At 72.1% G+C, this 56551-nt stretch carries 47 protein-coding genes, 1 tRNA gene and 1 pseudogene (1 of these 49 cut by a window edge); 15 read left to right on the top strand and 34 right to left on the bottom strand.

Annotation, left to right across the window (positions count from 1 at the left end; genetic code table 11):
* A protein-coding gene (locus ACGF3I_RS31980; RefSeq protein ID WP_393138217.1) for a cellulose binding domain-containing protein crosses the window boundary here: on the top strand, positions 1-75 show its 3' end. Its footprint begins 1419 nt before the window's first position; 75 of the gene's 1494 nt are visible here — the last part of the coding sequence; its start codon lies off the left edge, out of view; the stop codon is at positions 73-75.
* A 68-nt stretch (positions 76-143) separates the two neighbouring features.
* Here ACGF3I_RS31980 and ACGF3I_RS31975 read toward each other — a convergent pair whose 3' ends face one another.
* From ACGF3I_RS31975 to ACGF3I_RS31950, 6 genes are all read right to left on the bottom strand, one after another.
* Positions 144-308, bottom strand: a complete 165-nt coding sequence (locus ACGF3I_RS31975; protein ID WP_393138215.1) for a hypothetical protein — start codon at positions 306-308, stop codon at positions 144-146.
* A gap of 12 nt (positions 309-320) precedes the next feature.
* Positions 321-1106, bottom strand: a complete 786-nt coding sequence (locus ACGF3I_RS31970; protein ID WP_393138213.1) for a MerR family transcriptional regulator — start codon at positions 1104-1106, stop codon at positions 321-323.
* 125 nt (positions 1107-1231) lie between these two features.
* A complete protein-coding gene (locus tag ACGF3I_RS31965) occupies positions 1232-2644 on the bottom strand; it encodes a GH1 family beta-glucosidase (protein ID WP_393138211.1) in 1413 nt (470 codons plus the stop codon).
* A 72-nt stretch (positions 2645-2716) separates the two neighbouring features.
* Positions 2717-3598 (bottom strand): carbohydrate ABC transporter permease, encoded by an 882-nt coding sequence (locus ACGF3I_RS31960; RefSeq protein WP_393138219.1) that lies wholly within the window; start codon positions 3596-3598, stop codon positions 2717-2719.
* Positions 3556-4551 (bottom strand): carbohydrate ABC transporter permease, encoded by a 996-nt coding sequence (locus ACGF3I_RS31955; RefSeq protein ID WP_393138209.1) that lies wholly within the window; start codon positions 4549-4551, stop codon positions 3556-3558. The genes ACGF3I_RS31960 and ACGF3I_RS31955 overlap by 43 nt, the downstream gene beginning before the upstream one ends.
* A 2-nt stretch (positions 4552-4553) precedes the next feature.
* A complete protein-coding gene (locus ACGF3I_RS31950; protein ID WP_393138207.1) occupies positions 4554-5873 on the bottom strand; it encodes an extracellular solute-binding protein in 1320 nt (439 codons plus the stop codon).
* A gap of 251 nt (positions 5874-6124) precedes the next feature.
* Here ACGF3I_RS31950 and ACGF3I_RS31945 point away from each other — a divergent pair, with 251 nt between their 5' ends.
* Positions 6125-7156 (top strand): LacI family DNA-binding transcriptional regulator, encoded by a 1032-nt coding sequence (locus ACGF3I_RS31945; protein ID WP_393138205.1) that lies wholly within the window; start codon positions 6125-6127, stop codon positions 7154-7156.
* 94 nt (positions 7157-7250) lie between these two features.
* On the opposite strand, the gene ACGF3I_RS31940 is transcribed toward ACGF3I_RS31945, so the two are convergent.
* The 4 genes from ACGF3I_RS31940 to ACGF3I_RS31925 all read right to left on the bottom strand — a co-directional run bounded on the left by ACGF3I_RS31940 (position 7251) and on the right by ACGF3I_RS31925 (position 10031).
* A tRNA-His gene (locus ACGF3I_RS31940) sits at positions 7251-7323 on the bottom strand.
* Positions 7324-7456: 133 nt separating this feature from the next.
* A complete protein-coding gene (gene orn, locus ACGF3I_RS31935; RefSeq protein WP_393138203.1) occupies positions 7457-8059 on the bottom strand; it encodes an oligoribonuclease in 603 nt (200 codons plus the stop codon).
* Positions 8060-8069: 10 nt separating this feature from the next.
* Positions 8070-9320, bottom strand: coding sequence for a helix-turn-helix domain-containing protein (locus tag ACGF3I_RS31930; RefSeq protein ID WP_393138201.1), 1251 nt, complete (start codon positions 9318-9320; stop codon positions 8070-8072).
* Between the two features lie 387 nt (positions 9321-9707).
* A complete protein-coding gene (locus ACGF3I_RS31925; RefSeq protein WP_393138199.1) occupies positions 9708-10031 on the bottom strand; it encodes a hypothetical protein in 324 nt (107 codons plus the stop codon).
* Between the two features lie 447 nt (positions 10032-10478).
* Here ACGF3I_RS31925 and ACGF3I_RS31920 point away from each other — a divergent pair, with 447 nt between their 5' ends.
* Positions 10479-11000, top strand: coding sequence for a universal stress protein (locus ACGF3I_RS31920; protein WP_393138197.1), 522 nt, complete (start codon positions 10479-10481; stop codon positions 10998-11000).
* 186 nt (positions 11001-11186) lie between these two features.
* Here the strand turns inward: ACGF3I_RS31920 and glmS are convergent, their stop codons facing one another.
* Positions 11187-13004, bottom strand: a complete 1818-nt coding sequence (glmS, locus tag ACGF3I_RS31915) for a glutamine--fructose-6-phosphate transaminase (isomerizing) (protein ID WP_393138195.1) — start codon at positions 13002-13004, stop codon at positions 11187-11189.
* A 58-nt stretch (positions 13005-13062) separates the two neighbouring features.
* Entirely contained in the window at positions 13063-13344 is a 282-nt protein-coding gene (locus ACGF3I_RS31910) for a hypothetical protein (protein WP_053723696.1), read from the bottom strand.
* A gap of 238 nt (positions 13345-13582) precedes the next feature.
* Between ACGF3I_RS31910 and ACGF3I_RS31905 the strand changes: the two genes are divergently transcribed.
* Complete coding sequence (locus tag ACGF3I_RS31905; protein WP_393138193.1) at positions 13583-15175, top strand: beta-N-acetylhexosaminidase; 1593 nt, start codon at positions 13583-13585, stop codon at positions 15173-15175.
* 89 nt (positions 15176-15264) lie between these two features.
* On the opposite strand, the gene ACGF3I_RS31900 is transcribed toward ACGF3I_RS31905, so the two are convergent.
* From ACGF3I_RS31900 to ACGF3I_RS31855, 10 genes are all read right to left on the bottom strand, one after another.
* Positions 15265-17034, bottom strand: coding sequence for an IucA/IucC family protein (locus ACGF3I_RS31900; RefSeq protein ID WP_393138191.1), 1770 nt, complete (start codon positions 17032-17034; stop codon positions 15265-15267).
* Positions 17031-17591, bottom strand: coding sequence for a GNAT family N-acetyltransferase (locus ACGF3I_RS31895; protein WP_393138189.1), 561 nt, complete (start codon positions 17589-17591; stop codon positions 17031-17033). Before ACGF3I_RS31895 ends, ACGF3I_RS31900 begins: the two co-directional genes overlap by 4 nt.
* Positions 17588-18883, bottom strand: a complete 1296-nt coding sequence (locus ACGF3I_RS31890) for a lysine N(6)-hydroxylase/L-ornithine N(5)-oxygenase family protein (protein WP_393138187.1) — start codon at positions 18881-18883, stop codon at positions 17588-17590. Before ACGF3I_RS31890 ends, ACGF3I_RS31895 begins: the two co-directional genes overlap by 4 nt.
* Entirely contained in the window at positions 18867-20315 is a 1449-nt protein-coding gene (locus ACGF3I_RS31885) for a pyridoxal phosphate-dependent decarboxylase family protein (RefSeq protein WP_393138185.1), read from the bottom strand. The genes ACGF3I_RS31890 and ACGF3I_RS31885 overlap by 17 nt, the downstream gene beginning before the upstream one ends.
* 1118 nt (positions 20316-21433) lie before the next feature.
* Positions 21434-22468, bottom strand: coding sequence for an ABC transporter substrate-binding protein (locus tag ACGF3I_RS31880; RefSeq protein ID WP_393138183.1), 1035 nt, complete (start codon positions 22466-22468; stop codon positions 21434-21436).
* Positions 22469-22602: 134 nt separating this feature from the next.
* Positions 22603-22800: a hypothetical protein gene (locus ACGF3I_RS31875; protein WP_393138181.1), complete on the bottom strand. Its 198-nt coding sequence runs from the start codon at positions 22798-22800 to the stop codon at positions 22603-22605.
* Positions 22801-22890: 90 nt separating this feature from the next.
* Positions 22891-24051 carry an acyl-CoA dehydrogenase family protein gene (locus tag ACGF3I_RS31870; RefSeq protein WP_393138179.1) on the bottom strand — a complete coding sequence of 387 codons (1161 nt, stop codon included), beginning with the start codon at positions 24049-24051 and terminating at the stop codon, positions 22891-22893.
* Between the two features lie 2 nt (positions 24052-24053).
* Complete coding sequence (locus ACGF3I_RS31865) at positions 24054-24992, bottom strand: hydroxymethylglutaryl-CoA lyase (protein WP_393138177.1); 939 nt, start codon at positions 24990-24992, stop codon at positions 24054-24056.
* Entirely contained in the window at positions 24989-26941 is a 1953-nt protein-coding gene (locus tag ACGF3I_RS31860) for a biotin carboxylase N-terminal domain-containing protein (RefSeq protein ID WP_393138175.1), read from the bottom strand. Before ACGF3I_RS31860 ends, ACGF3I_RS31865 begins: the two co-directional genes overlap by 4 nt.
* A 75-nt stretch (positions 26942-27016) precedes the next feature.
* Complete coding sequence (locus tag ACGF3I_RS31855; protein WP_393138173.1) at positions 27017-28624, bottom strand: carboxyl transferase domain-containing protein; 1608 nt, start codon at positions 28622-28624, stop codon at positions 27017-27019.
* 141 nt (positions 28625-28765) lie between these two features.
* Here ACGF3I_RS31855 and ACGF3I_RS31850 point away from each other — a divergent pair, with 141 nt between their 5' ends.
* Positions 28766-29362, top strand: a complete 597-nt coding sequence (locus tag ACGF3I_RS31850) for a TetR/AcrR family transcriptional regulator (RefSeq protein ID WP_393138171.1) — start codon at positions 28766-28768, stop codon at positions 29360-29362.
* An 83-nt stretch (positions 29363-29445) separates the two neighbouring features.
* Positions 29446-30216: a phosphatase gene (locus ACGF3I_RS31845; protein ID WP_393138169.1), complete on the top strand. Its 771-nt coding sequence runs from the start codon at positions 29446-29448 to the stop codon at positions 30214-30216.
* A gap of 598 nt (positions 30217-30814) precedes the next feature.
* On the opposite strand, the gene tesB is transcribed toward ACGF3I_RS31845, so the two are convergent.
* The 3 genes from tesB to ACGF3I_RS31830 all read right to left on the bottom strand — a co-directional run bounded on the left by tesB (position 30815) and on the right by ACGF3I_RS31830 (position 34642).
* Positions 30815-31687: an acyl-CoA thioesterase II gene (gene tesB, locus ACGF3I_RS31840; protein ID WP_393138167.1), complete on the bottom strand. Its 873-nt coding sequence runs from the start codon at positions 31685-31687 to the stop codon at positions 30815-30817.
* Between the two features lie 37 nt (positions 31688-31724).
* Complete coding sequence (locus ACGF3I_RS31835) at positions 31725-32882, bottom strand: acyl-CoA dehydrogenase family protein (RefSeq protein ID WP_393138165.1); 1158 nt, start codon at positions 32880-32882, stop codon at positions 31725-31727.
* Between the two features lie 68 nt (positions 32883-32950).
* Positions 32951-34642, bottom strand: coding sequence for a PucR family transcriptional regulator ligand-binding domain-containing protein (locus ACGF3I_RS31830; protein WP_393138163.1), 1692 nt, complete (start codon positions 34640-34642; stop codon positions 32951-32953).
* A gap of 199 nt (positions 34643-34841) precedes the next feature.
* Here ACGF3I_RS31830 and speB point away from each other — a divergent pair, with 199 nt between their 5' ends.
* From speB to ACGF3I_RS31805, 5 genes are all read left to right on the top strand, one after another.
* Positions 34842-35807 (top strand): agmatinase, encoded by a 966-nt coding sequence (gene speB, locus ACGF3I_RS31825; protein ID WP_120723270.1) that lies wholly within the window; start codon positions 34842-34844, stop codon positions 35805-35807.
* 94 nt (positions 35808-35901) lie between these two features.
* Positions 35902-37647: a thiamine pyrophosphate-binding protein gene (locus ACGF3I_RS31820; protein WP_393138161.1), complete on the top strand. Its 1746-nt coding sequence runs from the start codon at positions 35902-35904 to the stop codon at positions 37645-37647.
* A gap of 125 nt (positions 37648-37772) precedes the next feature.
* A complete protein-coding gene (locus tag ACGF3I_RS31815; protein ID WP_393138159.1) occupies positions 37773-41552 on the top strand; it encodes an ABC transporter ATP-binding protein in 3780 nt (1259 codons plus the stop codon).
* Between the two features lie 115 nt (positions 41553-41667).
* Positions 41668-42072, top strand: a complete 405-nt coding sequence (locus ACGF3I_RS31810; RefSeq protein ID WP_393138157.1) for a hypothetical protein — start codon at positions 41668-41670, stop codon at positions 42070-42072.
* 104 nt (positions 42073-42176) lie between these two features.
* Positions 42177-43568, top strand: coding sequence for a S28 family serine protease (locus ACGF3I_RS31805; RefSeq protein WP_393138154.1), 1392 nt, complete (start codon positions 42177-42179; stop codon positions 43566-43568).
* Between the two features lie 627 nt (positions 43569-44195).
* Here ACGF3I_RS31805 and ACGF3I_RS31800 read toward each other — a convergent pair.
* The 3 genes from ACGF3I_RS31800 to ACGF3I_RS31790 all read right to left on the bottom strand — a co-directional run bounded on the left by ACGF3I_RS31800 (position 44196) and on the right by ACGF3I_RS31790 (position 47155).
* A complete protein-coding gene (locus ACGF3I_RS31800) occupies positions 44196-46019 on the bottom strand; it encodes a glycoside hydrolase family 3 protein (RefSeq protein WP_393138152.1) in 1824 nt (607 codons plus the stop codon).
* Between the two features lie 273 nt (positions 46020-46292).
* Positions 46293-46748: a carboxymuconolactone decarboxylase family protein gene (locus ACGF3I_RS31795; RefSeq protein ID WP_393138150.1), complete on the bottom strand. Its 456-nt coding sequence runs from the start codon at positions 46746-46748 to the stop codon at positions 46293-46295.
* 200 nt (positions 46749-46948) lie between these two features.
* On the bottom strand, positions 46949-47155 hold the full coding sequence (locus ACGF3I_RS31790) for a hypothetical protein (RefSeq protein ID WP_393138148.1): 207 nt from the start codon (positions 47153-47155) through the stop codon (positions 46949-46951).
* 129 nt (positions 47156-47284) lie between these two features.
* Here ACGF3I_RS31790 and ACGF3I_RS31785 point away from each other — a divergent pair, with 129 nt between their 5' ends.
* A complete protein-coding gene (locus ACGF3I_RS31785) occupies positions 47285-48109 on the top strand; it encodes a Scr1 family TA system antitoxin-like transcriptional regulator (protein WP_393138146.1) in 825 nt (274 codons plus the stop codon).
* Complete coding sequence (locus ACGF3I_RS31780; protein ID WP_393138144.1) at positions 48096-48392, top strand: DUF397 domain-containing protein; 297 nt, start codon at positions 48096-48098, stop codon at positions 48390-48392. Before ACGF3I_RS31785 ends, ACGF3I_RS31780 begins: the two co-directional genes overlap by 14 nt.
* Positions 48393-48460: 68 nt before the next feature.
* Here the strand turns inward: ACGF3I_RS31780 and ACGF3I_RS31775 are convergent, their stop codons facing one another.
* Positions 48461-48721, bottom strand: coding sequence for a hypothetical protein (locus ACGF3I_RS31775; protein WP_393138142.1), 261 nt, complete (start codon positions 48719-48721; stop codon positions 48461-48463).
* The gene (locus ACGF3I_RS31770) at positions 48718-49650 is read right to left on the bottom strand and encodes a LysR family transcriptional regulator (RefSeq protein ID WP_393138140.1); all 933 of its coding nucleotides are present in this window, start codon (positions 49648-49650) and stop codon (positions 48718-48720) included. Before ACGF3I_RS31770 ends, ACGF3I_RS31775 begins: the two co-directional genes overlap by 4 nt.
* Before the next feature lie 125 nt (positions 49651-49775).
* On the opposite strand from ACGF3I_RS31770, the gene ACGF3I_RS31765 reads away from it, so the two are divergent.
* On the top strand, positions 49776-50753 hold the full coding sequence (locus ACGF3I_RS31765; RefSeq protein ID WP_393138138.1) for an EamA family transporter: 978 nt from the start codon (positions 49776-49778) through the stop codon (positions 50751-50753).
* Here the strand turns inward: ACGF3I_RS31765 and ACGF3I_RS31760 are convergent.
* From ACGF3I_RS31760 to ACGF3I_RS31745, 4 genes and pseudogenes are all read right to left on the bottom strand, one after another.
* Positions 50698-51336 (bottom strand): annotated as a pseudogene (locus ACGF3I_RS31760) (sugar phosphate isomerase/epimerase family protein); the annotation flags it as partial. The gene ACGF3I_RS31765 and the pseudogene ACGF3I_RS31760 sit on opposite strands and share 56 nt — an antisense overlap.
* A gap of 82 nt (positions 51337-51418) precedes the next feature.
* Positions 51419-52279: a sugar phosphate isomerase/epimerase family protein gene (locus tag ACGF3I_RS31755; RefSeq protein ID WP_393138136.1), complete on the bottom strand. Its 861-nt coding sequence runs from the start codon at positions 52277-52279 to the stop codon at positions 51419-51421.
* The gene (locus ACGF3I_RS31750) at positions 52276-53475 is read right to left on the bottom strand and encodes a dihydrodipicolinate synthase family protein (RefSeq protein ID WP_393138134.1); all 1200 of its coding nucleotides are present in this window, start codon (positions 53473-53475) and stop codon (positions 52276-52278) included. Before ACGF3I_RS31750 ends, ACGF3I_RS31755 begins: the two co-directional genes overlap by 4 nt.
* Positions 53472-54626: a Gfo/Idh/MocA family protein gene (locus tag ACGF3I_RS31745; RefSeq protein WP_393138132.1), complete on the bottom strand. Its 1155-nt coding sequence runs from the start codon at positions 54624-54626 to the stop codon at positions 53472-53474. Before ACGF3I_RS31745 ends, ACGF3I_RS31750 begins: the two co-directional genes overlap by 4 nt.
* 296 nt (positions 54627-54922) lie before the next feature.
* Between ACGF3I_RS31745 and ACGF3I_RS31740 the strand changes: the two genes are divergently transcribed.
* The gene (locus ACGF3I_RS31740; RefSeq protein ID WP_393138130.1) at positions 54923-55969 is read left to right on the top strand and encodes a LacI family DNA-binding transcriptional regulator; all 1047 of its coding nucleotides are present in this window, start codon (positions 54923-54925) and stop codon (positions 55967-55969) included.
* The last annotated feature ends 582 nt before the right edge of the window (positions 55970-56551 follow it).

Below are 56551 nucleotides of genomic sequence, written 5' to 3'. Positions count from 1 at the left end.
TCCGCCGACCCCACCTGCTCCTCGATCGTCCAGGAGCCGCTCGCCTTCACCAAGGCCTTCGGCGCCTACCGGTAGCCCCTGGCCCCACCGAACCGGCGCGTCCCGGCCGAAGTACGTCTTCCCCCACGTCGGCCGGGGCGCGCTCAGTGCGTGGAGGCGCGGCCGATCGCCCGCACCACCAGGGCGAGTACGGCCACGGCGATCACCACCGCCACCACCACGCCCCACCCGATCACCCCGAACGCCGCGAGCGCGCACACCAGCGGGACGACGATCAGGAGGAACGGCAGGAGTGAGTACTTGTTCATGGTGTCGACCTCTCAAGTGCCTTGTGCAGTGGGTGGGTTAGGGTTCTGGCGGGCCGCGTCGAGGTACTCCGTGAGGTCGTCCCACTGGCCCGGCCGCGCCGAGGCGTCCCCCGAAAGGGCCGCCGGGTCCTCGCGCCACGCGGCCCGCACGCCCGAGGAGATCGTGCGGTCGCCGCCGCTGAACAGGGCACTCAGCTCGTCCATCCGGGTCGCGATCCCGCGCACCCGGGCATCGGTGGGCGGGGTGCCGCCGGCCCTCAACTCCTCGGCCCGCCGGTACAGTTCGGGCCATTCGACTTCGAGGAGATAGTGCGCGGCCGGGCCGAGCGCCGCACTGTGGTCGCCGAGGGCCCGCAGCTGGTCGTCGTCGAGGTGGCGGCGCACCGCCTGGTGCGCGACGGAGCTCGACGTGCCGGTCGCGCGCAGCGCGTCGAGGACGGCGGAGGTCGTCGGGGTCCGCCCCGCGGCCACCTCCTGCTCGATCCGCACGAGCCGGTCCCGCAGGCCGGCGAGCGCGGCGAGCTGGGCCTCGACGCTCTCGCGGTGGTCGCGCAGCACCCGCGTCGGGTCGACCCCCGCCTCCAGGCAGACGGCGATGGTGTCGAGCCCGAGTCCCAGGCCGCGCAGCGCGAGCACCTGGTAGAGCCGCACCACGTCGTCCTCGGTGTACTCCCGGTGTCCGCCGGCGGTGCGGCGCGAGGGCGAGAGCAGCCCGATGGTGTCCCAGTGGTGCAGGGTGCGCACGGTGAGCCCACTGGCCTCGGCCAGCGGGCCCACCTTCCAGGTGGATTCGCTCATGGAGCCACTGTGCATCCTCACGCCACGTGAGGTTCAAGCCCCGTGACATGAGGTTCGAGCCCCGTCACGTGAGGTTCGAGCCCCATGACGTGAGGTTCGAGCACCGTGCCCGCCGGCCCGGGGCGTCAGGCCGCGGGCGTCGGGGGCAGCTCCCCGGTACGGGCCAGCTCCGCGTACCACCGCGCGCTCGACTTCGGGGTGCGGGCCAGCGTCGCGTAGTCCACGTACACCGCGCCGAAGCGCTTGCCGAAGCCGTACGACCACTCGAAGTTGTCCATCAGGGACCACAGGTAGTAGCCCCGCACATCGGCCCCCGCCTCCATCGCCCGGCGCACCGTCGCCAGGTGGTCGTGCAGATAGCGGATGCGGTCCGCGTCGTGCACCGCGCCGTCGGGCCCCGGCACGTCCTCGCAGGCCGCGCCGTTCTCGGTGACCAGAAGCGGCAGGCCGGGCGCCTCCTTGGTGTAGCGCAGGAGGAGGTCGTACAGGCCGGAGGAGTCGATGCTCCAGCCCATCGCGGTGCGCTCGCCCGGTGGCTGGTGGAAGGTGACCGCGTCCGCGCCCGGCCACGGCGAGTGGGCGCTCGCGCCGTGCCCGTCGGCGCGGGAGTCCGTCGCACCCGGGTCGGACGCCGAGACCAGCGACGTCGTGTAGTAGTTGAGGCCGAGCGCGTCGAGCGGCTGCTGGATCGCCCGCAGGTCGCCCTCGTGCACGAAGGACCAGTCGGTGACGGACGCGGTGTCCGCGAACAGGCCCGCCGGGTAGGCGCCGTGCAGCATCGGCCCGTGGAAGACGCCGTTGGCGAGGTCGTCGATCCTGCGCACCGCTTCCAGGTCCGCCGGTTCCTGTGAACGTGGCCTGATCACCGCCGAGTTGAGGCTCACCGCCACCTGGTCGCGCGAGGGAAGTACGGCGCGCAGGGCCGAAGTGGCCAGCCCGTGCGCCAGGTTGAGGTGATGGGCGGCGCGCAGCGAGGCCGCCGGTTCGGTGCGGCCGGGGGCGTGGACACCGGAGGCATAGCCGAGGAAGGCGCTGCACCACGGCTCGTTGAGGGTGATCCAGCGCTCGACCCGGTCGCCGAGCGCGTCCCCCACCAGCGCCGCGTACTCGGCGAAGCGCGCCGCGGTGTCGCGGGCCGGCCAGCCCCCCGCGTCCTCCAGCTCCTGGGGCAGGTCCCAGTGGTAGAGGGTGAGCGCGGGCACGATGCCGTGGTCGAGCAGCTCGTCCACCAGGCGCCGGTAGAAGTCCAGGCCGAGCTGGACGGCGGGCCCGCGCCCGGTGGGCTGGACCCGCGACCACGACACCGAGAAGCGGTACGAGGTGAGACCGAGCTCCGCCATCAGGGCGACGTCCTCGCGCATCCGGTGGTAGTGGTCCACCGCGATGTCGCCCGTGTCGCCGCCGGCGGTCCGGCCGGGGGTGTGGCTGAAGGTGTCCCAGATCGACGGGGTGCGGCCGTCCTCGGCGGCGGCCCCCTCGATCTGGTAGGCGGAGGTGGCGGCGCCCCAGAGGAACCCGGGCGGAAAGCGATCGGACATGCGTCACTCCCAACGAGCTGAAGACTTCCCAATGAGCGGGAGAACAAGGGGACTTGGGGGCATCGGCCCGCGTCACCCCTTCACGGCGCCCTGCATGATGCCGCCCACGATCTGGCGCCCGAACAGGACGAAGGCGAGCAGCAGCGGCAGCGTGCCGAGAAGGGCGCCGGCCATGATGACCGACTGGTCGGGGATGTAGCCGCGGCCCAGCCCGGTGAGCGCCACCTGGACGGTGGGGCTGCCGTTCTGGGTCAGCGCGATGATCGGCCAGAAGAAGTCGTTCCAGGCCATGACGAAGGTCAGCATCCCGAGCACCGCCATCGCGGGCCGGGCGACCGGGAACACGATGTGCCACACCACGCGCCAGCTGCTCGCCCCGTCCACCCGGGCGGCCTCGACCAGCTCGGCGGGCAGCGCCTCCACCAGGTACTGCCGCATGAAGAACACCCCGAACGCGCTGACCAGGGTGGGCAGGATGACCGCCTGGAGCTGATCGGTCCAGGACAGCTCGGCCACCATCATGTAGAGCGGTACGACGCTGAGCTGCGGCGGCACCATCATGGTGCCGATCACCAGGACCAGCAGCAGGTTCTTGAAGCGGAAGCGCAGCTTGGCGAAGGCGAAGCCGGCCAGCGTCGAGAAGAACACCGTGCCGACCGCGATCGAGCCGGCCACGATCGTGGTGTTGAGCAGGGCCGTGCCCATGTTGGCGTCGGTCCAGGCGATCCGCAGGTTGCGGAAGAGGTTCCCGCCGAACCAGAACGGCGGTGGCGTCTGGGCGAGCCGGGTGTTGGTGCGGGAGGCCGCCACCGCCGTCCACACCAGCGGGAAGAGCGACCCGGCGGTGAACACGGCCAGTACGGCGTAGGTGAGGCGGCCGCCGTGCAGATGGCGGCCGGCACGCTGGGCGCTCAACTTGTCATCCCCTTGTGCAGCATGCGCGAGACGAGCCAGTTCACCGCGCCGATGAGGAGCAGGATCAGGAACATCGCCCAGGCGATCGCCGAGGCGCGCCCCAGGTGGAGGTTGACCCAGCCCTGCTCGTACAGGTAGAGCCCGAGCGTCTGGAACTGGTGGTCCGAGCCGCCGGTGGCGCCCGCGGATCCGCTGAACAGCAGGGGCTCGCCGAACAGTTGGGTGGCGCCGATCGTCGAGACGACCGTGGTGAACAGGATGGTCGGGCGCAGCGCCGGAATCGTCACATGGCGGAACTGCTGCCACCGCGACGCCCCGTCGAGGGCAGCCGACTCGTACAGATCGGCGGGCACCGCCTGCATCGCGGCCAGGTAGATCAGCGCGTTGTAACCCGTCCACCGCCAGATGACGATGGTGGAGACGGCCAGTTGGGACGTCCAGGTGCCGTTCTGCCAGTCGACGTGGCCGAACCCGGCAAGGCCGAGCGCCCAGTTGATCATTCCGTAGTCGCGGCCGAAGAGCAGCACGAACACCAGGGTCGCCGCCGCGACGCTGGTGGCGTACGGCGTGAGGACGGCGACCCGGAAGAACATCGAGCCGCGCAGCTTGTAGTTGAGCAGGTGCGCGATGCCGAGCGCGACGAGCAACTGGGGCACCGTGGAGAGCACCCCGATGGTGAACGTGTTGCGCAGCGCGTTCCAGAAGAAGTCGTCGGACAGCAGCCGCGTGAAGTTCCTGAGGCCCACCCACGTCATGTCGTTGGGCGAGGTCAGTTCGACCTGGTGCAGCGAGGCCCAGCCCGTGTAGAGGAGGGGGAAGAGGCCGAAGGCCGCGAAGAACAGGAAGAAGGGCGCGATCAGCGCGTACGGACTCCAGCGCACGTCCCGCCGGTAGCGGCGGCTGCGCCGCTCCTGCGCGCGGGCCCGGGCGGGGGCCGTGCCCTCCTGCCCGGGGGCGGGGGAGGGCACGGCGGCCGTGGTGTCGCTCGCCATCGTCACTGGTCCAGCGCGTTGTCGAGCGCCTTCACCGCGGCGTCCCAGCCCTGCTGCGGCGACTTGCCCTTCTGGTCGACCTGGAGCATGCCGATGTCGGAGAGGTTCTGCTGGATGATCTGGTCCTTCGGGCCGAGGATCTGCACGGGGGTGCCCTCGGCGGCCTTCGCGAAGATCTGCCCGATGGGTGCGCCCCCGAAGTAGGCGTGCTTGGCGTCGGCCACGGCGGGCAGCCCGTACGCGGCCTTGGCGCTCGGGAAGCTGCCGCGCTTCTCGAACAGGGTGGCCTGCTGGGCGGGCGCGGTCAGCCAGGCGGCGAGCTTGGCGGCCTCCGCCTTGTGCTTGCCCGACGACGGGACGGTCAGGAACGACCCGCCCCAGTTGGACGGCTTGGGCGCGGCGGCCACGTCCCACTTGTCCTTGCCGGCGGCGCCCGCCTTGTCCTGGATGTAGCCGAGCATCCAGGCCGGGCAGGAGACGGTGGCGAAGGAGGCGTTGGCGAAGCCCTGGTCCCAGGTCGGCTGGAACTGCTGGAGCTTGGCGGTCAGACCGCCGGTGGCGAACGCGGCCGCGGTGTCCCAGGCCTGCTTGACGGCCGGGTTCGACTTGTAGACGACCTTGCCGTCCTCGTCGTAGTAGCGGATCGCGCTGGAGCCGGTGATCGAGTTCAGCACGCCGGAGGCGGAGTCCACGAAGGCCGAGCCCGAGGGCGCCTTCGCCTTGTACTGCCGCCCGACCTCCAGGTACTTGTTCCAGTCGCCGGCCCACAGCTTGCCCACGGCCTCGCGGTCGGTGGGCAGGCCCGCCTTGGCGAAGAGGTCCTTGCGGTAGCAGATGCCGGTCGGGCCCGTGTCGGTGCCGAGGCCCACCGTCCTGCCGTCCTTGGTGGTGGCCTCCGCCCACTTCCAGGGCAGGAAGTCGTCCTTGTTCACACCGGACGCCTTCGATAGGTCCTCCAGCTTGCCGCTCTGGGTGGCGGTGACCTCGGCGATGTTGCTGACCTCGACGGCCTGGATGTCGGCGAGCCCGCTGCCGGTGCCGAGGTGCGTCAGGAGCTGCGGGTAGTAGTTCTCGTTGCGCTCGATCGAGGTCTGCTTGATCTCGATGTCCGGGTGGAGCTTCATGTACGCGTCGTAGAGCCCGGCCTCCTTCAGGCCGAACGCGCCGAAGACGCCGACGGTGAGCGTGGTCCTGCCCCCGCCGCCGCCACCGCCTCCGGAGGAGCCGCCGGCCGCCGGGCCCGAGCCGTCGTCGGCGCAGCCGGCGAGCAGGCCGGTGCCGAGCGCGGCCACGGCCGCGAGGGCCGCGAGGCGTCTGGACATACGTGTACGCGTGCGCATGTGCTTCCTCCAACTGTCGTCCGGGCCAAGCCGGTTGAGGCGGTCGGCGCGGGCGGAAAGGATGCGGAAGGTGTAGGGACCTACTAGTGTGGGAGCGCTCCCAGCCGTGATGTGTTGAAGAGTCGCGGCTCCCTCGTGGACTGTCAAGGGACCGCGCAACGACTGGGGATGTCGTCCGTCGCCCGCCAGGGCTGTTACTTTCACCGTCAGTTGCGCGAGTTGGGGAGGCAGACGTGACAGCAGCTCGCACGGCCAGGGGCCGGAGCGCGGGGCGGCCCACCCTCGAAGAAGTGGCCGCGCGGGCCGGGGTCGGCCGGGGCACGGTGTCCCGGGTGATCAACGGTTCGCCCCGGGTCAGCGAGGAGACCCGCGCCGCCGTCGAGGCCGCCGTCGCCGAACTGGGCTACGTACCCAACCGCGCGGCCCGGGCGCTCGCCGCCAACCGCACCGACGCCATCGCCCTGGTCGTCCCCGAACCCGAGGCCCGCTTCTTCGCCGAGCCGTACTTCTCCGACATCGTGCGCGGGGTGGGCGCCGCCCTGGCCGACACCGAGATGCAGCTGCTGCTCACCCTGGTCGGCGGCGACCGGGAGCGGCGCAGGCTCGCGCAGTACCTCGGCTCGCACCGGGTGGACGGCGTGCTGCTGGTCTCGGTGCACGCCGACGACCCGCTGCCCGACCTGCTCGACCAGCTCGGCATCCCCGTCGTCATCAGCGGCCGGCGCCGCGAGGACGAGCCGCTCGCCTCGGTCGACTCCGACAACTACGAGGGGGCCAGGGCCGCGGTCTCGCACCTGCTGGCGCGCGGTCGGCGCAGCATAGCCACGATCACCGGGCCGCTCGACGTGTACGGGGCCCGCCGCCGCCTCGACGGCTACCGGGCGGCGCTCGCCGAGGGGGGCCTGGTCGAGCTCGCCGCCCACGCCGACTTCACCGAGGAGGGCGGCCGGCGCGCGATGGCCGAGCTCCTGGCCCGCGCCCCCGAGCTGGACGCGGTCTTCGCCGCCTCGGACGTGATGGCGTCGGGCGCCCGCCAGGTGCTGCGCGAACACGGCCGTCGCATCCCCGAGGACACCGCCCTGATCGGCTTCGACGACTCGGCCATAGCCCGCCACATGGACCCGCCGCTCACCAGCGTGCGCCAGCCGATCGAGGAAATGGGCCGCGCGATGGCCCAGCTCCTCCTCACCGAGATCACCGCCACCGAACCGACCCGCCGCAGCCTGGTACTGCCGACGGAACTGGTGGTGCGGGCGTCCTCGTAGGCGGGGCCCCGCGGAGCGGCCTCCGGAAAGAGGCCGGGGCGGCGACGCAAAGAGGGCCCGGATCGTTTTCACGATCCGAGCCCTCTTCATTCAGGGTGAGTAACGGGACTCGAACCCGCGACATCCTGGACCACAACCAGGTGCTCTACCAGCTGAGCTATACCCACCATGCATGACCGGACTGTTGTGGTCTTGAGAAGTCCCTGGGGGCTTCCCTACCGGCCGAGAAAAAGTGTACAGGGTCTGGGAGGGTGCTCGCGCACATGTTTCGAGGCACCCTCCCAGGCCCCCTGCGCAGGGCTACTCCGCAGGCAGGACGTGCTTCGCCGCGATGGACTTCGCGGTGTCGGAATCCGGTCCGGGCTGCGGGACGAAGATCGCCTCGCGGTAGTAGCGGAGCTCCGCGATGGATTCACGGATGTCCGCCAGCGCCCGGTGGTTGCCGTTCTTGTCGGGGCTGTTGAAGTACGCCCGCGGATACCAGCGGCGGGCGAGCTCCTTCACGGAGGAGACGTCCACGATGCGGTAGTGCAGGTGGGACTCCAGGCTCGGCATGTCCCGCAGCAGGAAGCCGCGGTCGGTGCCGACCGAGTTCCCGCACAGCGGCGCCTTGCCCGGCTCCTTGACGTGCTCACGTACGTACGCGAGGACCTGCTCCTCGGCGTCGGCCAGCGTGGTGCCGCCGGCCAGCTCGTCGAGGAGCCCGGAGGCGGTGTGCATGGCGCGCACCACCTCCGGCATGGTCTCCAGCGCGGCGTCCGGGGGACGGATCACGATGTCCACCCCTTCGCCGAGCACGTTCAGCTCCGAGTCGGTGACCAGTGCGGCCACCTCGATGAGTGCGTCGTCCGCCAGCGAGAGCCCGGTCATCTCGCAGTCGATCCACACCATGCGGTCGTTCATGTGTCTTACCCTACGGGGCGCTCCGCTGGCCGGGCAGACTCGCACGACCGCCGGTGTACCCGGAGGCGTACAGATCGGAGCTCGGTTTGCCCGGCTCCGGTCCGGTGTGCGAGGTCGCGGAGGGCCCCAGCACCGCACTGGCCGCCGCCGTCCGCCGGGCCTGGGGCAGCGCCTGGGGAGGAACGGTCTCGGCCACCGCGGCCGGCATCGGCACCGCGACGGGACCCGAGCTGGGTTCCGGCTGCGGACGACGGGCCCGGTAGGCCGCGCGGTAGGACGCCGGGGACGAGCCGAGCTGGCGGCGGAAGTGCCCGCGCAGCGCGACCGGGGAGCGGAAGCCGCAGCGGCCCGCCACCTCGTCCACGGAGTAGTCGGACGTCTCCAGCAGGCGCTGGGCCTGCAGGACCCGCTGGGTGATCAGCCACTGGAGGGGGGCCGATCCGGTCAGCGAGCGGAAACGACGGTCGAAGGTACGGCGGCTCATGTACGCCCGCGCGGCCAGGGTCTCCACGTCGAACTGCTCGTGGAGGTGCTCCAGCGCCCAGGCGACGACCTCGGCCAGCGGGTCGGAGCCGATCTCCTCGGGTAAAGACCGGTCGAGGTAGCGCTCCTGCCCGCCGCTGCGGCGCGGTGGCACGACGAGCCTGCGGGCCAGCGCGCCGGCCGCCTCGCTGCCGTGGTCCGTCCGCACGATGTGCAGGCAGAGGTCGATTCCGGCCGCGGTTCCGGCCGAGGTGAGGACGTCCCCGTCGTCGACGAAGAGCTCCCTCGGGTCCACGTGTACGGATGGATACCGTTTGGCCAGTGTCGGCGCGTACATCCAGTGCGTCGTCGCCGGGCGGCCGTCGAGCAGACCGGCCGCGGCGAGCACGAACGCGCCGGTGCACAGCCCGACGATCCTTGCCCCTTCCTCGTGTGCGCGGCGCAGCGCGTCGAGCGCGGCCGCCGGGGGCGGAGAGGTGATGGAACGCCACGCGGGCACCACCACCGTTCCCGCCCTGCTGATGGCTTCCAGACCGTAGGGCGCGGTGAGTTCGAGTCCCCCTGTGGTCCGCAGGGGTCCTTCCTCACCGGCACACACCAGCAGTCTGTAACGCGGAACTCCCGCGTCCTGTCGGTCGATCCCGAACACGGAGAGCGGAATGGAACTCTCGAAGATGGGGCCGCCACTGAACAGCAGTACGGCGACAACTTCCCGGCGTCGGCGGCCGGCCAGCTTCCTTGCGGTCTCCGGTGATGCGGCAGCGGAGTCCTGGCTCATGGCGCTAAGCCCCCCTCGGTGTTCGCGGCTCCCCGTTCTTGTCGGGCCTGTCGCTCCTGCACTTTTCCCCTCGGTTTTGCACGAGTCCCCAGCCTTCGATACGCATGATCGAATCTACTGCGTCCCGTGGTGCCGGCGTGACAAGTCCGGCACCCAGCGCTATGTCGACAAGGCAACTTGGCGCGAAGCTTTCGATCACGAAGCGTTTCACTCGTGGGCCCCGTAGGGGAAGTGCGCCTCCTGGGGATGGCCCGTACCCGTATGGTGTCAGAGGCCGCATTGGTCCTTTCCTCCCTGGTGGCAAGGGGGTTGATAGGCCATTTGGCCAAGGAATCCCCCACGGGGGGAACTTGGCCGAAAACATACGGGTCCAGGTGTGCGAACGCATCACCCCTCGGGTGTACGGCTCCCTCCGTGACGTCCGCCGCGCGGCCCGCCCGGAGCCCCGCGGCCGTGCCGCCCGGGCGCCGCGGGAGCCCGCCGCGCCCGTTCGTCGGCGGCGGCCCGCTCGGACTGGCGCAGCAGCAGCCGGCACACCGTGGTCACGGCCATCAGGCCCAGGGCGGACCCGGCCGCCCCCGCGAACGAGGACCCGTACACGACGAGCACCACGGGGACCAGGACGCAGCTGAACGCCGCCCAGCGCACGACGTCGTCGCCCGGGTCGGCCGGGGGCCGTGCGACGGGCGTCCGGAATCGTTCTACGTTCACGGACCGAGCGGTACGTAGGGAATCAGCCGCGGGCGGCGGGCCGGACGGCCGGTGGTGTGCGCGGGGCGCAGCGGGGTGGGTGGACGAGGGGGCGACCGGGGGAGGGGGCACGAGGAGGTGCTTCCTGATCGGGGTCGGGGTGATCACGCCCCTTAACGCGGAACCGCCGGGTCCGGTCACTCGAAGATCGTCATTACGGCGGCGCCGCCCGGCCGGAGGGGACCGCTGTAGAGGGCACAGAGCATTGCCATCCGGGGCCGCCTCGTGCATGCTCCGGGGAACGCCGAGTAGGTTCGGCGGCTCTGGGCAGGAAAGGAGTGGCGCCGTACCCTTGGGGGTATGGGCTTGGGAAGATGATTCCCGGACACAGCTCCGTCACCGACTCGTTGTTCCTGCTCACCAGTCCCCGCTGTCCCTCGACTGAGGACCTCTTTCGCCGAGACACCCATGGCCGGTCACGAATTCTCCGAACCCGCGGACCGCAAGCAGGTAGCCGACCCCACGTCGGACCTCCAGGCGGCGACAGAAACACGTCATTCCTGCGATCCCGCGTTCCGCCATGGCGTGGTCGTCGGCTTCGACGGCTCGACCTCCAGTGAGCGGGCCCTGGCCTACGCCATCGGCATGGCCAAGCGCTCCGGCTCGGGCCTGATCATCGTCCATGTGGCCAACCGGCTCCCCACCACGGTGTGGGCGGGCTGTGAGCCGCCGGTCTTCGTGGATGTGCCCGACCACCGCACCGAGGTCCTCGGGCTCGAACTCGCCTGTGCCGACTATCTCGCCGAGGTCCCCTGGATCCTGGTGGAGCGCGGCGGCGACATCTGCCACGAGCTGGAGGAGGTCGGCCGGGAGTACGCGGCCGACGCGATCGTGGTCGGCTCCACGCACGGACTCGTCGGGCGGCTCTTCGGCTCGGTGGCGGGCCGGCTCGCGCGGCGGGCGCAGCGCCCGGTCGTGGTCATTCCGTAGCCCGTCGTCGTCAACCCGTCGTCGCCCCGGCCGAGGTCGGAGCCGCGTGCGGCTGACTGCTCGTCAATTCCCTTGTGTCATCAGCCGATTCACCTCCGTCGTGGGCAGGGCCGGCACGCAGAACGGCGACCCCCGCCCGTCAGGACGGGGGTCGCCGTTTCCGTATGTCCCTACCGGGACGGCCGGCTACTCGACCGTGACCGACTTGGCCAGGTTGCGCGGCTTGTCGATGTCGCGGCCCATCGCCAACGCCGTGTGGTAGGCGAAGAGTTGGAGCGGGATGCCCATGAGGATCGGGTCCAGCTCGTCCTCGTTCTTCGGCACGACGATGGTGTGGTCGGCCTTCTCCTGGTTCTCGTGGGCCACCGCGAGGATGCGGCCGCTGCGCGCCTTGATCTCCTCGAGGGCGGCGCGGTTCTTCTCCAGGAGGTCGTCGTTGGGGACGATCGCGACCGTCGGCAGCGCCGGCTCGATGAGCGCGAGCGGGCCGTGCTTCAGCTCGGAGGCGGGGTAGGCCTCGGCGTGGATGTAGGAGATCTCCTTGAGCTTCAGGGAGGCCTCCAGGGCGACCGGGTAGCCGCGCACGCGCCCGATGAACATCATCGACTGGGCGCCGGCGTACTCCTTGGCCAGCTTCTCGATCTCCGGCTCCATGGCCAGGATCTCCTCGATCTGGCCGGGCAGCTTGCGCAGGCCCTCGATGATCCGCTTGCCGTCGGCGACCGACAGGTCACGGATGCGGCCGAGGTGCAGGGCGAGCAGGGCGAAGGCGACGACCGTGTTGGTGAAGCACTTGGTCGAGACGACACAGACCTCCGGGCCGGCGTGCACGTACGTGCCGCCGTCCGCCTCGCGGGCGATCGCGGAGCCGACCACGTTCACGACGCCGAGGACCCGGGCGCCCTTGCGCTTGAGCTCCTGCACGGCCGCGAGCACGTCGTACGTCTCGCCGGACTGGGAGACCGCGATGTACAGGGTGTCGGGGTCCACGACCGGGTTGCGGTAGCGGAACTCGGAGGCGGGCTCGGCGTCCGCGGGGATGCGGGCCAGCTCCTCGATGAGGCCGGCGCCGATCATGCCGGCGTGGTACGAGGTGCCGCAGCCCAGGATCTTGATGCGGCGCACGCCGCGCGCCTCGCGGGCGTCCAGGTTCAGGCCGCCGAGGTGGACGGTCGAGAACCGGTCGTCGATGCGGCCGCGCAGGACGCGGTCGACGGCCTCGGCCTGCTCGCTCATCTCCTTGTGCATGTACGTGTCGTGGCCGCCCATGTCGAAGGAGGCGGCCTCCCACTCAACGGTCTCCGGGGTGGCGTTGGTGACCGTGCCCGACGTCGTGTACGTCCGGAAGTCGTCGGCCTTCAGGGTCGCCATCTCGCCGTCGTTGAGGGTGACGACCTGACGGGTGTGGGCGATGAGGGCGGCCACGTCGGAGGCGACGAGCATCTCCTTCTCGCCAATGCCGAGGATGACCGGGGAGCCGTTGCGGGCCACCACGATGCGGTCGGCGAAGTCGGCGTGCATCACGGCGATGCCGTAGGTGCCCTCGATGACCTTGAGCGCCTCGCGGACCTTCTCCTCGAGGGAGTCGGCCTGGGAGCGGGCGATCAGGTGGGTGATGACCTCGGTGTCGGTCTCGGAGGCGAAGACGACGCCCTCGGCCTCCAGCTTGCTGCGCAGGTCGGCCGCGTTGTCGACGATGCCGTTGTGGACGACGGCGACCTTGTTCTCGGGGTCGAGGTGCGGGTGCGAGTTCACGTCGGAGGGCGCGCCGTGGGTGGCCCAGCGGGTGTGGGCGATACCGGTGGTGCCGGCGAAGCGCTTGGGGACGCGGGCCTCCAGGTCGCGGACGCGGCCCTTGGCCTTGACCATCTTCAGGGCCCCGGACTTGGGGGTGTTGACGACCATGCCCGCGGAGTCGTAACCCCGGTACTCCAGCCGCGCCAGGCCTTCCAGCAGCAGCGGAGCCACATCACGCCTACCGATATAACCGACGATTCCGCACATAGAGTCTCTGCCCCTCCATCGACGTACAAGTACAAGCCCAGCCGTGCCCGGCCGCGTCTCAGCCGTAGACGATGCGGCGCAGCTGCCGGAGCGAGAGCTCCGGTGGCGCCACGGCGCGGTGCGGCAGTTCGGCCGCGATCCGCTCGAAGATCTCCGCGTTCACGGCGCCCCCGGACTGCAGTTCCCGGTGGCGCCGGCGGACGAATTCCTCGCACGTCTCGTCGAAGTACGCCAGCACCTCGAGCACCACCCGGGCGGCCTCACCGCGCTGGAGCGCGGTGCTGCGCACCAGGTGATCCACGAGGTCGTCGTGGGACGACGGGTTGCGGCGTTCGAGCACCCGTCGATATTGCGGTCTGACGCCGCCGTACGCAAGAATCCTGCCCGATTTCGGGCAGGATTCTCATGATCACGCATCTGGTCTGGACCAGAGCGGTGGTGGGGATAGGGTCCGGTCGGGACCGTGGGGCCCGGGAGGCCGGGTGGCGTCTTGACCCGGAGTGGGGTGGCGGGTCCCATGGACAGTGTTCGGTTGCTCGGCCCCCACAGTTGCGCGACCCCCTGGAAGGGAACCGCTGGTGAGACAGAGACAGCGCAGGACATTCGCCCGGCTCATCGGTTCCCTCGTCCTGGTGGCGGGCGCCGGATTCGCCAGTGGCGGCGCCTCGGCCGCCCCGGCCGCGGCCGGCGCCCCCCGCCCGCTGGGCCAGATCGTGCCCGCTCCCGCCGACGTCTCGCCGGGCGGCTCCCCCTTCACCATCGCCCCGGGCACCCGCATCAGGGTGGCCGGGGGATCGCCCGAGGCGCAGCGGATCGGCGACTACCTCGCGGGCGTGCTGCGCCCCTCCACCGGATACGCCCTGCCGGTCACCGACGCCCGGGGCGGCGACGGCATCCGCCTGCTGCTCGGCGCCGACGACGACGCGCTGGGCGACGAGGGCTACCGGCTCACCTCCGTGCGCGGCTCGGTGACCATCGCCGCCAACGAACCCGCCGGCCTCTTCCACGGCGTACAGACCCTGCGCCAGCTGCTGCCGGCCAACGTCGAGAAGCGGACCAGGCAGAGCGGCCCCTGGAAGGTCGCGGGCGGCACGATCACCGACGCCCCGCGCTACGCCTACCGCGGCGCGATGATCGACGTCTCGCGGCACTTCTTCACCGTCGACCAGGTCAAGCGCTACATCGACCAGCTGGCCCTTTACAAGATCAATGAGCTGCATCTGCACCTCAGCGACGACCAGGGCTGGCGGATCGCCGTCGACTCCTGGCCGAGGCTCGCCGCCGTTGGCGGCCAGACGCAGGTCGGCGGCGGCAAGGGCGGCTTCTTCACCCAGGCCGACTACCGGGCGATCATCGCCCACGCCTCCTCCCGCTACATGGAGGTCGTGCCCGAGATCGACACCCCGGGACACAGCAACGCGGCCCTCGCCTCCTACGCCGAGCTCAACTGCGACGGCGTCGCGCCCCCGCCGTACACCGGCACCAGCGTCGGGTTCAGCTCGCTGTGCGTGCCCAAGGACGTGACGTACCGGTTCTTCGACGACGTGGTGCGCGAGGTCGCGGCCCTCACTCCGGGCCGCTACTTCCACATCGGCGGGGACGAGGCGAAGTCCACCTCGAAGGAGGACTACGCCGCCTTCATGGGCCGGGCCCAGCCGGTCGTCGGCACGTACGGCAAGACCGTGATGGCCTGGCACCAGATCACCGACGCCAACCCGGTGAAGGGGGCCGTCGCCCAGTACTGGGGCACCCTCGGCAACGAGGCGGAGGTCGCCGCCGCCGCGCACGCCGGGACCCGGCTCGTGATGTCGCCGGCCAACCGGGCCTATCTCGACATGAAGTACGACGCGAAGTCGCCGCTCGGCACCAGTTGGGCCGGATACGTCGAGGTCGACAAGTCCTACGCCTGGGACCCGGACACCTTCGTCAAGGACGTGCCGGCCGGGGCCGTGCTCGGGGTGGAGGCCCCGATCTGGACGGAGACGCTCTCCACCAGCGCGCAGCTCGAGTACATGGCGTTCCCGCGGCTCCAGGGGATCGCCGAGATCGGCTGGTCGCCCGCGGCCACCCACGACTGGGCCGGCTACAAGGTGCGGCTCGCGCAGCAGGGCCCGAGGATGACGGCGCTCGGCATCGGCTTCTACCGCTCGCCGCTGGTGCCCTGGGTCTGACCGCGGTCCGACCCACGCGTCCGAACCGGCGCCGGGGCCCCGTGAGGGGACCCCGGCGCCGTCGTGTGCGCCGTGGGACGCGGCAGGGATCAGGCGATCGGGTTGCGCAGGGTGCCGACCAGCTGGAGGGCGCCCGCCGGATCGGCCAGGTCCACCATCTGCTCGTTGTTGCGCAGCTGGAGGCGGTTGAGGCAGGACAGCGCGAAGTCCGGTGCGAACAGGTCGTACTGCTTGAACTTGTCGGCGAGCTCCGGCTTCGACTCCTGATAGGCGGTGACGCACGCGGCCACCGTCCGCCAGAACTCCGGCTCCTCCATGACGCCCTCGGTGACCAGCGCCGCGTTCAGGAAGCGCAGGAAGCAGTCGAAGACGTCGGTGAAGACGGAGAGCAGCTTCATGTCCTCGGGGACGTCCGCGCGGATGCGCTCCACGGCCGGCGGCAGCACCGCGTCCGGGTCCATCACCGCGATCTCCTCGGCGATGTCCTTGAAGATCGCCCGCGAGACCGTGCCGTCCTGGGCCAGCACCAGGATCACGTTCTCGCCGTGCGGCATGAACACCAGGTCGTACGCGTAGAAGGAGTGCAGCACCGGCACCAGATAGGCGTCCAGATAGCCGCGCAGCCAGGCGGCCGGAGTGCGGCCCGACCCGGCGATCAGGGCGCCCGCGAACGAGGCGCCCTCGTGGTCGGTGTGCAGCAGCGAGGCCATCGTGGCGAGGCGCTCGCCCGGTGCGAGTGAGGGCACCGGGCTCTCGCGCCACAGGGCGGCCAGCATCTTGCGGTAGGGGGAGTAGCGGTCGGTGGCCCGCTCGTACTGCTCGTGGCGGTAGCCGATCGCCGCCCGCTCGCGGATGATCGAGAACCGGGCCGCGCCGAACGTGTCGTCGGCCGCGATGAGCCCCGCGAGCCAGTCGTTGATCGCGGGCGTCGCCTCCATGTAGGCGGCCGAAAGCCCGCGCATGAAGCCCATGTTGAGGACCGAGAGGGCCGTTTTGACGTAGTGCTTGGCCGGGTCGCTGGTGTTGAAGAAGGTACGGATCGACTGCTGGGCGAGGTAGTCGTCGTCGCCCTCGCCGAGCAGCACCAGGCGCTCCTGGGCGATCTCGGCGGCGAAGGTGACCGACAGTTTGTTGTGCCACTGCCAGGGGTGCACCGGCAGGAGGTGGAAGTCGGCCGGGTCGAGGCCCCGTCCGGTGAGCAGGGCCGCGAAGCGGTCCAGGGTCGCGGCGCCGAGCTCCTCGCGCATCAGCGTCTCGTGGTCGAGGCCCGCGCCCGCGGTGAACGTGGCGCGGTCGCGCCGGGCCGCCAGCCACAGCAGCCGCACCGGGTGCGCGGTCTCCGGGGCGTACGCGAGGTACTCGTGGCTGCCGAAGCCGAGCCGGCCGTTGTTGGCGACGAAGCAGGGGTGGCCCTCGGTCATGCCGGTCTCGATGGCCTGGAAACCGGACCGGGCGAGCTCGGCGGAGCCGACGCGCGGCTTGGTCAGCTTGTAGGCCGTGCCGGACAGGGTGGAGGAGATCTCCTCCAGGTACACCGGCAGGATCGCGTCGCTCAGGCCGAGCGAGGAGCGCAGGTCGAGGAAGAAGTCCAGTGCGTCCAGCGGGAGTTCACGGTCCTTGCCGTGCCGCTCGATCGACTCGGGCAGTACCTGCCAGTGGTCGAGCGCGAGCCGTCGGGCGCAGAAGTGGTACTCGACGGGACCCTCGTCGGCGCGGACCAGGTACCGGTCGCCGCCCAGCGGCTCCGGAGTGAGCAGGCGCTCGTGGGCGAACTCGGCGAGCGCCTTGCGGATCAGGAGCCGGTTGGCCTCGGCCCACGGCCCGGGGGCGAGGTGGGTGACCGTGCTGTCGGTGGTCATCGTGCTGCCGCCTCTCGGCTACGGGCCGTACGGAACTGCTCTCGGGTGCAGAAGGACAGGTAGGCGTCCTTCTCCGGCTTGGCGATGCGCTCGGCGATCTCGAAGCCGACCGCCTCGTTCAGGGCGTGCACCGCCGTGTTGCGCACGTCCGGCTCGACCACGACGCGCTCGGTGGCCGGGTCCGCGAACAGCTCCTCCATCACGGCGCTGATGACGGCCCGGGTGAAGCCGTGCACCGGGGTGTCGGTCGGGGCGACCAGGAAGTGCATGCCGACGTCGCCGGGCAACGCCTCGTACAGGCCGGTCAGTTCGACGTGCGCGGGGTCGTAGCGCTCCATCAGGAAGGCGGGTGTGCCGTCGTGCAGCCCGATGAAGGCGTCGTGGTGCGGGTGGGCCGCGATGGCCATGTACTCGCGCTCGACGTCCTGGAGCCGGGCGTCCTGCATCAGCCAGAACGCGGACTTGGGGTGCGTCACCCAGGAGTGCACGAGTTCGGCGTCGCGCAGCGGGTCGAGCGGGCGGAGGGCGAGGGTGCCGACGGGGGAAGCGTTGCTCATATGGCGAACTCCTGGAAGGCGATGGACTTCTCGACCGGGTAGTACGCGCGGCCGAGCAGCTCGCCGATGATGTACGCGTTGCGGTAGGCGCCCATGCCGAGGTCGGGCGAGGTGATCGAGTGGGTGTGCACGCCGGCGTTCTGGAGGAAGACGCCGCGTCCGGTGGTGTCGATGGAGTAATTGCGGGCCACGTCGAAGCGCCCCCGTCCGTCACGGCGCAGCCGCCCCGAGACCGGCGCGAGGAACGCGGGCTCGGCGTACCGGTAGCCGGTGGCGAGCACCAGGCCCTCGGTGCTCAGGGTGTAGTCCTTCTCCTGCTCCTCCTGGCGCAGCCCGAGCGTGTACGTACCCGTCGTGGTGTCGTAACTGGCCGCGTGCAGAGCCGAGTTGGTGAGCAGCCGGGTGGGAACCGGGCCCTTGAGGTTCTTCTGGTAGAGCAGGTCGAAGATGGCGTCGATCAGCTCCGAGTCGATGCCCTTGAAGAGGCCCTTCTGCGCCGATTCGAGCCGGTAGCGGGTGGCCTCGGGCAGCGCGTGGAAGTAGTCGACGTACTCCGGTGAGGTCATCTCCAGGGTGAGCTTGGTGTATTCGAGCGGGAAGAAGCGGGGCGAGCGCGTCACCCAGTTCAGCCGGTAGCCGTGGACGTCGATCTCGGAGAGCAGGTCGTAGTAGATCTCGGCGGCGGACTGCCCCGAGCCCACCAGGGTGATCGACTCCTTGGCCTGGAGCGCCTCCTTGTGCTCCAGGTAGCGGGAGTTGTGCAGCAGGTCGCCGCCGAGGCCCCGGCACGGCTCGGGGATGTGCGGCGGGGTGCCGGTGCCGAGGACGAGGCGGCGCGCGCGGAAGACGTCGCCGGTGGTCGTGCGCACGGCGTACAGCTCGCTGGCGTCGTCGTACGTCACGGTCTCGACGGTCCGGCCGAAGCGGACCGAGCTGAGCTTTCCGGCGGCCCAGCGGCAGTAGTCGTTGTACTCGGTGCGCAGCGGATAGAAGTTCTCGCGGATGTAGAACGAGTACAACCGCCCCGATTCCTTCAGGTAGTTGAGGAAGGAGTACGGCGAGGTCGGGTCGGCGAGGGTGACCAGGTCGGACAGGAACGGCGTCTGGAGGTGGGCGCCCTCCAGGAACATTCCGGAGTGCCACTCGAAGTCGGGCTTGGTCTCCAGGAAGAGGCCGTTCAGCTCCTCGATGGGTTCGGTGAGGCAGGCGAGACCCAGGTTGAAGGGGCCGAGCCCGATCCCGATGAAGTCGTACGCCTCGGACGTGCCGGGGGCTTCAGGACGCGTGGACAAGGTTCTCTCCCAGGTACTGCTCGGCGTGGCCGGCGATCAGATCGAGGACGGCGGCGATGTCCTCGACGCTCGTCTCGGGGTTCAGCAGGGTGAATTTCAGGTACTGGCGCCCGCCGGACCTGGTCCCGGCGACGACGGCCTCGCCGGAGGCGAAGAGCGCCTTGCGGGCGTGCAGATTGACCCGGTCGATCTCGGCGGGCGAGGTGGCGGCGGCCGGGATGTAGCGGAAGACGAGGGTGGACAGCGAGGGCCGCACCACGACGTCGAAACGGGGGTCCCCGGCCAGCAGCCGCCACCCTGCCTCCGCGAGTTCGCACACCTCGTCGAAGAGCGACCCGATCCCGTCGGCGCCCATGGTGCGCAGGGTCATCCACAGCTTCAGGGCGTCGAAGCGCCGGGTGGTCTGGAGCGACTTGTCCACCTGGTTGGGGATGCGCTCCTCGGCCGCACGGCGCGGGTTGAGGTAGTCCGCGTAGTACGTGGCGTGCCGCAGGGTGCTGCCGTCACGGAGCAGGACCGCGCTCGAACTCACCGGCTGGAAGAAGGACTTGTGGTAGTCGACGGTGACGGAGTCGGCGTGCTCGATGCCGTCGAGCAGCGCGCGGCGGGCGGGGGTGGGGGAGGCGAGCAGCCCGCAGCCGTAGGCGGCGTCCACGTGCATCCAGGCGCCGTACCGGGCGCAGAGCGCGGCGATGCCGGGGAGCGGGTCGATGGAGCCGAAGTCGGTGGTGCCGGCGGTGGCGACGACCGCCATGGGCACCTTGCCCTCGGCCACGCAGCGCTCCAGGGCGCGGGCGAGTGCGAGGGTCTGCATGCGCTTGTCGTGGTCGGTGGGCACGGAGACGACGGCGTCGCGGCCCAGGCCGAGCAGCTGGGCGGACTTCTGCACGCTGAAGTGGCTGCACTCGGAGGCGAAGATGCGCAGCTTCGCGAGGTCGGAGGTTTTGGCCTCCTCGCGGGCGAGCAGCAGCGACTGGAGGTTGGACTGGGTGCCGCCGCTGGTGAACACGCCGTCGGCGGCCGGTCCGAGGCCCATGCGCCCCGCGGTCCAGTCGATGAGCCGCCGTTCGATGAGGGTGCCGCCGGCGCTCTGGTCCCAGGTGTCGAGCGAGGAGTTGACGGCCGAGAGCACGGCTTCCCCGAGGACGGCCGGGATGACGACCGGGCAGTTGAGGTGGGCGAGGTAGCGGGGGTGGTGGAAGTAGACGGCGTCGCGGAGGTAGACGTCCTCCAGCTCGTCGAGCACGGCGGAGGCGTCGCCGAGCGGGGCGTCGAGGTCGATGCGGTCGATGAGGGGGGCGAGGTCGTCCACACCGACGCCGCTGAAGGGCCGCCGGGTGGAGGCGAGTTTGCGGGCCACACGCTCGACTCCTTCGGTCACGGAGCGGCGGTAGTGCTCCGCGGTCGTGTCGTTGAGCAGGTGCGAACGCATGGGGGGTCCTCCCGGGGTGGGGGGCCGGCCCCTTGGGGGTGGGGTGGGGGCTGGCTCTTGGTGAGGTTAGCCTAACCTAAGTTTGGTTTTCAATGTGGGGGTTGGGGGGTGTGCGGGGGGCTCAACTCCCGTGCGGGGGTGCGGAATTGGCCCGGGGTGCGCGCGGTGCGGCCCTTTTTGCGCAGTTCCCCGCGCCCCTGGGGGGTGCTGGCGGGCCCGGTTCGCGCAGTTCCTCGCGCCCCTGAACCCGCTGTCGGCCTCGGGCCGTGCGTGGTTGGTTGCGCAGTTCCTCGCGCCCCTGGCAGGGCTGGTGTCGGCCCGCATGTGCATCCGGGGTCGCCTCGCGCAGTTCCTCGCGCCCCTGGGGTGCTGGGGGTGCCCGGGGTTGGCGTAGGTCCCCGCGCCTCTAAGCCCTCGGTCGGGTGCGAACCGTGGTCGCTTCTCGCGCAGTTCCCCGCGCCCCTGGCAGGGCCGGTGCCGGCCCGCATCGGGCATTTCAGCCCGTCCGGCGTTTGAGGACGAGCGCCGTTCAGGCGCGAAGGGGGTCCGGGGGCGCAGCCCCCGAGAGGGGTGCAGGGGGCGAAGTCCCCGCGCGGGGCTGCTGGGGGCGGAGCCTCCGCCGGGGTTGGAGGGGCGGAGCCCCTCAGGGGGTCTGGGGCGGAGCCCCAGGGGCCGGGCCTATCCGACCCCCGTCACGGGCGGGTGGGTGGGCAGGCGCCCCAGGGGTGCTGGGGGCGGAGCCCCCGCTGGGCTTCGAGGGGCGGAGCCCTCAGCGGGTCTGGGCGGAGCCCCAGGGCTCAGCCGGTACAACCCGCTGCACGGGCGGGCGGGTGGGCGAGCGCCTCGGGGTCTGGGGCGGAGCCCCAGGGGCCGGGCCTATCCGACCCCCGTTACGGGCGGGCGGGTGGGCGAGCCCCCGGGGGGTTTGGGGCGGAGCCCCAGGGCCCGGCTGGTGCAACGCCCGGTGTGGGCAAGCGGCCCCGGGGGCGCAGGGGGCAGAGGCCTCGCTGGGCGCCAAGGGGGCGGAGCCCCTCGGGGGTTTGGGGCGCAGCCCCAGAGGGCCGGACCCTTCGGCCCGCTGTACGGGCGGGGGGGCAACCCCCAGGGCGCCCCCGGCGTCAGGCGGCCTTCTTCGCGCCCTCGATGGCCCCGGCAAGCGCATCCACGATGGGCGCCACCCGCGCATAGGAGTAGATCGGCTCCGTCAGACGCGGAAACACCTGCCCCGCCTTGACCGCGGGCAACTGCCCCCAGGTCGGCTTGTTCCCCAGGTCCCCGGGCTGCAACGTGCCGGTGCGGTTGTCCATGAGGATCACGTCCGCCGGGTACTTGCCCACGTTCTCCCAGCTGAGCGACTCGAAGAACCCCTGCGAATCGACCTTCGGGGTGACGAAGTGGACCCCCAGCTCCTGGAAGTAGCGGGTGTCGCAGCTGCGCTTGGCCTCGGACACGTAGAACAGGTCGGGGCTCGCGGAGCCGAGCAACACCCGGATCCCGGGGTTCGCCTTGGCCGCCGCGCGCAGCCGGGCGGAGGCCTTCTCGAAGGCGGCCTTGGCGTCGGTGACCTGCTTGGCGTTCAGGTCGGCGCCCAGGGACTTGGCGAGGTCGGCCCGGCGCTGGAGCGCGGCCGGCATGCTCTGGTCGGCGGCCCACAGCGCGACGCTCGGCGCCAGCTGGAGGATCTTGTCCTTGCTGTTGTCGGGCACGTACCAGAGGACGTCCTTCTGCCACATGTCCGTGATCAGCAGGTCGGGCTGGAGGGCGGCGTACTTCTCGACGCTGAACTCGCCGTAGGTGTTGCCGATGATCTCGACCTTGCCGATGTCGAGACCGCCGGCCTGGACATCGGCCTTGCCGTCCTTGGTCTTCGTCGGACCGAAGACGCCCTTGACCTCGACGCCGTAGTCGTGGAGGGCCGCGGCGGTGCCGGTGAAGGCGACGATGTTCTTCGGCAGCGCCTTGGTCTCGGCGGTCTTGCCGCGGTCGTCCTTGAACGACCAGGGCCCCGACCCGGCGGTCCCGGTGGCACCGTCCGACGACCCGCTCTTCTTGTCACCGCCGCCGCAGGCGGTCAGCGCGGCACCGATGCCGATCGCGCCGCCCATGGCCAGCAGGCCGCGACGGGTGGGCAGGGACGCTCGGGTGTGGGGCATGACGGTGTCCGCTCTCATACGTACGACGTGCCGGGGACCGGCCACTGGCTGGATGCGAGGAAAGGTTAGCCTAACCTCATCATCCGGCCAATGGCCGGTCCCGCCGACCCACGGCTCGACCCACCCCCGCCCGGCTACCGCCCCAGCAAGGACGCCTGCCGGGTCAGCGGCGCATAGGTGAAGCGCACCTTGTGCGAGGGGCTCGGCTCGTACGTCCGCCGGCAGGCCGTGCAGTGCCAGTGCCAGCGGTCGGCGGCGCCCGGTGCGGTGGCCGAGGTGTCCTTCCACAGCGGTGGACGGCTCGCGCAGTTCGGGCAGTTCGGCGGATTCACCCTGACAGGGTGCGGCCCCGGGCCCCCACAGGAGCGCCGACGCGGGCGGCGCCACTCCATCGGGGGACCCGGGGCCCGGGGGTGCGAATGTCAGGAGGGCAGCCCCAGTTCACGCGCGATCAGCATGCGCTGCACCTCGCTCGTGCCCTCGCCGATCTCCAGGATCTTGGAGTCGCGCCACATGCGGGCCACCGGATACTCGTTCATGAAGCCGTAGCCGCCGAAGATCTGCGTGCCCTCGCGGGCGTTGTCGACCGCCACCGTCGAGGAGTACAGCTTCGCGAGCGCGGCCTCCTTCTTGAACGGCTCGCCGTGCACCAGACGGGACGCCGCGTCACGCCAGCCGACCCGCGCCATGTGGGCCCGCAGCTCCATGTCCGCGATCTTGAACTGGATCGCCTGGTTGTCGCCGATCGGCCGGCCGAAGGCGTGCCGCTCCTTCGCGTACTTCACCGACTCGTCCACACATCCCTGCGCCAGCCCCGTCGCGAGCGCCGAGATCGCGATGCGGCCCTCGTCCAGGATGCGCAGGAACTGGGCGTAGCCGCGCCCCTCTTCGCCGAGCAGGTTCCCCACCGGGACGCGGACGTCGGAGAAGGACAGCTCCCGGGTGTCCGACGCGTTCCAGCCGACCTTCGAGTACGGGGCCGCCACCGTGAAGCCCGGCGTGCCGGACGGGACGATGATCGAGGAGATCAGCGGGCGGCCGTCGTCCTTGCGTCCGGTGACCGCGGTGACGGTGACCAGACCCGTGATGTCCGTACCGGAGTTGGTGATGAAGCACTTCGAGCCGTTGATGACCCACTCGTCGCCGTCGCGCACCGCGGTGGTGCGCGTGCCGCCCGCGTCCGAGCCGCAGTCCGGTTCGGTCAGACCGAAGGCGCCGAGCATCTCGCCCGAGCACAGCTTCGGCAGCCACTCGCGCTTCTGCTCCTCGGTGCCGAACCGGAACACGGGCATCGCGCCGAGCGAGACGCCCGCCTCCAGGGTGATGGCCACCGACGAGTCGACGCGGGCCAGCTCCTCCAGGGCGATGCCGAGCGCGAGGTAGTCGCCGCCCATGCCCCCGTACTCCTCGGGGAAGGGCAGGCCGAACAGGCCCATGCGGCCCATTTCGCGGACGATCTCGTACGGGAACTCGTGGCGCTCGTAGAAGTCGCCGATCTTGGGGGCGATGACGTCGTGGGCGAACTCCTCGACGGTACGGCGGAGTTCCTCGTGCTCGGGGGTGAGACGGTGGTCGAGGGGCATGGCTACGACTCCTGGTGGGAGAGGGCACGAACGGTGCGGGAGGGGCTGGGGCGGCCCAGCTGTCCGGCCATCCACACGCTGGTGGCGGTGAGCAGGCCGAGATCGACCCCGGTGTCGACACCGAGGCCCTGGAGCATCCACACGAGGTCTTCGGTGGCGAGGTTTCCGGTCGCGGACTTGGCGTAGGGGCAGCCGCCGAGGCCGCCCGCCGACGCGTCCACCACGCTCACTCCGTGCTGGAGCGCGGCGAGGGTGTTGGCGAGCGCCTGGCCGTAGGTGTCGTGGAAGTGCACCCCGATGGCGCCGGTCGGCACGCCTTGTTCGTTCAGCAGCGCGAGCAGGGCCCGCACCTGGCCGGGGGTGGCGACGCCGATGGTGTCGCCGAGGCTCAGCTCGTCGCAGCCCAGGTCCATCAGGGACCTGGCGACACGCGCCACCTGCGCCGGCGGCACCGCGCCTTCCCACGGGTCGCCGAAGCACATCGACAGATAGCCCCTGACGTGCGCCCCCTCCGCCTTGGCGCGGGTCACCACCGGCTCGAACATCGCGAGCGACTCGTCGACCGTGCGGTTCAGATTGGCCTTGGCGAAGGACTCGGTGGCGCTGGCGAACACCGCGATCCGGTCGGCGCCGAGCGCCAGCGCCCGGTCGAGACCGCGCTCGTTCGGCACGAGGACGGGCAGGGCCACGCCGTCGAGGTCGCCCAGCATCGGGAACAGTGCCTCGGCGTCGGCGAGTTGGGGCACCCACTTGGGGTGCACGAAGCTCGTCGCCTCGACGGTGGTCAGGCCGGCCGCGGCGAGCCGGTGCACGAACTCGGCCTTGACCTCGGTGGGCACGACCGACTTCTCGTTCTGCAGCCCGTCGCGCGCGCCCACCTCGTGGATGCGGACCCGGGCCGGCAGGCCCTGTGCCGGGACGACCATGGGCAGATCGGTCATGAGGTCTCCTCGGTGGCTGCGGCCTCGGCCGGGGTGACGACGGCCAGGACCTGGTCCATCGCCACGGTCGAGCCGGGGGAGACGTCGAGTTCGGTGACCGTGCCCGCGTGCGGGGCGGAGATGACGTGCTCCATCTTCATCGCCTCCACCACCAACAGGCTCTGGCCCGCGTCCACTTCGTCGCCGACCGCCACCTTGACCACGGTCACCGTGCCCGGCATGGGCGCGGCCAGCGTGTCGGCGCCGCCGTGGCTGCGGCCGGAAAGGGCGGCCTCCACCGCGTCGTGGTCGGCGACCTGCCAGCTGTCGCCGTCCCGGCCGAGCCAGCCGGCGGCCCGGTGGAAGGTGTGGGTGACGCCGTCGAGTTCGACGGTGACGCGGTCGGCGGTGACGGTGGCGCCCGTGGGCGCGGTCCGCGTGACGGGTTCGCGTCCCGCGACGCGCAGCGGGAAGGACGGAGCCGTCGGCTCGCCGCCCATGCGCCAGCCGCTCGGCACCGAGAACGGGTCGGTCCACCCGTCGGCCGGGGCCGGCCGCAGCGCGTCGAGCCGCACGGCCGCCGCCGCCGCGTACACCTCGTCGGGCACGCCCTCCGGCACCAGGCCGTCGGCCTCGCGCTCCACGAGCCCGGTGTCCAACTCGCCCGCCACCACGGCCGGATGGGCCAGCAGGCGGCGCAGGAACCCGGCGTTGGTGGGCACCCCGAGCGTCACCGTGTCGGCGAGCGCGGCGCGCAGCTTGCGCAGCGCGGTCGCCCGGTCGGGACCGAAGGCGATGACCTTGGACAGCATCGGGTCGTAGAGGCTGCCGACCTCGGTGCCCTCGCTCAGGCCCGAGTCCGTGCGCACGCCGTCGCCCTGCGGCTCGCGCAGCGCCAGGACGGTACCGCCCGACGGCAGGAAGCCGCGCGACGGGTCCTCGGCGCACAACCGGGCCTCGATGGCGTGGCCGGTGAGGGTGATGTCGCTCTGCGCGTACGGGAGTTGCTCGCCGGAGGCGACCCGCAGCTGCCACTCCACCAGGTCGACGCCGGTGATCAGCTCGGTGACCGGGTGCTCGACCTGGAGGCGGGTGTTCATCTCCATGAAGTAGTACGAGGACGGGTCGCTGCCCGGCACGATGAACTCGACCGTGCCCGCGCCCGAGTAGCCGCAGGAGCGGGCCGCCTGGACGGCCGCCTCGCCCATGGCGGCGCGCGTCTCCTCGTCGAGCAGGACGCTGGGCGCCTCCTCGATGATCTTCTGGTGGCGCCGCTGGAGCGAGCACTCGCGCTCGCCGAGGTGGATCACCTTGCCGTGGTTGTCGGCCAGGACCTGGATCTCGATGTGGCGCGGCCGGTCGATCCAGCGCTCCACCAGGAGCGTGTCGTCGCCGAAGGAGGCGCGGGCCTCGCGGCGGGCCGCCGCGATCTCGTCGCCGAGCAGCGCCTCGTCGCGCACCAGGCGCATGCCCTTGCCGCCACCGCCGGCACTCGGCTTGAGGAGCACCGGCATGCCGATCTCCCGTGCCGCGTCGGCCAGTTGGGCATCGGTGAGGCCACTGCCCGAGGAGCCGGGCACGACCGGGACGCCCGCCTTCTGCACGGTCTCCTTGGCGCGGATCTTGTCGCCCATGAGGGAGATCGCGTCGGCCGGCGGCCCGATGAAGACCAGCCCCGCCTCGGTGCAGGCACGGGCGAACTCCGCGTTCTCGGCGAGGAAGCCGTAGCCCGGGTGGACGGCCTGGGCGCCGGTGCGCAGCGCGGCCTCGATGAGGCGGTCGGGGCGCAGATAGCTCTCGGCGGCGGCGGCCGGGCCGATCCGTACCGCCGTGTCCGCCTCCCGGACATGGCGCGCCTCGGCGTCCGCGTCGCTGAAGACGGCGACCGAGCGGATGCCGAGCTGCCGCAGGGTGCGGATGACGCGGACCGCGATCTCGCCCCGGTTGGCGACGAGCACTGTCGTGAACATGGGAGCCCTCAACGTAGGAGTCGGCGGGACGTGGGAGTCGGCGGGGATGTCGTCAGGTCGGTCGGCACGGCGGCGTCACATCCGGAAGACGCCGAAGGCCGGGTCGGCCAGCGGGGCGTTGGCGCAGGCGGTCAGGGCGAGGCCGAGGACCTGACGGGTGTCGGCCGGGTCGATCACCCCGTCGTCCCAGAGCCGGGCGGTCGCGTAGTAGGCGTTGCCCTGCGTCTCGTACTGTTCGCGGATCGGGGCCTTGAAGGCCTCCTCGTCCTCGGCGCTCCAGTCGTCGCCCAGTTGGTCGCGCTTGACGGTCGCGAGGACCGAGGCGGCCTGTTCGCCGCCCATCACCGAGATCTTGGCGTTGGGCCACATCCACAGGAAGCGGGGGCTGTAGGCCCGGCCGCACATCGAGTAGTTGCCCGCGCCGTAGGAGCCGCCGACGACGACGGTCAGCTTCGGGACCCGTGTGCAGGCCACCGCCGTCACCATCTTGGCGCCGTGCTTGGCGATGCCGCCCGCCTCGTAGTCGCGGCCGACCATGAAGCCCGAGATGTTCTGCAGGAACACCAGCGGGATGCCGCGCTGGTCGCACAGCTCGATGAAGTGGGCGCCCTTCTGGGCGGATTCGGAGAACAGGATGCCGTTGTTGGCGACGATGCCGACCGGGTGCCCGTGGATCCGCGCGAAGCCGGTCACGAGCGTCTGCCCGTACTCCGACTTGAACTCCTGGAAGCGCGAGCCGTCGACGACCCGGGCGATCACCTCGCGGACGTCGTAGGGGGTGCGCGAGTCGACCGGCACCGCGCCGTACAGGCCGAACGGGTCGGCCTTCGGCTCCTCGGCCGGTTCGACCGACCAGGGCAGCGGACCGCGGCCGGGCAGGGTGGCCACGATGTTGCGGACGATCCGCAGCGCGTGCGCGTCGTCCTCGGCCAGGTGGTCGGTGACGCCCGAGACGCGCGAGTGCACCTCGCCGCCGCCGAGCTCCTCGGCCGTGACGACCTCGCCCGTGGCCGCCTTCACCAGCGGCGGGCCGCCGAGGAAGATGGTGCCCTGGTTGCGGACGATCACGGCCTCGTCGCTCATCGCGGGCACGTACGCGCCGCCGGCCGTGCACGAGCCGAGGACGGCCGCGATCTGCGGGATGCCCGCGCCGGACATCCGGGCCTGGTTGTAGAAGATCCGCCCGAAGTGCTCGCGGTCGGGGAAGACCTCGTCCTGCATCGGCAGGAACGCGCCGCCCGAGTCGACCAGGTAGAGGCAGGGGAGCCGGTTCTCCAGCGCCACTTCCTGGGCGCGCAGGTGCTTCTTGACCGTCATCGGGTAGTACGTGCCGCCCTTGACCGTGGCGTCGTTGGCGACGATCACGCACTCGCGGCCGCTCACCCGCCCGATCCCGGCGATCACCCCGGCGGCCGGCGCCTGCCCGCCGTACATCCCCTCGGCGGCCAGCGGGGCCAGCTCCAGGAAGGGCGAGCCCGGGTCCAGGAGGGTGTCCACCCGGTCCCTCGGGAGGAGCTTGCCGCGCGCGACGTGCCGCTGACGGGAGCGCTCGCCGCCGCCGAGCCGGGCCGCCGCGAGCCTGGCCCGCAGCTCCTCGCCCAGCGCGCGGTGCGCCGCCTCATTGGCCCGCCAGGCCTCGGAGGCGGGATCGCCCGTGCTCCCCAGGACCGGTGCCTGCTGCATCGTGTCGAGCCCCCTTGCCCGTACTGCCGCCGCTGTTCGCCCGTACTCACCGCCGTGTGCGGAGCCGGCGGGCGTTAATGACCGTTAACTCGTTTCGATCAGGTTAACGAGCGCTAACCGCATTGTCTAGAATGACTTCCCATGAGCACCCGTACCGACGCCCCCACCCGCCGCGAGCAGATCCTGCGCGAGGCCGCCCGGCTCTTCGCCGAGCGCGGCTTCCACGGCGTCGGCGTCGACGAGATAGGGGCCGCCGTCGGCATCAGCGGCCCCGGCCTGTACCGCCACTTCGCGGGCAAGGACGCGATGCTGGCCGAGCTTCTGGTCGGCATCAGCGGGCGGCTCTACGACGGCGGGCGCAAGCGGGCGGCCGAGGCGGCGGGCGACCCCGAGCGGCTGCTCGGCGCGCTCATCGACGGGCACATCGACTTCGCCCTCGACGACCGGGCGCTGATCACCCTGCACGACCGCGAGCTCGACCGGCTGCGCGACAGCGACCGCAAGCTGGTGCGCCAGCTCCAGCGCCAGTACGTCGAACTGTGGGTCGGCGTGGTGAGCGAGCTGTACCCGCCGGTGCCGGAGGCGGAGGTGCGCGGGGCGGTGCACGCCGTGTTCGGGCTGCTCAACTCGACGCCGCACCTCGGCTCGTACGGCAGCGGGCTGCCCGGGCGCGCCGCCACCGAGACGCTGCTGCGCCGCCTCGCGCACGGTGCCTTCGCGTCGCTCGACGAGCGATGAGGCGGCCGGGGCGCTCCGGCCGGGCCGTCCGCGGCGCGGAACGCGGCGGCCGTCTTCGTCGGGGGCGGGGCAGAATGGGGGCCATGCCGATACCCAGCCGTGCCGCCCTCGTCGACCACCTAGTCCGCACCCGTATCGCCGGCGACGTCGCCACGCCCCGCGACAACAACCTCTCCCACTACCGCCGGCTCGCCAACGGCGACCGCCACTACTGGCTGGGTCTGGAACTGGGCGACCGCTGGACGGACGAGCAGGACGTGCTCGCCGTGATGGCCGAGCGCTGCGGCGTCGTGGACGACCCGGAGCACCGCACCGGCCAGGACACCATCGACCCCGAGCTGACGGTGGACGGCCTGGAGCGGATGTCGGCGCGGCTGCGGAAGGCGGCGGCGGGGCGGGAGCGGGTGCTCTTCGCGACCGGTCACCCCGGCGCGCTCCTCGACGTGCACAGCCGGACCGCGGCGGCGCTGCGGGCGGCGGGGTGCGACATCGTGCGGATCCCGGGCGGGCTCACGGCCGACGAGGGGTACGTCGTGCAGTTCGCGGACGTGGCCGTCTTCGAGCGCGGGGCGTCGCTGTGGCACACCCATTCGCCGGAGCCCATGCGGACGATTCTGGGGGCGCTGGACTCGGGGCCGGATCTTGTGGTGGCCGATCACGGGTGGGCGGGGTGTGCGGGGCAGCTCGGGGTGGATTCCATGGGGTACGCGGACTGCAATGACCCCGCGTTGTTCATCGGGGAGGCCGAGGGGGTCGTCCAGGTGACGGTTCCCCTGGACGACCATGTGGTCGACCCCCGCTTCTACGAGCCGATGACGGCCTACCTGCTGAACGCGGCGGGCCTGCTCCCGTGACCCCCTGGGGCTCCGCCCCAGACCCCGAGGGCGCTTGCCCACCCGCCCGCCCGTGCAGGGGGTTGGAGGGTGCCTGGCCCTGGGGCTGCGCCCCAGACCCCCAGGGGGTCGCCCACCCGCCCGCCCGTGCAGCGGGTCGGATAGGCCCGGCCCCTGGGGCTGCGCCCCAGACCCCCTGAGGGGCTCCGCCCCTCGAACCCCGGCGGGGGCTCCGCCCCCTGCACCCCCATCGCGCCTGAACGGCGCTCGTCCTCAAACGCCGGACGGGCTGAGGATGCACATGCTGGCCGGCACCGAGCAGTTAAGGGGCGCGAGGAACTGCGCGAGAAGCAACCACGGCCCGCAGATGACCGAGGGCTGAGGGGCGCGGGGAACTGCGCACACCCCGGGCACCCCCAGTCCTGCCAGGGGCGCGGGGAACTGCGCGAGCGACCGGCCCGCCACCGGGTACATCGCCGGCCCGCCGAGGACTGCGGCCACATCATCCCGCTGCACCGCCCGCACGCCCTGCTCGCGCTGCTGCGGCCGTTCCTGGCCGGTGGGGCGGACGGGCCCGGCGCGGGACCCCTCGGCGCGGGACCACCCGGCGCGGGATCCCTCAGCGCGGGATCCGGACCACGCCCTCCTGGATCACCGTGATCGCCAGACGTCCGTCCTGCGTGTAGATGCGGGCCTGCCCGAGCCCCCGCCCCCCGGACGCCGACGGCGACTCCTGGTCGTACAGGAGCCACTCGTCCGCCCGGAACGGCCGGTGGAACCACATCGCGTGGTCCAGCGAGGCACCCACCACGTCCCCGACCGCCCAGCCGCCGCGCCCGTGTGCGAGCAGCACCGAGTCAAGCAGCGTCATGTCGGAGACGTAGGTGGCCAGGCACACGTGCAGGAGCGGATCGTCCGCCAGCTTGCCGTTCGTGCGGAACCAGACCTGTGAGCGGGGCTCGCGCGGCGTGCCCACGCTGCCCCACGGCGGCGCGTCCACGTACCGCAGGTCGACGGCCGCGCGGGCCTCGATCAGGCGGTCCACCACCCCCGCGTCCCGGAAGGCGGACGCGTACCGCGGCAGCATCTCGGCGGCCGTCGGCAGCGACTCGGGGTCCGGGGCCTGGGGCATGCCGGCCTGGTGCTCCATGCCCTCCTCGTACCGCTGGAACGACGCGGAGAGGTGGAAGATCGGCTGGCCGTGCTGGACGGCGACGACCCGGCGGGTCGTGAAGGAAGCGCCGTCGCGGATGCGGTCGACGCTGTAGACGATCGGCGCGCCCGGGTCGCCCGCCCGCAGGAAGTAGGCGTGCAGCGAGTGCGCCGTCCGCTCGGCCGGGACCGTGCGGCCCGCGGCGACCAGCGCCTGCGCGGCCACCTGCCCGCCGAAGACGCGCGGCACGACCGCAGAGCGGGACCGGCCGCGGAAGATGTCCTCCTCGATCCGCTCCAGGTCGAGCAGATCGAGGAGGTTCTCAAGTGCCTGATGCATGAAGGTAGTTGTACCCGACCGCTGTCAGGGGCCGCTGTTACAGGCCCATGTCCTTGGCGATGATCGACTTCATGATCTCGCTGGTGCCGCCGTAGATCCGGTTCACGCGGTTGTCCGCGTACAGACGGGCGATCGGGTACTCGTTCATGAAGCCGTAGCCGCCGTGCAGCTGGAGGCAGCGGTCGATGACGCGGTGCGCGACCTCGGTGCAGAACAGCTTCGCGGACGCGGCCTCGGCCGGCGTCAGCTCGCCCGCGTCGAGGGCTTCGAGGGCGCGGTCGGCGACCGCCTCGGCGGCGTCCACCTCGGCCTGGCAGGCGGCCAGTTCGAACTTGGTGTTCTGGAACGAGGCGACCGTCTTGCCGAAGACCGTACGGTCCTGGACGTACTCCTTGGCGAACCGGATGGCCGCCTTGGCCTGCGCGTACGCACCGAACGCGATGCCCCAGCGCTCGGAGGCGAGGTTGTGGCCGAGGTAGGAGAAGCCCTTGTTCTCCTCGCCCAGCAGGTCCTCGACCGGGACCTTCACGTCGACGAACGCCAGCTCGGCGGTGTCGGACGTCTTCAGGCCGAGCTTGTCGAGCTTGCGGCCGACCGAGTAGCCCTCGGACTTGGTGTCCACCGCGAACAGCGAGATGCCGTGGCGGCGGTCCTCGGCGGAGGGGGCGTCGGTGCGGGCGCACACGATCACGCGGTCGGCGTGCACACCGCCGGTGATGAAGGTCTTCGCGCCGTTGAGGACGTAGTGCGAGCCGTCCTCGGAGAGCTTGGCGGTGGTCTTCATGCCCGCGAGGTCGGAGCCGGTGCCCGGCTCGGTCATCGCGAGGGCCCACATCTCCTCGCCGGAGACGAACTTCGGCAGGAAGCGCTTCTTCTGCTCGTCGGTGGCGAGCATCTTGATGTACGGCAGGCCGAGCAGCACGTGCACCCCGGAGCCGCCGAACTGGACGCCCGCGCGGGCCGTCTCCTCGTACATCACGGCCTCGAACTTGTACGAGTCGATGCCGGCGCCGCCGAACTCCTCGTCCACCCGGATGCCGAAGATGCCGAGGTCGGCCAGCTTGGAGTAGAACTCGCGCGGCACGATGCCCGCCGCGAACCACTCGTCGTAGACGGGGACGACCTCGGACTCGATGAAGGCGCGCAGGGTGTCCCGGAACGCCTCGTGGTCCTCGTTGAAAACGGTACGGCGCACGGACGCCCTCCTCGGGTGGCAGTTTGGCTAAGCGCTTGCTCAGGCTGACCTACGAAGTTACCCGGCAGTCACCGGCACTGTCCAGAGTGAGACTCGGCACTTCTGAGCGCCAGCCAGAGCTCGGTGCGCACGTCCATGTCGTCGAGATCGGTGCCGAGCAGCACCGCGCAGCGGCCGATCCGCTGGCGGACGGTGTTGCGGTGCACCCCGAGCGCCACCGCGCTGCGGTCCCAGCTCCCGTGCAGCGAGAGCCAGGTGCGCAAGGTGGTGCGCAGCGGACCGGTGAGCGGGGCGAGGAGTTCGCGGGCGTACGCGGCGGCCTCCGCGGGGTCGAGGAGCCCGGTGAACCCGGCGGGGCGGTGCCGGGCCAGCGGGACGCGGGTCGCCTCGGCGCGCTCCAGGGCGCGGGCCGCCTGGGTGTCGGCGACCGCCAGGCCGTCCAGGGTGGCCGGCGCGCTGGCGCCCAGGGTCCAGCCGGGGTGGGCCGTGACCTCGCGGTCGGCCGGTACGAGGGCCCGTACGCGGGAGTCCTCCGCGTCGACCAGCGGTGTGCCCAGGTCAGGGGGTGCGCCCTGGCCCCGGGCGTGCACCACGGTCCAGGGGCCCTCGCCGAGGAGGGCCGCCTGCTCGGCGGGGCCGCCGCCGAGCAGCATCCGCACCAGCGCGGCCGAACGGGCGGCCGCGCCCGCGCCGGGCCGCTCCGCGGTGAGCAGGGCGAGCAGGACGGCCGCGACACCGGTGATGGTGTGGTCGCCGGGGGTGCGGTGGGGGGTTGCCACGGCGAGGGTGAGGGGGCCGGTGAGGGCGTAGGCGGTGAGGTGGGTGCCGGTGGTGCTGTCGCTCGCGCTGAGAGGGTTCGCCCCGCCCCGCCCCTTCCCGGAACCCTCCGGGGGCTGTGCGGCCGGCCGCACTCCCGGGGCTCCGCCCCCGAACCCCCGCTCCTCAAACGCCGGAGAGGCTGAAGAGCCCCCCGAGACCAGGCCCGCACTGCCCGCCGAACCCCGGGACGCATCCGGCCCCGCCGAGCGGCCCGGGGTGCCCGCGACCGCATCCAGCCCCTCCGGCGCTTGAGAGGCGGGGTCCGGGGCGGAGCCCCGTGGGGGGCCGGGCTCCCTCGGGTCCGTCGCCGGGTCCGCCGGAGGCGACACCACCCGCACCAGGTCCCGCACCCCCGCGAGGGACCCGGGCTCCGGCCCCGCCGACTCCAGGACCACCCCCTCCGGGGTCAGCAGCGCCGCCCAGCCCCCCAGCCGCCCCGCGAGCACCCGCAGCACCGCCCCCACCGGACCCGGCCGCGAGGCCGCCGCGGCAAGGGCGCGCTGGGTCTCGTTCACCCGGCGCAGCTCGTCCTCGCGGGCCCGGGCCATCAGGAGCCACACCGCCCGCGCCACCCCGGAGAACGTCGTCTGCGGCGGCACCTCGATAAGCGGAAGCCCGTGCCGCGCACACGCCTCCACCAGGGCCTGCGGCACCTCCTCGTACACCGGGGCCACCCCGAAGCCCAGCGCGGCGGCCCCCGCCTCCACCGCCCGGGCCACGTACCGCTCCGGGTCGGCCAGCTGCACCCCGGCCGTCATCAGCAGCTCGCCGCCGAGCAGATAGGGGTACGGGTCGGCCATCTCCGAGGTGTGCACCCAGCGGATGGACACCTCCGCCGGGCCCGCGAGCTGCCGCAGGCCGAGGTCCGCGCGGGCCAGCAGCGCGCCGAGCGCGATGGGGGGAGTGGGCGGGGAGGCGGGCGGGGCAAGGGGGTCCGGCATGTGGATGATCCATCCGTCAGCGGCGTCGGGAGTGGAGGAAACGTACACTTCAGTGTGGCCGCCCGGCCGCCTAGGGTCGTGCCGACCGGCGCACGCGGGAGAGCGGACAGGCTCCGCGCGCAGCCGGGCCCCGGCCGGGCCCGGCGGGGGCCCATCGGCCCGGGTCGCCACAACACGCCGAGAACGAAGGGCACTTCACATGAGCAGCAACGAGACGCCGCGCGGTCCGATCGACTCGTCCCGCATCCCGCGGTACGCGGGGCCCGCGACCTTCGCCCGGCTGCCCCGTCTCGACGAGGTCGGCACCGCCGATGTCGCCGTGGTCGGCGTGCCCTTCGACTCCGGCGTCTCCTACCGGCCCGGCGCCCGCTTCGGCGGCAACGCCATCCGCGAGGCCTCGCGCCTGCTGCGCCCGTACAACCCGGCGCAGGACGCCTCGCCGTTCGCGCTGGCCCAGGTCGCCGACGCCGGTGACATCGCGGCCAACCCGTTCAACATCAACGAGGCCGTCGAGACGATCGAGGCCGCCGCCGACGACCTGCTCGGCACCGGCGCCCGGATGATGACGCTCGGCGGCGACCACACCATCGCGCTGCCGCTGCTGCGCTCCGTCGCCAAGAAGCACGGCCCGGTCGCGCTGCTCCACTTCGACGCGCACCTCGACACCTGGGACACCTACTTCGGCGCCGAGTACACCCACGGCACCCCGTTCCGCCGGGCCGTCGAGGAGGGCATCCTCGACACCGAGGCGCTGTCCCACGTCGGCACCCGCGGCCCGCTGTACGGCAAGCAGGACCTGACGGACGACGAGAAGATGGGCTTCGGCATCGTCACCTCCGCCGACGTCTACCGGCGCGGCGCCGACGAGGTCGCCGATCAGCTCCGCCAGCGCATCGGCGACCGCCCCCTCTACATCTCGATCGACATCGACTGCCTGGACCCGGCCCACGCGCCCGGCACCGGCACCCCCGAGGCCGGCGGCATGACCTCGCGCGAGCTCCTGGAGATCCTGCGCGGCCTCGCCTCCTGCAACCTGGTCTCCGCCGATGTCGTCGAGGTCGCCCCGGCCTACGATCATGCGGAGATCACCAGCGTGGCCGCCTCGCACACCGCGTACGAGCTGACCACCATCATGTCCCGCCAGATCGCGGCGAGCCGCGCCTGAGGCGCGGAACGGACCGGGCCACGACCGACGGCGCGGGCCCGGTGGCCGGGGAACGGGCGCCGGGCCCGCGACCGCGCTCCACCGAGAGGACGCCATGACCCACGACCACGACCTCGTGCTGCGCCCCACGCCGCGTCAGGTGGAGGCGGCCCTCAACCCCCCGCCCGGGCGGAACGGCGGCGACCTGGTGGTGGAGACCCTCGCCGGACTGGGTGCGACCACCGTGTTCGGGCTGCCGGGCCAGCACGCCCTCGCCCTGTTCGACGCGGTGCGCCGCTCGGACCTGCGCTACATCGGGCTCCGGGTGGAGAACAACGCGGGCTTCGCCGCCGACGCGTACGGCCGGATCACCGGCGAGGCGGCCCCGCTGCTGCTCTCCACCGGCCCCGGCGCGCTGACCTCGCTGGCCGCCCTCCAGGAGGCGGCGGCGGCCTCGTCCCCGGTCGTCGCGATCTCAAGTCAGGTGCCGATCAAGGGACTTGGCCGCGGGCGCCACGGTCATCTGCACGAACTGCGCGACCAGCAGGCCTCGTTCCGGGACGTCGTCAAGTCCGTCCACATCGTGCGCAGCCAGTCGCAGATCCCCTCCGCTCTCGCGGCGGCCTGGGAGTCGGCGCTGACCGCGCCGCACGGCCCCGTATGGGTGGAGATCCCCGAGGACGTGCTGCGCGCCGCGACGGCGCTGCCGGTCGTCACCGCGATGGACGCCTTCCCCGACGACCTGGTGCCGCGGCCCGAACTGACCGCGGTGGCGGCCGAGTTGCTCGCGGGCGCGGCCCGTCCCGCGATCATCGCGGGCGGCGGTGTCGTACGCTCCGACGCCGCGGGCAAGCTCCGCGCGCTGGCCGAGCGCCTTGACGCGCCGGTCGTGACCACCTTCGGCGGCAAGGGCGCCTTTCCCTGGAACCATCCGCTCTCGCTCCAGTCCTGGCTGGAGGACCGGCACACCACCGACTTCCTGGAGGACGCCGACGTCCTGCTCGTGGTCGGCTCCGGGCTCGGCGAACTGTCCTCGAACTACCACACCTTCCAGCCGCGCGGCCGGATCGTCCAGATCGAGGCCGACCTCGGCAAACTGGAGTCCAACCACCCGGCGCTCGGCATCCACGCGGACGCCCGCACCGCCCTCCAGGCCCTGCTCGAAACGCTCCCGGAGCGTGCCGGCGCGGCCCGCACGGGCCCGCCGGCGGCCGAGCGGGTACGGACCGTGCTCGACTTGGTGCGCGCCCGTCTCGACGCACAGGACCTCGGCGAGGAGCGGCGGATCCTGGCCGCGGTGCGCGCGGCGCTGCCGGCCGACGCGCCCAGCTTCTGGGACATGACGATCCTCGCCTACTGGGCGTGGTCGGCCTGGCCCGGCGCGATGCACTCGGCGCAGGGCGCCGGCGGCCTCGGCTACGCGTTCCCCGGGGCACTGGGCGCGGCCGTCGCCGACCCCGGCACCCCCGTCCTCGCGGTGTCCGGCGACGGCGGGGCCATGTACTCGCTCGCCGAGCTCGCCACGGCCCGCCAGCACGATCTGCCGGTCACCTGGCTGATCGTCGACGACGGCGGCTACGGCATCCTGCGCGAGTACCTGGCGGACGCCCCGGCCGAGCCGTCCCGGCCCGCCCCCGCCGGATCCCCCCGGCCCGACGCGGGCACCGCGTCCGGCGCCGGCGCCGTCACCGAGCTGGCCCGCCCCGACTTCGTGGCCCTCGCCGAGTCCTTCGGCGTCCCCGCCGTACGCACCACCGCCGACACCCTGACCGCCGACCTCGCCAAGGCGCTGGCGACCCCCGGGCCCAGCGTGGTCGTGCTGCCCGCCGTCCTGAAGATGTTCGCCCCGACGCACCTGTGAGCCCCGCCGGGCCCGGAAAATCGGGCCGGCCGGCCCCGGCTCCACGACCCGTGTGCGTTGCGGCGGGATGAAATCCGCAGGCCGCCGTGTTGGGGCTTGCGGCAGGACCGGCACCAACGGGAGGAATGCACGTGACGGAGGGTGCGCAACAGGGGTGGGCGCGCAGGCTGACCGGGTACGCCTGGCGGTACCGGCGCAATGTCGTGCTGGCCCTCGGCTCCTCGCTCGGCGGCATGGCCGTGATGGCGCTCGTACCGCTGATCACCAAGGTGGTCATCGACGACGTCATCGGCGACCACACCCGCTCCCTCTCCGTATGGACGGGCCTGCTCATAGCCTGCGCCGTCGTCGTCTACGGGCTCACCTACATACGGCGCTACTACGGCGGACGCCTCGCCCTCGACGTGCAGCACGACCTGCGCACCGAGATGTACGCCACGATCACCCGGCTCGACGGGCGGCGCCAGGACGAGCTGTCCACCGGACAGGTCGTCGGGCGGGCCACCAGCGACCTCCAGCTCATCCAGGGCCTGCTCTTCATGCTGCCGATGACCATCGGCAACGTCCTGCTCTTCGTGATCTCGATCGGGATCATGGCGTGGCTCTCGCCGCTGCTCACGCTCGTCGCCCTCGCGGTCGCCCCGGCCCTCTGGTTCATCGCCAAGCGCAGCCGCACCCGGCTCTTCCCCGCCACCTGGTACGCCCAGGGCCAGGCCGCCGCCGTCGCGGGCGTCGTGGACGGCGCCGTCTCCGGGGTCCGGGTCGTCAAGGGCTTCGGCCAGGAGGAGCAGGAGACCGGCAAGCTGCGCGAGGTCGGCCGCAAGCTGTTCGCGGGGCGCCTGCGCACCATCCGCCTGAACGCGCGGTACACCCCCGCCCTCCAGGCCGTCCCGGCACTCGGTCAGGTCGCGATGCTGGCGCTCGGCGGCTGGCTCGCCACCCGGGGCGAGATCACGCTCGGCACGTTCGTCGCCTTCTCCACCTACCTCGCCCAGCTCGTCGGGCCGGTGCGCATGCTCGCCATGGTGCTCACCGTGGGCCAGCAGGCCCGGGCCGGCGTCGAGCGCGTCCTGGAGCTCATCGACACCGAGCCGTCCATGGCCGACGGCACCAGGGAGCTGGCGCCCGACGCCCCGGCCACCGTCGAATTCGACGACGTGAGCTTCGGCTACGACGAGGAGCGGCCGGTCCTCGACGGGTTCTCGCTCGACATCCGGCCGGGCGAGACGGTCGCCGTGGTCGGCGCGTCCGGCTCCGGCAAGTCCACCGTCTCGCTGCTGCTGCCCCGCTTCTACGACGTCGCGCGCGGCGCCGTCCTCGTCGGCGGCCACGACGTGCGCGAGCTGACGCTCGCCTCGCTGCGCGACGCCATCGGCCTCGTACCGGAGGACTCCTTCCTCTTCTCCGACACCGTCCGCGCCAACATCGCGTACGGAAAGCCGGACGCCACCCAGGAGGAGATCGACCGGGCGGCCCGCACCGCCCAGGCCGACCGTTTCATCGCCGAGCTGCCCAAGGGCTACGACACCACGGTCGGCGAGCACGGCCTGACCCTCTCCGGCGGCCAGCGCCAGCGCATCGCGCTCGCCCGCGCCATCCTCACCGACCCCCGCCTCCTCGTCCTGGACGACGCGACCTCGGCGGTGGACGCGCGCGTCGAGCACGAGATCCACGAGGCGCTCGCCTCCGTGATGGCCGGCCGCACCACCCTGCTCATCGCGCACCGCCGCTCCACCCTCGGCCTCGCCGACCGCATCGCCGTGCTCGACGGCGGACGGCTCGCGGCGATCGGCACCCACGAGGAGCTCCAGCGCGACAGCGCCCTGTACCGCAAACTGCTCACCGACCCGGACGAGCTGGGCGCGGTGTCGCCGGGCCACACCCCGACCGCCCCCCTCGCCACCGAGGAGGACCACTCCGTACGGGACGAGCTGGACGCCGAGTTCGACGCCGAGCGCGGCATCACCCCGCCGCTGTGGGTGCGCGAGGAGAAGCCGCAGTCGGCGGCGCCCGGCGGGATGCCGGCCACCCCCGAACTGCTGGCGCAGGTCGAAGCGCTGCCGCCGGCCACCGACACCCCGGACGTGGACGAGGCACGGGCCGTGCGCCCCGAGGCGTCCTACGGGCTGCGCAGGCTGCTGCACGGCTTCGGCCTGCCGCTGCTCGTCTCGCTGCTGCTCGTCGCGATCGACGCGGGCATGTCACTGCTGCTCCCGGTCCTGATCCGGCACGGCATCGACCAGGGCGTCACCAAGCTGGCGCTCGGCGCGGTGTGGGCGGCGGCCGGGCTCGCGCTGCTCACCGTGGCCGTGCAGTGGCTCGCCCAGACCGGCGAGACGCGGATGACCGGACGCACCGGCGAACGCGTCCTGTACGCGCTGCGCCTGAAGATCTTCGCCCAGCTCCAGCGGCTCGGACTCGACTACTACGAGCGGGAGTTGACCGGCCGGATCATGACCCGCATGACGACGGACGTGGACGCGCTCTCCACGTTCCTGCAGACCGGTCTGGTCACCGCGTTCGTCTCCGTCGTCACGTTCTTCGGCATCATGGTGGCGCTGCTCGTCATCGACGTACAGCTCGCCCTGGTCGTCTTCGCGACCCTGCCGCCGCTGGTCGTCGGCACGTACTTCTTCCGCCGCAAGAGCGTGCGGGCCTACGAGCTGGCCCGTGAGCGGGTCGGCGTCGTCAACGCCGACCTCCAGGAGACGGTGTCGGGCCTGCGCATCGTGCAGGCCTTCCGGCGCGAGCGCGACGGGTCGGCCCGGTTCGCCGAACGCAGCGCGCACTACCGCGAGGCGCGGGTGCGCGGGCAGTGGCTGATCTCGGTGTACTTCCCGTTCGTGCAGCTCCTGTCGTCGGTGGCCGCGGCTGCCGTCCTGATCGTGGGCGCGGGCCGGGTCGACCACGGCACCCTCACCACCGGAGCCCTGGTCGCCTATCTGCTCTACATCGACCTGTTCTTCGCCCCCGTCCAGCAGCTCTCGCAGGTCTTCGACGGCTATCAGCAGGCGGCCGTCTCGCTCGGCCGCATCCAGGAGCTGCTCCGTGAGAAGACCTCCACCACGGAGGCGGCCGAACCTCTCGGCGTGCCCTCGCTGCGCGGCGAGATCGCCTTCGAGGACGTCGACTTCGCCTACGGCCCGGCCGACGCGGACGAGGCGAAGGAGACCGCGCTCAGCGGCATAGACCTGCGCATACCGGCCGGCCAGACCGTCGCCTTCGTCGGCGAGACCGGCGCGGGCAAGTCCACCCTCGTCAAGCTGGTGGCCCGCTTCTACGATCCGACGTCCGGCCGGGTCACCGCCGACGGCACCGACCTGCGCGACCTGGACCTCACCGGCTACCGGCACCGCCTCGGCGTGGTCCCGCAGGAGGCGTACCTCTTCGAAGGCACCGTCCGCGACGCCATCGCCTACGGACGGCCCGGTGCGAGCGACGCCGAAGTGGAGGCGGCGGCCCGCGCGGTCGGCGCCCACGACATGATCGCCACGCTCACCGGCGGCTATCTGCACGAGGTCGCCGAGCGTGGACGCAACCTCTCCGCGGGGCAGCGGCAGCTGATCGCGCTGGCCCGCGCCGAGCTGGTGAACCCGGACATCCTGCTCCTCGACGAGGCGACCGCGGCGCTCGACCTGGCCACCGAGGCCCAGGTCACCCGGGCCACCGAGCGGCTCAGCGGACGCCGCACGACGCTGGTCGTGGCCCACCGGCTGACCACCGCGGCCCGGGCGGACCGGGTCGTCGTCATGGACCAGGGCCGCGTCGCCGAGGACGGCACCCACGACCAACTCCTCGCTCTCGACGGCAAGTACGCCCGGCTGTGGCGCACCTTCGTCGGCGACGACGGGGTCGGGTCGGGCGCGCGGGACGAGGACGAGGACGAGCCGATCGCGGCACGCTGACCGTCCTCCCGCGGAACCGCCCGGCGGCCCGGCCGGAAACCGTCCACCCGCAGAACCGCCCGGCGGCCCGCTGCGTCCTTCCCCGCATACGCGCAAGTGGCGGAAGGGTGCAAGCGTGTTCGGTGGGATGTTCGGCGGGCCGGGGAAGAGGGGGCTTCTCGGGTCCGCGTCGATGGTGGCGGTGATGGCGGGCGGCCTGGTCGTGTTCGGCCCGGCCGGGGGCAGCGCGGACGCGTCGGCCGCGTGCGCGGGACGGCCCGTCAGGACGGTCGGGTTCAGCGCGGGGGAGCTTCGCCTGTACAAGGGGAACGGGTACGCGTGCGCGGTCACCGAGGCCAAGAGCCCGGGTGCGCGGCGCCCCATGACGGTGACGATCCAGGCGCGCGGCTCGGCGCCGGCCGGTGACTCCGGTGCTTACACCCAGCGGGCGGGCCCGGTCACCGTGCACGCGGGCAGTCGCTGCGTACGCGCCACCGGAGCGATATCCGGGGCCTCGGCGCAGACGGGATGGGTGTGCTGAGGGGCAGGCCGTGAGGTCAACCGGGTCTGGCGGCCCCGGTGTTGGCACCGCTAGGTTCACGGAACCACGTTCCGAGCCCACAGGGGCCCCACAGGGGAGTGTGCATGCGCAAGGCGTTCAGATGGCTGTTGTCGCTGGTCGTGCTGATGGGCACGCTGACCGCGACAGGAGCCGCGGCAGGGGCGGCCACCGCCGCCGAGCCGGACATCAAGGACCGCATCCTGGCGATACCCGGGATACGTCTCATAGAGGAGAAGCCGTACACCGGCTACCGCTACTTCGTCCTTTCGATCACGCAGCCGGTCGACCACCGCAACCCGTACAGCCGGGCCACCTTCCAGCAGCGTTTCACCCTGCTGCACAAGGACACCGACCGGCCGACCGTGATGTACACCAGCGGTTACGACGTCTCCACGAACCCCAGCCGCAGCGAGCCCACGCAGATCGTGGACGGCAACCAGGTCTCCGTCGAGTACCGCTTCTTCCCGCTGTCCCGGCCGCAGCCGGCCGACTGGTCCAAGGACGACATCTGGCAGGCGGCCAGCGACCAGCACGCCATCTTCCGGGCCCTGAAGCCGGTCTACACCAAGAACTGGCTGACCACGGGCGGCTCGAAGGGCGGCATGACGGCCACCTACTACAAGCGGTTCTACCCGCGTGACATGGACGGCGTCGTCGCGTACGTGGCCCCCAACGACGTGGTGAACAACGAGGATTCGGCCTACGACCGGTTCTTCCGGACGGTCGGCACCAAGGAGTGCCGCGACAAGCTGGAGGGTGTGCAGCGCGAGGCGCTGGTGCGGCGGACCTCCCTGGAGAAGAAGTACCAGGAGTACGCCGCGGCCAACGGCTACACCTTCACCACCGTCGGCACGCTCGACAAGGCGTACGAGGCGGTCGTGCTCGACTACGTGTGGGGCTTCTGGCAGTACCACCTGCTCGCCGACTGCGCCACGATCCCGGCGGACGCGGCGCACGCCACCGACCAGGCGATCTGGGACTCGGTCGACACCATCTCCGGCTTCTCCTTCTACACCGACCAGGGACTCGCCCCGTACACGGCGTACTACTACCAGGCCGGTACGCAGCTGGGCTCGCCCACCATCAAGCAGCCGTGGCTCGGCAAGCTGAGCCGCTACGGGTACCAGCCGCCGCGCAACTTCGTGCCGCGGGACATCCCGATGCGCTTCCAGCCCTCCGCGATGCGGGACGTCGACACCTGGGTGCGCCACCACGCGGACCACATGCTGTACGTGTACGGGCAGAACGACCCCTGGGGGGCCGAGCGGTTCTCCCTCGGGGCGGGGGCGCGTGACTCCTACGTGTACACGGTGGCCGGGGGGAACCACGGGTCCAAGGTGGCTCTGCTGGCGGCCGGGCAGAAGGCGGCGGCCACGGCGGCCATCCTCCGCTGGGCGGGGCTGTCCCCGTCCCCTGCGGCGCCCGCCTACAACGCGAAGCAGGACGCCCCCATGCACCGCACCCTCCACCCCTGAGGGGGACCCCCGGGGGGTTGCTTCAGCCCCCTGGGGGGTTCGCCCACCCACCCGCCCGTGCGGGGGGCTGTCTGGCCCCGGCCCCTGGGGCGCTTGCCCACCCACCCGCCCGTGCGGCGGGTTGTACCGGCTGAGCCCTGGGGCTCCGCCCCAGACCCCGAGGGGCTGGCCCACCCACCCGCCCGTGCAGCGGGTTGAAGGGTTCGGCCACTGGGGCTGCGCCCCAGACCCCCTGAGGGGCTCCGCCCCTCGAACCCCGGCGGGGGCTCCGCCCCCTGCACCCCCGATCGCGCCTGAACGGCGCTCGTCCTCAATCGCCGGACGGGCTGAGGTGCCCAGTGCGGGCCAGCACCGAGCAGTTAAGGGGCGCGGGGAACTGCGCGAGAAGCGACCACGGCCCGCACACGACAGGGGGAGGGGCGCGGGGAACTGCGCGAGAAGCGACCACGGTCCGCAGACGGCCGGGGCCCAAGGGGCGCGGGGAACTGCGCAAACCCCGGGCATCCCCAGCACCGCCAGGGGCGCGGGGAACTGCGCAAAAGGCGACCACGGCCCGCAGACGGCCGGGGCCAAGGGGGCGCGGGGAACTGCGCAAACCCCGGGCCCCCCGCACCTTCACCCGCCCCGCTAGTACGACAACCCATACCCGATCGGGTAGAGATCCCGCGCAGGGTCATCACTACGCGGCACCGCCACCGGAAGCCGCCCCCGCGGCCACCCCCGCCCCGCCAACACCCGCCCCGCCGCCCGGAGTTCCACGTCCGTCCAGCAGTACGTGGCGAGCGAGGCGGCGTACCCGCTCAGGTGCGCGATGTCGTACGGGTTGCGCAGCGCGACGTGGACCACCGGCACCCCGGTCGCCCCGAGCGCGGACACGAGCCTGCCCTGCGCGTCCCCCGCCGCCACGTTGTACGTGCCGACGATCACCACGTCCTGACCGCCCGCCGCCCGCACGACCGCGTCGATCTGCGCCGGGGACGGAGCAGTTCCCGTGCTCAACACCGTGGTGTGGAAGCCGAGTTCGGTGAGCGTACCGGCCAGGACCGCGGTCGGCGGTCCGGTCGTGCCGGAGGGGGAGGCCGGGTCGGCGCCCACCACCAGGACCCGGCGGTGCCGGTGGCGGGAGAGGGGCAGCAGGCCCTGCGCGTTGCTGATGAGCGTGGTGGTGCGTTCGGCGATGTCGTTGGCGGCGGCCCGATGGGCCCGGGTGCCGACGATCCGGTCCACCGCGCGCGCCGACACGTACGGCCGGGCGAACAGGCCGCGGCGCTCCTTGAGCCGCAGGATCCGCAGGAGGGATGCGTCGAGGCGGGCCTCGCTCAGCTCGCCGCTCGCCACGGCCGCCCGCACCCCGGCGAAGGCCACGTCCAGCTTGGGCGGATCGAGCAGCTGGTCGACCCCGGCCTTCAGCGCGAGCACCGGCACCCGGTCGTCGCCGTACTTGTCGCGCACGCCCTTCATGCCGAGCGAGTCCGTGATGACGACCCCGTCGTAGCCGAGCTGTTCGCGCAGGATGCCGGTGAGGATGGGGCGGGAGAGGGTGGCGGGGTCATTGCTCGGGTCGAGCGCGGGGAACTGGATGTGCGCCGTCATGATCGCGTCGATCCCGGCCGCGATGGCGGCCTTGAAGGGCGGCGCGTCGAGCCGCTCCCACTCCGCACGGCTGTGGGTGATCACCGGGATGCCGGTGTGGCTGTCGACGCTGGTGTCGCCGTGGCCCGGGAAGTGCTTGGCGGTCGCGGCGACCGAGGACTCCTGGTAGCCGCGCACCTCGGCCGCGACCATGCGGGCCACGGCGTCGGGATCGGCGCCGAAGGACCGTACGCCGATGACCGGGTTGGCCGGGTTGATGTTCACGTCGGCGTCGGGGGAGTAGTCCTGGCGGATGCCGATCGCCGCCAGCTCGGCGCCGGAGATGCGGCCCAGGGTGCGGGCGTCGGCGGTCGAGCCGCCGGCCCCCATCGCCATCGCGCCCGGGAAGAGCGTGGCCGGCTCACCCACCCGGCACACCGCGCCGTGCTCCTGGTCGGTGGCGATGAGCAGCGGCAGCGGAACGCGCTGGGCCAGCCCGGCGGCCTGGATGCCGTTGGAGAGAGCGGCGATCTGGTGCGGGTCGCGGGTGTTGTGCGCCCAGGCGAAGTAGATGATGCCGCCGACGTGGTACTTGGCGATGAGCTCGGCGGCGTCGCGCACCCCGATCTCACGGAGGTTGGCGTCGATGTCCGCCTGGTCGGGCGCGGTCGCGGAGTGTCCGTAGACCCGCATGACGAAGAGCTGCCCGATCTTCTCCTCGACCGACATGCGGGCGATGAGCGCGCGCAGGCGCCGGTCGGCCCCGGCCCCCTCGCGCGCGCCGGCCGCGTACGCGGGGAGGGGGAGGCCGAGGGCGGCCGTGGCGGCCATGGCGGCGGTGGTGGTCAGGAGGCTGCGTCTTGAGGTGCGGTGCTGCACGTGCGCTCCTTCCGGCGGTGGTACCCGGGAAGCCGGGGATGGAAGAAACTTCCAAGGCGAACCGTTATCCGGAAAGTAATTGTCAGTCAAGGCTATGCGCACGGTCCCGCCGCGCGGCGGGACCGTCGTGGCGGTCGCGCCGGCCCCGCCGGGCACGGTTCGTCGCGGCTCTGATCGCGGCGATGGGGCGCACCCCCGTGTCGCCCATCGCCGCACGGATCATCCGGGGCCCGCGCCCGGCGACCCCGAACTCCGCCCTCCCCGCGCCGCCCGCTACCAGGTCCCCCCGGCCACCTGCCGGGTCGTGGCGTTGAGGCGGTTGAAGAGGTTGGTCACCGCGACCATGAGGACGATCGAAGCCAGCTCCTTCTCGTCGTAGTGCCGGGCGGCCTCGTCCCAGACCGCGTCCGGCACCGCGTCCGGGCGGTCGGCGAGCCGGGTGGAGGCCTCGGCCAGCGCGAGGGCCGCCCGCTCGGCGTCGCTGAAGAAGGGCGCCTCCCGCCACACGGCAACCGTGCTGAGCTGGTCCTCGTCCACACCGTTCTTGCGCGCACTGGCGATCCCGCCGAACACGCAGGGCGCGCAGCCGTTGATCTGGCTCGCCCGCAGGTGCACCAGCTCCAGGGTGGATCCGGGCACCCCGCCCTGCTTCGCGGCCTCGATCAGATCGAGGATCGCCTTCATCGCGCCGGGAAGGACCTGTGCGGGGTTGGTCATACGTGCCTGCATGGCTGGGGCTCCTGTGTCCGTCGTGGCTGTCGCGGGCGCTTCCCGCGTCCGCCTCCACCTCACTGACCCGCGAGCGTCCGCGGATGTGACAGCGCCGCCGAAATTCTTTTCGGACCCCGCTTCGGCCCACCGGGGCATGACGTACGGCTCCCACGTCAGCCCGCCGTCCCGCGACAGCCTGAGCCCCAGTGCCGGGCCCGCTACCAACTGCCCCCATGTCGGGCGGCCTTCCGTGTCAGCCACGCGCGTACCTCGCCTTCCTCCTGAGCGGAGGCGACGCGCAGATCGCGTACGGCGATGGTCGCGACGAAGTGCACGAACCGGATGCGCCGCCAGTCACCGTCCGTGCCGATCACCTTGCCCGGCCCGTACACATCGGTACCGGTGTGGGCGACATACGCCCCCACGGGGTGCGCTCCCATTGCCACTGCCTCTCACTGTGTGTGCTGTTCCGCTCACAGCGTGGGGTCGTGTTCCCTACGCTGAACAGTGCACCGGGGGTGACAACGCGGCCTGCAAGCAGGGGAGTTGATGGCATGGCGATCGAGGACAACCCCGTCTCACGGACGAAGTACGGCGAGGAACTCAGGGCCAGGAGGGAGGCGGCGGGCCTCACGCAGGAGGAGCTGAGCCAACGTGCGGTGATGTCGCGCACGCACATCGCCCACATCGAGGCGGGTCGCCGGCGCCCGGACGTCTCCGATGCGCGGCGACTTGATTCGGTCCTTGGGGCCGGAGGGTTCTTTGAGCGGTTCCTGCCGACGCTGGAGGGGCCCAAGGTCGCCGAACACTTCGCAGAGGCGCTGGAGTTCGAGCAGCAGGCGACGGTGATCCGGCAGTACGCGCCCAAGCTGGTGCCGGGTTTTCTCCAAACGGAGGCGTACGCGCACGAAGTGCTCAGCTCGGGCCACCCGCCCAAGGGCGACGAGGAGCGTGACAGGCTCCTCGGTGCACGCCTGGATCGTGCGCAAATCCTCCAGGACTTCGACAAGCCCGTCGTGTGGACGATGCTGGACGAGGCGGTGCTGCGACGCCCCATCGGTGGGGCGGCCGTGATGTGCGAACAGCTGCGGCACCTGGTGAAGTTGGGCGAGAGTCGCCGGATCCGCATGCACGTGCTCACGTACGAGGCGGGCGCGCATGCCTTGTTGGAGGGCCTCGTGTCGTTGATGTGGTTCAGCGATCTCCCGCCTATCGCCTACGTGGAGGGGCTGAAGAACGGCAGGGTCTGGGAGCTTCCGTCGGTAGTGCGGCAGTGTCAGGAGGTCTACGACCATGCTCTGGGTGACGCGTTGTCGCACCGGAGGTCCCTGGCGCTCATTCGGTCCGTGGCGGAGGATTACGGGCATGAAGCGCACTGAAAAGAACGTGCCCGACGCCTCGGCACTGTCCGGCTGGCGCAAGTCCAGCTACAGCGGGGGCGAGAGCGGGGAGTGCCTGGAAGTCACTGAGGCGTACGCGAACTGGCGGAAGTCGACGTACAGCGGCGGCAGTAGCGGCGAATGCCTGGAGCTCAGCGACTCCTGCCCCGCGTGTGTACCCGTGCGGGACAGCAAGAACCCGACCGGCCCGGCCGTGGTGTTCGGGCCGACGGCGTGGGCGGCGTTCGTGGGGGCGGTCAAGGGCGGGGCGCTGGCCCGCTGAGGGCGTCGGGCGCCCCCGGAGGGGGCAGGGCTGCCGGGGACTGAAGCCCGGCAGCCCTCTCCGCATGGTCACCGCTCCGGCGGCGCCGCTCGCTTCATGTGTCGCCAGGAAACGACGGCAACGGGGAGAGAGACCAGGCCGAGTGCCAGCAGCATCAGACGCGTACCGACCCCGTTGTTCGTGAGGGCGCCGACAAAGCCGAGGACGGTGCCGCCGCAGCCGAGCAGGAGTGAGCGCCAGCCGAGGAACATCTCACCGAGCCCGGCGGCGGAACCCTTGACGAATCCGCCGCCCCTCAATGAAGTGATCCACTGCGTGAGAACTTTCATGATGCACCGTCAGGTAGTGGGCGGTCTTGGCTGAGGCCGGCCCAGGCCTCGTGGAGGGCGTGGACCGTGGCCGTGATGGCGGGGCGGCGGGACGCGCCCGTGCGCCACAGGGCGTACAGACGGCGGGTCGGGACCGGGTCCAGGGGGAGGGCGACGACCGTCTCGGGGAGGGTGCCGCGGCCGAGGCGCGGTATCAGGGCAATGCCCAACCCGGCTGCCACCAGGGCGAGTTGGGTGTGGTATTCGGCGGCCTGGTGGCGGAGGTCGGGCTCGTGGCCGTCGGCGCGCAGGGTGCGTACGAGCCAGTCGTGGCAGACCGAGCCGGGCGGCTGGCAGATCCAGGGCTCGTGGGCGAGGTCGGTGCGGCGGACGGCGGGGCGGGACGCGAGGGGGTGGCCGGCCGGGACCAGTACGTCGCAGTGGTCGTCGCCGATGACCGCGTGCTCGATGCCGTCGGGGGCCGGCAGCGGAGCGATGTCCCAGTCGTGGGCGACGGCGAGGTCGATCACGCCCTTGGCGACCAGGTCGACGGAGATGTGCGGATCGACTTCGGACAACCGCGTTTCGAGCGTGGGGTGTTCGCGGGCAAGTGCGGCGAGGGCCGCGGGGAGCAGCCCGCGGGCGGCCGTGGCGAAGGCGCCGAGGGTGAGGACGCCGTTGGGGAGGCCGCGCCGCGCCTCGAGCGTGGTCTCCGTGCGCTCGACCAGGGCCATCAACTCCCGTGCCGCACGGGCGAGATGGAGGGCGTCCTCGGTGAGGGCGATGCCCCGGCCGCGGCGCTCCAGGAGGGTGGTGCGGGTCTCGCGCTCCAGTTTGGAGATCTGCTGGGAGATCGCGGACGGGGTGTAGCCGAGGGCGGCGGCCGCGGCGGCGACCGAGCCGTGGACGTGGACCGCGTGCAGGGCGCGCAGCCGGGCCAGGTCGAGCACGGGGCCTCATTTCGGGATGTCGGGGCGCGGTCGTGGCTTGCTGTGCGTGGATTAAGCAGTGCTTCACTTCACTATCCACGAACGCGCGCTGGTGCTGAATGGTCGGGGGCGGTGATCCTCGACGCATGCGTCCCGTACACATCGCCCTCGCCGTGCTCGTCGCCGCCGTGTGGGGGGTCAACTTCGTCGTCATCGACGTGGGCCTCGGCCACTTCCCGCCGCTGCTGTTCTCCACCCTGCGCTTCCTGGTCGCGGCGCTGCCCGCGGTGTTCTTCGTGGGGCGGCCAAAGGTCACGTGGAAGTGGATCGTGGCGGTGGGCCTGGTGCTCGGGGTGGCGAAGTTCGGGCTGCTGTTCATCGGGATGAGCCAGGGGATGCCGGCCGGTCTTTCGTCCCTCGTGCTCCAGGTGCAGGCGGTGTTCACGGCGGGGGTGGCGATGGCCGTCCTGGGTGAACGGCTGCGTGGCGTACGGCTGTTGGGGATGGGAGTGGCCCTTGCGGGGATCGTCGTGGCGGGGGTGGACGAGGGCTCGGGCGGGCCGCTGCTCGGCTTCGCGCTGACGGTGGGCGCGGCGGCGTGCTGGGGCGTCTCGAACGTCCTGACCCGCAGGGCGGCGCCGCCCGACGCGCTGAACTTCATGGTGTGGGTGTCCGTCGTGCCCGTCCTGCCCCTGCTCGCGCTCTCCCTCCTGTTCGAGGGGCCGGGCCGGGACGCACGGGCGCTGGCCGGCTTCGACTGGGGCGGGGCGGGCGCGCTGGTGTACGTGGCGTGGATCAGCACGGTGTTCGGCTTCGGCGCGTGGGGGATGCTGCTGCGCCGCTACCCGGCGTCGTCGGTGGCGCCGTTCAGCCTGCTGGTGCCGGTGTTCGGGATGTCGTCGGCGGCGCTGCTGCTGGGGGAGGCGGTGACACCGCTGCGCTGGTGCGCGGGGGCGCTCCTGGTGGGCGGGGTGGCGCTCACGTCTTTGACGCGGGCGGGCGGATCAGGTGGGCGCGGCCCGCTTTCAGAAGCCCGGGCAGCGGGGCGGCGCCGGGGTACCAGCGCTTCTCGTACTCCCAGCACAGCCAGCCGTCCGGTGGGAGCAGGGCGAGGCAGTCCGTGAGGGGGAGGGTGCCGGCGCCCAGGGGCAGGGGGGTGGTGTCCTCGGCCGAGGCGATGTCCTTCACCTGGGTGTAGCCGAGGTGCGGGGCCAGACGGGCGTACGACTCGGCCGGGGTCTCGCCGCCCAGCCAGGTGTGCATGACGTCCCACAGCGCGCCGACGCTGGGCTCGCCCACGCGGTCCAGGACGGCCGCGGCGCGGGCGCCGGTGCGGTGCGAGTCGTGCGTCTCCAGGAGGATGCGTACGTTCGCCCGCGCGGCCAACTCGGCGGCTCCGCGCAGCTGTTGTACGGCCCTGTCCTCCGCGGCGGGGGTGCCGTCGCCGCCGGGGAACACGCGGATGTGGCGTGCGCCCAGGTCGTGGGCGAGGGCCACGAGCTCGGGGAGTTCGTGCGGGGCCAGCGGCTGGGCGACCTTCGCGTAGCCCGCGACGGCCAGGATCTCGATGCCGGCGTCCTCGAACTCCCTTCTGGCCCGCGCCCGTTCCCGTGCGCTCATGCCGGGGTGGACGGGTTCCTCGGGGTGGGCGCGAAGCTCCACGCCCTGGTAGCCGGCGTCTTTCGCCAGGGTGGCCACGGAAGCCATGGGCAGGCGGGGCAGGCCCAGGGTGGAGAGGGCGAGCTTCATTCGGGGGCCTTTCTGGGGGCGGGGGTGCCCGGCGGGGTCGTCAGGACAGGAGGAGGGCGGCGCGGGACGTCGTGTCGGAGAGGAGCGCCGCGCCGTCCCCGGCCCACAGCTCCTCGTTGAAGAGCTCCGCCTCCACCGGCCCCCGATACCCCACCGAGTCGAGCAGCGACACCCACCACCGCAGATCCACCGCCCCGTCCCCCAACTGCCCCCGCCCGTTGAGCACCCCCGCCGGCAACGGCGTGACCCAGTCCGCCAGTTGAAAGGCGTGGATGCGGCCCGCAGCCCCCGCCCGGGCCACCGCGGCCGGCGCCGTGTCGTCCCACCAGACGTGGTACGTGTCGACCACCACGCCCACCTGGGACGGCGGGAACGGCGCCGCCAGGGCCAGCGCCTGGTCCAGCGTGGAGACCACGCAGCGGTCCGCGGCGAACATGGGGTGCAGCGGCTCGATCGCCAGCCGCACGCCCCGCTCGGCGGCATAGGGGCCGAGCGCGGCGAGTGCCTCGCCCACCCGGGCGCGCGCGCCCGCGAGGTCCTTCGAGCCGGGCGGGAGGCCGCCCGAGACCAGCACCAGCGTGTCCGTGCCGAGCGTCGCCGCCTCGTCGATCGCCGCGCGGTTGTCGGCGAGCGCGGCGGCCCGTGCGGCCGGTTCGACGGCCGTGAGGAAACCGCCCCGGCACAACGAGGTGACCTCAAGTCCCGCGTCCCGTACCAGCTTCGCGGACGCGGCCGGGCCGTACTGCGCCACCGGCTCCCGCCACAGCCCCACCCCCCGCACCCCGAGCCGTACGCACTCCCTCACCAGCTCCGGCAGGGGCAGTTGCCGCACCGTCATCTGGTTGATGCTGAAGCGGGCGGGGACGGGGGCGGGGGCGGGAGGAGGGGTGGCGGCGGTCATTGGGGGACTCCTTGTACGGTCAGGAGGGACTGCATGCGGTGGGCCGCGCGCGCCGGATCGGGGAACAGGCCGAGCCCGTCGGCCAGTTCGTACGCCCGCGCCAGATGCGGCAGCGACCGCGCCGACTGGAGACCGCCGACCATCGTGAAGTGCGTCTGGTGCCCGGCGAGCCACGCCAGGAACACCACACCCGTCTTGTAGAAGCGGGTGGGCGGCCGGAACAGGTGCCGGGACAGTTCCACCGTCGGGTCCAGCACGGCACGGAAGGCGCCGGTGTCACCCTCGTCCAGCAGGCGCACCGCCTGTGCCGCCAGCGGGCCGAGCGGGTCGAAGATGCCCAACAGGGCGTGGCTGAAGCCCAGTTCGTCGCCCGCGATGAGTTCGGGATAGTTGAAGTCGTCGCCCGTGTAGCACCGTACGCCGGCCGGCAGGCGGCGTCTCAGCTCCACCTCGCGACGGGCGTCGAGGAGTGAGACCTTGATGCCGTCGACCTTGTCAGGGTGGGCGCGGACGACGTCGAGGAAGGTCTCCGTCGCCGCGTCCAGATCGGCCGAGCCCCAGTAGCCGTAGAGCGCCGGATCGAACATCGGGCCCAGCCAGTGCAGGATCACCGGGCGGGAGGACTGGCGGAGCAGATCGGTGTAGAGGGCGAGGTAGTCCTCGGGCCCGCGGGCCGTCGCCGCGAGGGCCCGCGAGGCCATCAGGATCGGCTGCGCCCCGGCCTCCTCGACCAGGGCGAGCTGCTCCTCGTAGGCCGCGCGGACTCGGCTCGTACCGGCGCCCGTGCCGTGCCGGCCCGCGCCGAGCTGGTCCCCGCCGAGCTGGTCCGTGCCGACCCCGCAGGCGATGCGCCCGCCAACTGCCCTGGCCTCGACCGCACTTCGCCGGATCAGTTCGGCCGCGGCGGGCCAGTCGAGGCCCATGCCGCGCTGGGCCGTGTCCATCGCCTCCGCCACCCCGAGGCCGTGCGACCACAGGTGACGGCGGAAGGCGAGCGTGGCGTCCCAGTCGACGGCGGCGGGGGAGTCCGGCGAGACGTCCGCGTACGGGTCCGCCACGACGTGCGCGGCGGAGAAGACCGTACGGGAGGAGGGCGCCGGGCCCGGTGGCAGCGGCAGGGGGGCCGGGCGGGGCTCGTACGGGCGGGTCGTGCCGTCCGGGCCGGGGAGCCGGAGCCGTACGGGGTGATGCTTCACAGGGTGATCTCCGGTACGTCGATGCGGCGGCCCTCCGCGCTGGAGCGCAGGCCCAGTTCGGCCAGCTGGACGCCGCGCGCGCCGGCGAACAGGTCCCAGTGGTAGGGCTCGTCGAGCGCGACGTGCCGCAAGAACAGCTCCCACTGCGCCTTGAAGCCGTTGTCGAAGGTGTCGTTGTCCGGGACCTCCTGCCACTGCGCGCGGAAGAATTCGGTGGCCGGGAGGTCCGGGTTCCACACCGGCTTGGGTGTCGAACTGCGGTGCTGCACACGGCAGTTGCGCAGCCCGGCCACCGCCGAGCCCTCCGTCCCGTCCACCTGGAACTCGACGAGTTCGTCCCGGTTGACCCGTACCGCCCAGGAGGAGTTGATCTGCGCCACGGCGCCGCCCTCCAGTTGGAAGATCCCGTACGCCGCGTCGTCGGCGGTCGCCGCGTACGGGACGCCGTTCTCGTCCCAGCGGCGCGGAATGTGGGTGGCGGTGTGCGCGGTCACCGAGGTGACCCGGCCGAACAGCTCGTGCAGCACGTACTCCCAGTGCGGGAACATGTCGACGACGATGCCCCCGCCGTCCTCCCTGCGGTAGTTCCACGACGGGCGCTGCGCCGACTGCCAGTCGCCCTCGAAGACCCAGTATCCGAACTCGCCGCGTACGGACAGGACTTGGCCGAAGAAGCCCGAGTCGATCAGTCGCTTCAGCTTGAGCAGGCCCGGCAGGAACAGCTTGTCCTGGACGACCCCGTGCTTGACGCCGGCCGCGCGGGCCTGCCGCGCCAGGTCGAGCGCGCCCGCGAGGCCCGTCGCGGTCGGCTTCTCGGTGTAGATGTGCTTGCCCGCCGCGATGGCCCTGCCGATCGCCTCCTCGCGGGCCGAGGTGACCTGGGCGTCGAAGTAGATGTCGACGGTGGGGTCGGCGAGCACGGCGTCCAGGTCCGTCGACCACTCGGTGAGGCCGTGCTGGTCGGCCATCGCCTTGAGCGCGTGCGCGCGCCGGCCGAGCAGCACCGGCTCGGGCCACAGGGTGCTGCCGTCGCCGAGGTCGAGGCCGCCCTGCTCGCGCAGTGCGAGCAGGGAGCGCACGAGGTGCTGGCGGTGTCCCATGCGTCCGGTGACGCCGTTCATGGCGATGCGCACGGTCCTGCGTTCCGTCATGGATCCCTCCGGGGGTGGGTGCTGCGCGTGCGGGTGGTGCGTACGGGGGTGTGGTCCGGGGTGGTGGGTGTGGCTGTGACTGTGAGGGTGTGTGGGTGTGGCCATGGGGGGTGCGGAGGCGGACGTGGAGGCGGGGCCGGGCACGGCTGAGGGCGCGCGGGATGGCCGTTCGGCCGCCGAATTGCTGATAGCAAGCGCTTTCTACAGGGCAGGACGCTAGCCTGCGCACAGCGCCTCGGACAAGAGGCCGAAAGCTTGAACGGCGTGATCGTGGCCCGACCGGTTCGGAGGCAGAGATGACAGCGACCCTGGCGGATGTGGCGGCCCGGGCCCGGGTGTCCCCGGCGACCGTCTCGCGGGTCCTCAACGGCAACTACCCGGTGGCGGCGGCCACCAGGGAACGCGTGCTGCGGGCGGTCGACGAGCTGGACTACGTCCTGAACGGGCCCGCGAGTTCGCTCGCCGCGGCCACCTCCGACCTGGTCGGCATCCTGGTGAACGACATCGCGGATCCGTTCTTCGGGATCATGGCCGGAGCGGCGCAGGCGGCGATCGGCGAGGAGCGCGGGGTGCGCGAGAAGCTCTCCGTCATCTGCAACACCGGGGGCTCCCCGGAGCGCGAACTCACCTATCTGACCTTGCTCCAGCGCCAGCGCGCCGCCGCCGTCATCGTCACGGGCGGGGCCCTTGAGGACCCTGAGCACCAGGCGGCCGTGAGCGCGAAGCTGGCGCGGCTCGCGGACGCGGGCACCCGGATCGTCCTGTGCGGGCGCCCGCCGCTGCCCGGCGACAGCGTGACGGCCACCCTCGCCTTCGACAACCGGGGCGGCGGCAGGCGCCTGACCGAGCACCTGATCGGCCTCGGCCACCGCAGGATCGGCTACGTCGGCGGGCCCACGGAGCGCACCACGACCCGGCACCGCCTCGAAGGGCACCGGGCGGCGTGGGAGGCGGCGGGCCTGGCCCTCGACGACCTCGTGGTGCACGGCACGTACGACCGCCGTTGCGGTTACGACGCGACGCTCGAACTCCTGCGCCGCGAGCCGGAGTTGACGGCGGTGGTGGCCGCGAACGACACGGTGGCGCTGGGTGCGTGCGCGGCGCTGCGGGACCGGGGCCTCGACGTCCCCCGGGACGTCTCGGTGGCGGGCTTCGTGGACCTCCCCTTCAGCGCGGACGCGGTACCGGCCCTGACGACGGTGCGGTTGCCGCTGTACGAGGCGGGGGCCCGGGCGGGGCGGTTGGCGCTGGGGCGGGAGGGGGTGCCGCCCGGGGGGGTTGCTTGGGTGCATGGGGAGTTGATGGTTCGGGGGTCTACGGGGGCGGTGCGGGGGGCGGCCTAGCTTTTGCGCAGTTCCCCGCGCCCCTCAACCCGCTGTCGGCCTCGCGCCGCCGGTGGCTCGTCGCGCAGTTCCTCGCGCCCCTCAACTCCCTGGTCGTGCTCGGGTCGTGGTCGCTTCTCGCGCAGTTCCTCGCGCCCCTGGCGGGGCTGGAGGTGGCCGGGGTTTGGGGAGTTCCCCGCGCCCCTCAACCTCCTGGTCGTGTGCGGGCCGTGGTCGCTCGCTCGCGCAGTTCCCCGCGCCCCTGGCAGGACTGGTGCGGGCCCGCATGTCGTGTGCGGCCTGCCTTGCGCAGTTCCCCGCGCCCCTTAACTGCTCGGTGCTGGCCAGCATGCGCATCCTCAGCCCGTCCGGCGTTTGAGGACGAGCGCCGTTCAGGCGCGAAAGGGGGGTCCGGGGGTGCAGCCCCCGAGAGGGGTGCAGGGGGCGGAGCCCCCGCCGGGGTTCGAGGGGCGGAGCCCCTCGGGGGGTCTGGGGCGCAGCCCCAGGGCCCGGCACCCTCCAACCCGCTGCACGGGCGGGCGGGTGGGCAAACCCGCCGGGGTTCGAGGGGCGGAGCCCCTCGGGGGGTCTGGGGCGCAGCCT

Source organism: Streptomyces sp. NPDC048111 (assembly GCF_043202815.1).
Lineage (GTDB): Bacteria > Actinomycetota > Actinomycetes > Streptomycetales > Streptomycetaceae > Streptomyces.
The sequence above is the reverse complement of the archived record's forward strand: the minus strand, read 5'-3'. Positions and strand labels throughout refer to the sequence as shown.

Bases quoted from the DNA above. Each gene is read 5' to 3' on its own strand.
- ACGF3I_RS31830 (WP_393138163.1), bottom strand. From the start codon at position 34,642: ATGCCGGACCCCCTTGCCCCGCCCGCCTCCCCGCCCACTCCCCCCATC.
- ACGF3I_RS31850 (WP_393138171.1), top strand. From the start codon at position 28,766: ATGAGCACCCGTACCGACGCCCCCACCCGCCGCGAGCAGATCCTGCGC.
- ACGF3I_RS31820 (WP_393138161.1), top strand. From the start codon at position 35,902: ATGACCCACGACCACGACCTCGTGCTGCGCCCCACGCCGCGTCAGGTG.
- speB (WP_120723270.1), top strand. From the start codon at position 34,842: ATGAGCAGCAACGAGACGCCGCGCGGTCCGATCGACTCGTCCCGCATC.
- ACGF3I_RS31755 (WP_393138136.1), bottom strand. From the start codon at position 52,279: ATGACCGCCGCCACCCCTCCTCCCGCCCCCGCCCCCGTCCCCGCCCGC.
- ACGF3I_RS31785 (WP_393138146.1), top strand. From the start codon at position 47,285: ATGGCGATCGAGGACAACCCCGTCTCACGGACGAAGTACGGCGAGGAA.
- ACGF3I_RS31845 (WP_393138169.1), top strand. From the start codon at position 29,446: ATGCCGATACCCAGCCGTGCCGCCCTCGTCGACCACCTAGTCCGCACC.
- orn (WP_393138203.1), bottom strand. From the start codon at position 8,059: ATGAACGACCGCATGGTGTGGATCGACTGCGAGATGACCGGGCTCTCG.
- ACGF3I_RS31805 (WP_393138154.1), top strand. From the start codon at position 42,177: ATGCGCAAGGCGTTCAGATGGCTGTTGTCGCTGGTCGTGCTGATGGGC.
- ACGF3I_RS31975 (WP_393138215.1), bottom strand. From the start codon at position 308: ATGAACAAGTACTCACTCCTGCCGTTCCTCCTGATCGTCGTCCCGCTG.
- ACGF3I_RS31870 (WP_393138179.1), bottom strand. From the start codon at position 24,051: ATGCCCCTCGACCACCGTCTCACCCCCGAGCACGAGGAACTCCGCCGT.
- ACGF3I_RS31865 (WP_393138177.1), bottom strand. From the start codon at position 24,992: ATGACCGATCTGCCCATGGTCGTCCCGGCACAGGGCCTGCCGGCCCGG.
- ACGF3I_RS31965 (WP_393138211.1), bottom strand. From the start codon at position 2,644: ATGTCCGATCGCTTTCCGCCCGGGTTCCTCTGGGGCGCCGCCACCTCC.
- ACGF3I_RS31900 (WP_393138191.1), bottom strand. From the start codon at position 17,034: ATGACCACCGACAGCACGGTCACCCACCTCGCCCCCGGGCCGTGGGCC.
- ACGF3I_RS31895 (WP_393138189.1), bottom strand. From the start codon at position 17,591: ATGAGCAACGCTTCCCCCGTCGGCACCCTCGCCCTCCGCCCGCTCGAC.
- tesB (WP_393138167.1), bottom strand. From the start codon at position 31,687: ATGCATCAGGCACTTGAGAACCTCCTCGATCTGCTCGACCTGGAGCGG.
- ACGF3I_RS31880 (WP_393138183.1), bottom strand. From the start codon at position 22,468: ATGCCCCACACCCGAGCGTCCCTGCCCACCCGTCGCGGCCTGCTGGCC.
- ACGF3I_RS31740 (WP_393138130.1), top strand. From the start codon at position 54,923: ATGACAGCGACCCTGGCGGATGTGGCGGCCCGGGCCCGGGTGTCCCCG.
- ACGF3I_RS31950 (WP_393138207.1), bottom strand. From the start codon at position 5,873: ATGTCCAGACGCCTCGCGGCCCTCGCGGCCGTGGCCGCGCTCGGCACC.
- ACGF3I_RS31745 (WP_393138132.1), bottom strand. From the start codon at position 54,626: ATGACGGAACGCAGGACCGTGCGCATCGCCATGAACGGCGTCACCGGA.
- ACGF3I_RS31955 (WP_393138209.1), bottom strand. From the start codon at position 4,551: ATGGCGAGCGACACCACGGCCGCCGTGCCCTCCCCCGCCCCCGGGCAG.
- ACGF3I_RS31775 (WP_393138142.1), bottom strand. From the start codon at position 48,721: ATGAAAGTTCTCACGCAGTGGATCACTTCATTGAGGGGCGGCGGATTC.
- ACGF3I_RS31920 (WP_393138197.1), top strand. From the start codon at position 10,479: ATGGCCGGTCACGAATTCTCCGAACCCGCGGACCGCAAGCAGGTAGCC.
- glmS (WP_393138195.1), bottom strand. From the start codon at position 13,004: ATGTGCGGAATCGTCGGTTATATCGGTAGGCGTGATGTGGCTCCGCTG.
- ACGF3I_RS31885 (WP_393138185.1), bottom strand. From the start codon at position 20,315: ATGCGTTCGCACCTGCTCAACGACACGACCGCGGAGCACTACCGCCGC.
- ACGF3I_RS31780 (WP_393138144.1), top strand. From the start codon at position 48,096: ATGAAGCGCACTGAAAAGAACGTGCCCGACGCCTCGGCACTGTCCGGC.
- ACGF3I_RS31815 (WP_393138159.1), top strand. From the start codon at position 37,773: ATGCACGTGACGGAGGGTGCGCAACAGGGGTGGGCGCGCAGGCTGACC.
- ACGF3I_RS31855 (WP_393138173.1), bottom strand. From the start codon at position 28,624: ATGCAGCAGGCACCGGTCCTGGGGAGCACGGGCGATCCCGCCTCCGAG.
- ACGF3I_RS31795 (WP_393138150.1), bottom strand. From the start codon at position 46,748: ATGCAGGCACGTATGACCAACCCCGCACAGGTCCTTCCCGGCGCGATG.
- ACGF3I_RS31860 (WP_393138175.1), bottom strand. From the start codon at position 26,941: ATGTTCACGACAGTGCTCGTCGCCAACCGGGGCGAGATCGCGGTCCGC.
- ACGF3I_RS31765 (WP_393138138.1), top strand. From the start codon at position 49,776: ATGCGTCCCGTACACATCGCCCTCGCCGTGCTCGTCGCCGCCGTGTGG.
- ACGF3I_RS31930 (WP_393138201.1), bottom strand. From the start codon at position 9,320: ATGAGCCAGGACTCCGCTGCCGCATCACCGGAGACCGCAAGGAAGCTG.
- ACGF3I_RS31970 (WP_393138213.1), bottom strand. From the start codon at position 1,106: ATGAGCGAATCCACCTGGAAGGTGGGCCCGCTGGCCGAGGCCAGTGGG.